48 protein-coding genes and 1 rRNA gene (1 of these 49 running past the window's edge) are annotated in these 57,671 nt (G+C 68.4%); 32 read left to right on the plus strand and 17 right to left on the minus strand.

What is annotated here, in order from left to right; genetic code table 11:
* A 5S ribosomal RNA gene (gene rrf, locus HZI36_RS27560) occupies positions 1-89 on the plus strand; the annotation flags it as partial.
* A 63-nt stretch (positions 90-152) separates the two neighbouring features.
* Here rrf and HZI36_RS21755 read toward each other — a convergent pair.
* Positions 153-965, minus strand: a complete 813-nt coding sequence (locus HZI36_RS21755) for a LuxR C-terminal-related transcriptional regulator (protein ID WP_179404739.1) — start codon at positions 963-965, stop codon at positions 153-155.
* A 165-nt stretch (positions 966-1,130) separates the two neighbouring features.
* Between HZI36_RS21755 and HZI36_RS21760 the strand changes: the two genes are divergently transcribed.
* Positions 1,131-2,279 carry a DmpA family aminopeptidase gene (locus tag HZI36_RS21760; protein WP_179404740.1) on the plus strand — a complete coding sequence of 383 codons (1,149 nt, stop codon included), beginning with the start codon at positions 1,131-1,133 and terminating at the stop codon, positions 2,277-2,279.
* 37 nt (positions 2,280-2,316) lie between these two features.
* On the opposite strand, the gene HZI36_RS21765 is transcribed toward HZI36_RS21760, so the two are convergent.
* Positions 2,317-4,272: an NHL repeat-containing protein gene (locus HZI36_RS21765; protein ID WP_218884185.1), complete on the minus strand. Its 1,956-nt coding sequence runs from the start codon at positions 4,270-4,272 to the stop codon at positions 2,317-2,319.
* Between the two features lie 220 nt (positions 4,273-4,492).
* On the opposite strand from HZI36_RS21765, the gene HZI36_RS21770 reads away from it, so the two are divergent.
* The 3 genes from HZI36_RS21770 (at position 4,493) to HZI36_RS21780 (ending at position 7,293) form a co-directional block, all read left to right on the plus strand.
* Complete coding sequence (locus HZI36_RS21770) at positions 4,493-5,521, plus strand: N-acetylmuramoyl-L-alanine amidase (RefSeq protein ID WP_179404741.1); 1,029 nt, start codon at positions 4,493-4,495, stop codon at positions 5,519-5,521.
* Between the two features lie 183 nt (positions 5,522-5,704).
* Entirely contained in the window at positions 5,705-6,571 is an 867-nt protein-coding gene (locus HZI36_RS21775; RefSeq protein ID WP_179404742.1) for a pirin family protein, read from the plus strand.
* A 155-nt stretch (positions 6,572-6,726) separates the two neighbouring features.
* Positions 6,727-7,293 carry a GNAT family N-acetyltransferase gene (locus tag HZI36_RS21780; RefSeq protein ID WP_179404743.1) on the plus strand — a complete coding sequence of 189 codons (567 nt, stop codon included), beginning with the start codon at positions 6,727-6,729 and terminating at the stop codon, positions 7,291-7,293.
* Positions 7,294-7,383: 90 nt separating this feature from the next.
* On the opposite strand, the gene HZI36_RS21785 is transcribed toward HZI36_RS21780, so the two are convergent.
* From HZI36_RS21785 to HZI36_RS21795, 3 genes are read right to left on the minus strand one after another with little or no spacing between them, the layout of a single operon-like run.
* A complete protein-coding gene (locus HZI36_RS21785; protein ID WP_179404744.1) occupies positions 7,384-8,256 on the minus strand; it encodes a cytochrome c oxidase assembly protein in 873 nt (290 codons plus the stop codon).
* Between the two features lie 8 nt (positions 8,257-8,264).
* A complete protein-coding gene (locus HZI36_RS21790; protein WP_179404745.1) occupies positions 8,265-8,717 on the minus strand; it encodes a copper chaperone PCu(A)C in 453 nt (150 codons plus the stop codon).
* Between the two features lie 23 nt (positions 8,718-8,740).
* Complete coding sequence (locus HZI36_RS21795) at positions 8,741-9,379, minus strand: SCO family protein (RefSeq protein WP_179404746.1); 639 nt, start codon at positions 9,377-9,379, stop codon at positions 8,741-8,743.
* A gap of 278 nt (positions 9,380-9,657) precedes the next feature.
* Here HZI36_RS21795 and otsB point away from each other — a divergent pair, with 278 nt between their 5' ends.
* On the plus strand, positions 9,658-10,410 hold the full coding sequence (gene otsB, locus HZI36_RS21800) for a trehalose-phosphatase (RefSeq protein WP_179404747.1): 753 nt from the start codon (positions 9,658-9,660) through the stop codon (positions 10,408-10,410).
* Positions 10,407-11,786, plus strand: coding sequence for an alpha,alpha-trehalose-phosphate synthase (UDP-forming) (gene otsA, locus HZI36_RS21805; RefSeq protein WP_179404748.1), 1,380 nt, complete (start codon positions 10,407-10,409; stop codon positions 11,784-11,786). Before otsB ends, otsA begins: the two co-directional genes overlap by 4 nt.
* A 100-nt stretch (positions 11,787-11,886) precedes the next feature.
* On the opposite strand, the gene HZI36_RS21810 is transcribed toward otsA, so the two are convergent.
* Positions 11,887-13,746, minus strand: a complete 1,860-nt coding sequence (locus HZI36_RS21810; RefSeq protein ID WP_179404749.1) for an ABC transporter ATP-binding protein — start codon at positions 13,744-13,746, stop codon at positions 11,887-11,889.
* A gap of 603 nt (positions 13,747-14,349) precedes the next feature.
* Here HZI36_RS21810 and HZI36_RS21815 point away from each other — a divergent pair.
* Both HZI36_RS21815 and HZI36_RS21820 read left to right on the plus strand, forming a co-directional pair.
* Positions 14,350-15,414 carry a glycosyltransferase family 4 protein gene (locus tag HZI36_RS21815; protein WP_179404750.1) on the plus strand — a complete coding sequence of 355 codons (1,065 nt, stop codon included), beginning with the start codon at positions 14,350-14,352 and terminating at the stop codon, positions 15,412-15,414.
* A 314-nt stretch (positions 15,415-15,728) separates the two neighbouring features.
* A complete protein-coding gene (locus HZI36_RS21820) occupies positions 15,729-16,514 on the plus strand; it encodes a hypothetical protein (protein ID WP_179404751.1) in 786 nt (261 codons plus the stop codon).
* 10 nt (positions 16,515-16,524) lie between these two features.
* On the opposite strand, the gene pdxY is transcribed toward HZI36_RS21820, so the two are convergent.
* Positions 16,525-17,388, minus strand: a complete 864-nt coding sequence (pdxY, locus tag HZI36_RS21825; RefSeq protein ID WP_179404752.1) for a pyridoxal kinase PdxY — start codon at positions 17,386-17,388, stop codon at positions 16,525-16,527.
* 94 nt (positions 17,389-17,482) lie between these two features.
* The gene (locus tag HZI36_RS21830) at positions 17,483-18,502 is read right to left on the minus strand and encodes an LLM class flavin-dependent oxidoreductase (protein ID WP_179404753.1); all 1,020 of its coding nucleotides are present in this window, start codon (positions 18,500-18,502) and stop codon (positions 17,483-17,485) included.
* Positions 18,503-18,667: 165 nt separating this feature from the next.
* Between HZI36_RS21830 and HZI36_RS21835 the strand changes: the two genes are divergently transcribed.
* From HZI36_RS21835 to HZI36_RS21860, 6 genes are all read left to right on the plus strand, one after another.
* Entirely contained in the window at positions 18,668-18,925 is a 258-nt protein-coding gene (locus tag HZI36_RS21835) for a hypothetical protein (protein ID WP_179404754.1), read from the plus strand.
* Positions 18,926-19,134: 209 nt separating this feature from the next.
* Positions 19,135-20,307 carry a bacteriohopanetetrol glucosamine biosynthesis glycosyltransferase HpnI gene (gene hpnI / locus HZI36_RS21840; RefSeq protein WP_179404755.1) on the plus strand — a complete coding sequence of 391 codons (1,173 nt, stop codon included), beginning with the start codon at positions 19,135-19,137 and terminating at the stop codon, positions 20,305-20,307.
* A 176-nt stretch (positions 20,308-20,483) separates the two neighbouring features.
* Positions 20,484-21,905 (plus strand): hopanoid biosynthesis associated radical SAM protein HpnJ, encoded by a 1,422-nt coding sequence (gene hpnJ / locus HZI36_RS21845; protein WP_179404801.1) that lies wholly within the window; start codon positions 20,484-20,486, stop codon positions 21,903-21,905.
* A gap of 3 nt (positions 21,906-21,908) precedes the next feature.
* Positions 21,909-22,796: a hopanoid biosynthesis-associated protein HpnK gene (hpnK, locus tag HZI36_RS21850; protein WP_179404756.1), complete on the plus strand. Its 888-nt coding sequence runs from the start codon at positions 21,909-21,911 to the stop codon at positions 22,794-22,796.
* On the plus strand, positions 22,793-23,827 hold the full coding sequence (locus HZI36_RS21855) for a lysylphosphatidylglycerol synthase domain-containing protein (protein WP_179404757.1): 1,035 nt from the start codon (positions 22,793-22,795) through the stop codon (positions 23,825-23,827). The genes hpnK and HZI36_RS21855 overlap by 4 nt, the downstream gene beginning before the upstream one ends.
* Positions 23,828-23,943: 116 nt before the next feature.
* The gene (locus HZI36_RS21860) at positions 23,944-24,504 is read left to right on the plus strand and encodes a hypothetical protein (RefSeq protein ID WP_179404758.1); all 561 of its coding nucleotides are present in this window, start codon (positions 23,944-23,946) and stop codon (positions 24,502-24,504) included.
* A gap of 164 nt (positions 24,505-24,668) precedes the next feature.
* Here the strand turns inward: HZI36_RS21860 and HZI36_RS21865 are convergent, their stop codons facing one another.
* Positions 24,669-24,965, minus strand: a complete 297-nt coding sequence (locus HZI36_RS21865; RefSeq protein WP_179404759.1) for a BrnT family toxin — start codon at positions 24,963-24,965, stop codon at positions 24,669-24,671.
* A gap of 392 nt (positions 24,966-25,357) precedes the next feature.
* Here HZI36_RS21865 and HZI36_RS21870 point away from each other — a divergent pair, with 392 nt between their 5' ends.
* From HZI36_RS21870 to HZI36_RS21920, 11 genes are all read left to right on the plus strand, one after another.
* Complete coding sequence (locus HZI36_RS21870; protein WP_179404760.1) at positions 25,358-26,047, plus strand: histidine ABC transporter permease HisQ; 690 nt, start codon at positions 25,358-25,360, stop codon at positions 26,045-26,047.
* Positions 26,044-26,757, plus strand: coding sequence for an ABC transporter permease (locus tag HZI36_RS21875; RefSeq protein WP_179404761.1), 714 nt, complete (start codon positions 26,044-26,046; stop codon positions 26,755-26,757). Before HZI36_RS21870 ends, HZI36_RS21875 begins: the two co-directional genes overlap by 4 nt.
* Before the next feature lie 102 nt (positions 26,758-26,859).
* Positions 26,860-27,654 carry an ATP-binding cassette domain-containing protein gene (locus tag HZI36_RS21880; protein WP_179404762.1) on the plus strand — a complete coding sequence of 265 codons (795 nt, stop codon included), beginning with the start codon at positions 26,860-26,862 and terminating at the stop codon, positions 27,652-27,654.
* Positions 27,655-27,671: 17 nt separating this feature from the next.
* On the plus strand, positions 27,672-28,712 hold the full coding sequence (locus HZI36_RS21885; protein WP_179404763.1) for a helix-turn-helix domain-containing protein: 1,041 nt from the start codon (positions 27,672-27,674) through the stop codon (positions 28,710-28,712).
* A 247-nt stretch (positions 28,713-28,959) separates the two neighbouring features.
* Positions 28,960-30,183 carry an aspartate aminotransferase family protein gene (locus tag HZI36_RS21890; RefSeq protein ID WP_179404764.1) on the plus strand — a complete coding sequence of 408 codons (1,224 nt, stop codon included), beginning with the start codon at positions 28,960-28,962 and terminating at the stop codon, positions 30,181-30,183.
* A gap of 29 nt (positions 30,184-30,212) precedes the next feature.
* Positions 30,213-31,265 carry an arginine/ornithine succinyltransferase subunit alpha gene (aruF, locus tag HZI36_RS21895; RefSeq protein WP_179404765.1) on the plus strand — a complete coding sequence of 351 codons (1,053 nt, stop codon included), beginning with the start codon at positions 30,213-30,215 and terminating at the stop codon, positions 31,263-31,265.
* Entirely contained in the window at positions 31,262-32,320 is a 1,059-nt protein-coding gene (gene astA, locus HZI36_RS21900; protein WP_179404766.1) for an arginine N-succinyltransferase, read from the plus strand. Before aruF ends, astA begins: the two co-directional genes overlap by 4 nt.
* 8 nt (positions 32,321-32,328) lie before the next feature.
* Positions 32,329-33,792 (plus strand): succinylglutamate-semialdehyde dehydrogenase, encoded by a 1,464-nt coding sequence (gene astD, locus HZI36_RS21905; RefSeq protein WP_179404767.1) that lies wholly within the window; start codon positions 32,329-32,331, stop codon positions 33,790-33,792.
* 15 nt (positions 33,793-33,807) lie between these two features.
* Positions 33,808-35,148, plus strand: coding sequence for an N-succinylarginine dihydrolase (gene astB / locus HZI36_RS21910; RefSeq protein WP_179404768.1), 1,341 nt, complete (start codon positions 33,808-33,810; stop codon positions 35,146-35,148).
* Positions 35,132-36,232 (plus strand): succinylglutamate desuccinylase, encoded by a 1,101-nt coding sequence (gene astE, locus HZI36_RS21915; protein ID WP_179404769.1) that lies wholly within the window; start codon positions 35,132-35,134, stop codon positions 36,230-36,232. Before astB ends, astE begins: the two co-directional genes overlap by 17 nt.
* A gap of 235 nt (positions 36,233-36,467) precedes the next feature.
* Entirely contained in the window at positions 36,468-37,259 is a 792-nt protein-coding gene (locus tag HZI36_RS21920) for an ABC transporter substrate-binding protein (protein WP_179404770.1), read from the plus strand.
* Between the two features lie 116 nt (positions 37,260-37,375).
* On the opposite strand, the gene HZI36_RS21925 is transcribed toward HZI36_RS21920, so the two are convergent.
* Together HZI36_RS21925 and cdpA are read right to left on the minus strand one after the other, a co-directional pair.
* Entirely contained in the window at positions 37,376-38,824 is a 1,449-nt protein-coding gene (locus tag HZI36_RS21925) for an HDOD domain-containing protein (protein WP_179404771.1), read from the minus strand.
* Between the two features lie 22 nt (positions 38,825-38,846).
* The gene (cdpA, locus tag HZI36_RS21930) at positions 38,847-40,583 is read right to left on the minus strand and encodes a cyclic di-GMP phosphodiesterase CdpA (RefSeq protein WP_246327176.1); all 1,737 of its coding nucleotides are present in this window, start codon (positions 40,581-40,583) and stop codon (positions 38,847-38,849) included.
* A gap of 298 nt (positions 40,584-40,881) precedes the next feature.
* Here cdpA and HZI36_RS21935 point away from each other — a divergent pair, with 298 nt between their 5' ends.
* Entirely contained in the window at positions 40,882-41,442 is a 561-nt protein-coding gene (locus HZI36_RS21935) for a peroxiredoxin (RefSeq protein WP_179404773.1), read from the plus strand.
* A gap of 79 nt (positions 41,443-41,521) precedes the next feature.
* On the opposite strand, the gene HZI36_RS21940 is transcribed toward HZI36_RS21935, so the two are convergent.
* The gene (locus HZI36_RS21940) at positions 41,522-42,151 is read right to left on the minus strand and encodes an SDR family oxidoreductase (protein ID WP_179404774.1); all 630 of its coding nucleotides are present in this window, start codon (positions 42,149-42,151) and stop codon (positions 41,522-41,524) included.
* A 218-nt stretch (positions 42,152-42,369) separates the two neighbouring features.
* Between HZI36_RS21940 and HZI36_RS21945 the strand changes: the two genes are divergently transcribed.
* Positions 42,370-43,728 (plus strand): NYN domain-containing protein, encoded by a 1,359-nt coding sequence (locus HZI36_RS21945; protein WP_179404775.1) that lies wholly within the window; start codon positions 42,370-42,372, stop codon positions 43,726-43,728.
* 96 nt (positions 43,729-43,824) lie between these two features.
* Here HZI36_RS21945 and HZI36_RS21950 read toward each other — a convergent pair whose 3' ends face one another.
* From HZI36_RS21950 to HZI36_RS21970, 5 genes are all read right to left on the minus strand, one after another.
* Complete coding sequence (locus tag HZI36_RS21950; RefSeq protein WP_179404776.1) at positions 43,825-47,127, minus strand: efflux RND transporter permease subunit; 3,303 nt, start codon at positions 47,125-47,127, stop codon at positions 43,825-43,827.
* Between the two features lie 3 nt (positions 47,128-47,130).
* Positions 47,131-50,244, minus strand: coding sequence for an MdtB/MuxB family multidrug efflux RND transporter permease subunit (locus tag HZI36_RS21955; RefSeq protein ID WP_179404777.1), 3,114 nt, complete (start codon positions 50,242-50,244; stop codon positions 47,131-47,133).
* 15 nt (positions 50,245-50,259) lie between these two features.
* Entirely contained in the window at positions 50,260-51,654 is a 1,395-nt protein-coding gene (locus tag HZI36_RS21960) for an MdtA/MuxA family multidrug efflux RND transporter periplasmic adaptor subunit (protein ID WP_179404778.1), read from the minus strand.
* A 224-nt stretch (positions 51,655-51,878) separates the two neighbouring features.
* Entirely contained in the window at positions 51,879-52,712 is an 834-nt protein-coding gene (locus tag HZI36_RS21965; protein WP_179404779.1) for an IclR family transcriptional regulator domain-containing protein, read from the minus strand.
* A gap of 562 nt (positions 52,713-53,274) precedes the next feature.
* Positions 53,275-54,468: an ammonium transporter gene (locus tag HZI36_RS21970; protein WP_179404780.1), complete on the minus strand. Its 1,194-nt coding sequence runs from the start codon at positions 54,466-54,468 to the stop codon at positions 53,275-53,277.
* 302 nt (positions 54,469-54,770) lie between these two features.
* On the opposite strand from HZI36_RS21970, the gene HZI36_RS21975 reads away from it, so the two are divergent.
* From HZI36_RS21975 to HZI36_RS21990, 4 genes are all read left to right on the plus strand, one after another.
* On the plus strand, positions 54,771-55,202 hold the full coding sequence (locus HZI36_RS21975) for a BCAL1086 family glycoprotein (RefSeq protein WP_179404781.1): 432 nt from the start codon (positions 54,771-54,773) through the stop codon (positions 55,200-55,202).
* Between the two features lie 137 nt (positions 55,203-55,339).
* Entirely contained in the window at positions 55,340-55,795 is a 456-nt protein-coding gene (locus HZI36_RS21980) for an Rrf2 family transcriptional regulator (RefSeq protein WP_179404782.1), read from the plus strand.
* Positions 55,796-55,900: 105 nt separating this feature from the next.
* Entirely contained in the window at positions 55,901-56,542 is a 642-nt protein-coding gene (locus tag HZI36_RS21985; protein WP_179404783.1) for an NAD(P)-dependent oxidoreductase, read from the plus strand.
* A 78-nt stretch (positions 56,543-56,620) separates the two neighbouring features.
* Positions 56,621-57,671 carry the 5' portion of a mechanosensitive ion channel domain-containing protein gene (locus HZI36_RS21990; RefSeq protein WP_246327173.1) on the plus strand. It continues 1,403 nt past the right edge of the window, so 1,051 of the gene's 2,454 nt are visible here — the first part of the coding sequence; it begins with the start codon at positions 56,621-56,623; its stop codon lies beyond the right edge, outside the window.

Consider the following 57,671-nt stretch of genomic DNA (forward strand, 5'->3'; position numbering starts at 1 on the left):
CACCCCTTCCCATCCCGAACAGGACCGTGAAACGACTCTACGCCGATGATAGTGCGGATTGCCCGTGTGAAAGTAGGTAATCGTCAGGCTCCCCTTACTGAAAAACCCCCGCCCAACCGGCGGGGGTTTTTTGCTTTGGGCTCGCCAATTGGCTAGCCCTGCAAATCCTCACCCATGTACAACCGAAACAACGTCGCCTGCGACGAAATATCCAGCTTCCGGTAAAGATTGCTGCGATGAACCTTCGCCGTGGCCGGCGAAATGCCGAGCAGCCGCGCGATGTTCTTGCTGGAGTGCCCCGCAAGGATCATCAACGCCACCTCGATCTCCCGTGCAGTCAACCGCGCATTCGCACGTCGGTGCAGCGCCTGCTCGAAGTGCACGCGCCGTTCGCTTTCGACGCTCGCGCGATCGAGCGCGGGCGGCTCGTCGGAAAGATCGCCGGACAGCGCCGGCGCGACGCGCCGCATCAGCGGCAGGATCCACGCACCGTAAAGGCATAGCGTGCCGATGTCCGCGGGACTGAAGCGCTGCCCACTGCCCATCGAAAGCGAAACGGTCTCGCCGCCCGGCAGCGGCGCGAGAAACTGCACCTCGTCCTCCATCACGTTCACCGAGAAATAACGCCGGAAATACTCGGTCTCGCGAAAGTGATCGGGCGCGACCTCGTCGAGCCTGTACACCCCCGGGCTGATCTGCCCAAGGCTGAACTGATAGAACGGATCGAGCAGATACACGCTGCTCAGGTAGCCGCCGAACAGCGCGTCGTGCGGCGCGCCGGGCGTGCTTTCTCCGATCAGCCGAGGCTTGCGCGTCGGGCTGAAGACCATCGCCACCCAGTTGTCGAACGGCACCGCGCCGCGCAGCAGGTCGATCAACGCGTTCCAGAACTGCCGGTCGTCCAGGCGTTCGATCAGGCGTCCTAGCCGTTGATGGAATGCCACGTCCGCAAGGTCGAGCTTCACACTGCTTCCTTCTTTCTAATCCCAAAGGTGTAGTTCCGCGCCGGCGCGCCTAGCCCGCCGGCCCGATGTTCGCGCCGCGTCGCGCTGCCTATCATCACCGTACCTCGACGCGTAATCGTCGCACACCACGACAGGGCGCCTAAGCGGCGCCCGGGAGAAACAGGCATGCGTATCAGAGACATCGGCATCCGGATCGGGCGTGGCACGCCGGGCCCGCTGAACAGTATCACCGACGTACCCGGCGTCCGGGTCGGCCATCGTACCGTGATCGAAAAGAAAGGCACCGTGTCGATCCAGACCGGCGTGACCGTGATCGAGCCGCGCGCCGGCCTTGCGCGGCTCGATCCGTGCTTCGCGGGCTGCCATGTGCTGAACGGCAACGGCGACGCGACCGGGCTCGAGTGGATCCGCGAAGCCGGGCTGCTGACCACGCCGATCGCGTTCACCAATACGCACAGCGTCGGCGTCGTGCGCGACGCACTCGTGCAGGCCGAGCGCGCGTCGACGGGCGCGCATCGGTACTGGTGCATGCCGGTGGTGCTCGAGACTTTCGACGGCCTGCTCAACGACATCTGGGGCCAGCACGTGACGGCCGCGCACGTGCACGACGCGCTGGCCGCGGCGCGCGGCGGCCCTGTCGCCGAAGGCTGCGTGGGCGGCGGCACCGGCATGATCTGCCACGAGTTCAAGGGCGGCATCGGCACGGCGTCGCGGCGGCTCGCCGCCGACGACGGCGGCTGGACGGTCGGCGCGCTCGTCCAGGCCAACTACGGCCGCCGCGACGCGCTGCGCGTCGCGGGCTATCCGGTCGGCGAAGTGCTCGGCGACGTACCGTCGCCGTTCGGTCCGCGCGATGCCGGCGTGCCGGGCATGGGCTCGATCGTCGTCGCGCTCGCCACCGACGCGCCGCTGCTGCCGCACCAATGCACGCAGATCGCACATCGCGCCGGTGTTGGCCTCGCGCGGGTCGGCGGCGGCACCGAGTATTCGAGCGGCGACATCTTCGTCGCGTTCTCGGTCGGCAACGACGGCATTCCGCCGGCCGACTACGGCACCCGCAGCGCGCCGCTGACGACCGTGCGAACCGTGAACCAGGACTTCATGACGCCGCTGTTCGCCGCCGCCGCCGATGCGGTCGAAGAGGCGATTCTCAACGCGCTCGTCGCCGCGACCGACGCCGAAGGGCAGGGCGTTCACGTCAGCGCGCTCGGCGCCAGCCGGCTGCTGAGCGCGCTCGAACAGGTCGGCTGGCGCCCGGGTGCGCCGCATGCGCCGCTGCCGGCGGACATCATGCGGCTCGACAACCGGTTGTGATCGCAACTGAACGCGCGAATCTTCGCGGCGCCGCTCGTCACGGCGTCCACCGATACACGACGACGCTCGATCCGTTGTAGTTGTCCTTCGTGATCACGTATTGGCCGTTCGACCGCAGATACGCGCGCAGCCCGTACATCGAATCGACGTCGTTGCCGACGTCCATCGCGCCGGGATTCGAGTTGATCAGCGTGGTGACGAGGCTGCCGGTGTTCAGGTCGAACACGTCGACGTTCGGCACCGTGTGCACGTACCCGACGAACAGGTAATGGCCGGCGGCCGCGATCGATTTCGGATTCGGGCTCGACAGCGTGATCACCGGGTTCGGCTGGCTCGCGTTGCCCGAGTTGCCCGAGTTGCTTGCCTGCCAGCCGTGATACACCTCGATCCGGCCGTTCATCGCGGTCCAGTCCCAGCTTCCGGCGATGCCCTGCGCGACGATCATCGTATCGCTGCCCGACAGATACACGATGCGCGCCGACGGCTGCACGCTCGCCGGCACGGGCGTGGTGGCCGGCGCGCCCCATGACGGCTTGCCGGTCGCGTCGAAGCCGGTCATCGGGTAGTGGTAGATCTGGTTCGATCCGGCGAGCCCGGCCCACACGTCGCCGTTGTCGTCGATGCAGAAGCCGTTCTGAACCTGCAGCGACGTGCCGAACGGGCGCCCCGGAAGCGAGCCGTCCGGAATCGCGACATAGCCGTTCGCCGCGTTGAAGTGATAGAAGTTGAAGTTCCCCGGATTCTGGCCGGACGCGACGAGGATCCGGTTGCCGCCGACGCTGACGAGTTCGCCGAAATGCTGGCCGCGCTGGTAGTCGTTCATCGCGATGCGCGGATCGGACGGATACGTGAACGGATCCACCGTGTTCGCGACGAACGTGCCGCCCTCGGTGCCGCTGTAGATGTTCATTCCGCTGTAGAACGTCGCGGCGTCGGTGTTCGGGTCGGGTGCCGCGACCGCCTCGAAGTTCAGCGCCTGCAGCGTCCACATCAGCATGCCGGCGCCGTTGTACGCGTGCAGGTCGGTCGCGCCATTGCGGCCGAGATCCCAGCCGCCGCCCCACGGATTGTTGAGCACGTAGAGGTTGCCGGCCGCGTCCTTGCCGATGCCGACTACGCGCGTGAAGCGCTTGTCGCCGACCTGGCCGCGGATGCCGGTCGTCGTGTCCAGGTAGCCGCCCGTCACGCCGAACGTGCCGACGAGGAGCGGCATGCCGGGCAGCGTCGCGTAGCGTTTGATGTTCATGTCCGGCCCTTCGTCGCCGACCAGCAGTTGTCCTGAAGATGCGTCGTAGTACAGCGCGGACGGCCGCGCGCCGGCCGCCATCCGGATCGTGTTGATCGGCGTGCCGGCCGGGTCGAACTCGACGATCGTGCTCGCGTGCTTCTGCGCGACCCAGACGTTGCCCGCGCCGTCGATCGCGAGCGCGCCGGGGCTTGCGATCGCGATGTCGCGCTGCCAGACGCCGCCGGTCGTGAAGACCCTCACGCGATTGCCGAAGTAGTCGCTCGCGTACAGCAGCGTGCCGGCGGTCGCGAGGCCGGTGATCGCGTCGGCCTTGCTGAGCTTGTTCCACGAGCTGACCGGAATCACGAGATCACGCGCGCCGGTCGCGCGGTCGTAGCGGCCGACCGCGCCGCTGCCCGGCCGCGTGCTGTACTGCAGCGCCGCGAAGATCGACGTTGCGTTGCCGGTGATCGCGCCTCCCTGGAACTCGGCGTGCGTGCCGATCGAGCCGGCGCTCTTGCCGTTCTGATAGATCGCGACGCCGCCTTCGTTCTCGTCCCAGAACGACGCGGTGTAGATCGTGCCTTCGGGCGCGACCCACATCGAGCGCGCGTCGTTGCCGACGTGCGACGCGATCGTCCCGTACGTGTTCGCGAGCCAGTCGGTCGTGTATTGCGCGTGCGCGACCGACGTAAGCGACGTAAGCGACGCGAACGTGGTGAAGAGTGCGCCGATGCATGCGCGATGAATGTGTTTTTTTAACATGACGCGTACGAATATCACGTCCAAATTCGAAAATTAATCGATAAATATTGCGAAACGCTTGATACCGGATGTCGCCAATGTCGTTGATGGAGATCAAGGGGGGCGGCGTCGCGCGTTGTGCGGGTCGCGCTGCGATGCAACAGTACGCGCTCGCCACGCGGCGACCGCAATCGTTGCGGGCGCAACGGAGGCGATGGATCAACCAATCACGGAGGTCAGGATGGAACACGACACGCATGACATCGACGCCCGACGACGGCACTTCCTCGCGCGCTCGTCCGCGGTGTCGATCGGGGTGCTCGCGCTGCCGCTCGCCGCGTGCGGCGACGGCGTCGTGACCGACGCGCAGGCGGCCGAGAAAATCGACGACATCGCGGGCGGCAACGCGCGCTACGCGATCGACACGTCGATCCGCTCGCCGAACCAGGATTCGCGCGTGCGCACGCTCGTGATGCACTACACCGCGCAGTCGCTCGCGGAGTCGATCGCGTCGCTGACCGATCCGCAGCGGCAGGTCAGCGCGCACTATCTGGTGCCCGATGCCGCCGACGCCGGCGCCGCGTTCCGCGTGTTCGAGCTCGTGCCGGAGCCGCAGCGCGCGTGGCATGCGGGCGTCAGCTACTGGCAGGGCGACCGGATGCTGAACGCGGGCTCGATCGGCATCGAGATCGTCAATCCGGGCTTTCCGGCCGCCGACGATGCGCTGCCGGTGATGAGCCGCCGCTGGGTGCCGTATCCGGACGCGCAGGTCGCGGTGTTCGGCGCGCTCGCCGCCGACGTGATCGCGCGCCATCAGATCCCGCCGCACAAGGTGGTCGGGCACTCGGACGTCGCGCCGGGCCGCAAGTTCGATCCGGGCCCGCTGTTTCCGTGGCAGACGCTCTACGAGCGTTATCGGGTCGGCGCGTGGCCCGACGCCGACGCGCTTGCTTATTACCGCGCGAGCCGGCCGTATCGCGGCGACGTCGCCGAGCTGCAGTCGAAGCTGCTCGCGTACGGCTACGACGCACCGCAGACCGGCGTGCTCGACGCGCGGACGGTCGACGTCGTATCGGCGTTCCAGATGCATTTCCGCGCGGCGCGCTACGACGGGATGCCGGACGTCGAAACCGTCGCGATCCTCGATGCGCTGCTCGAGAAATACTTCCGCCGCAGCCGCGCGCTGAATCGGCAGACGATGCCGGGCGCCGCGTCGCCTGCCGGCGGCGAAAAGGGCAGCGACGAGTGGCCGCTGCAGGCGCCGCGGTGACACCGGCCAGCCCGTGCGCCGGGCGGCCGGCGCTGCCGCCGACCGCTTTGCGCAACGCGCAATCGATCGTTGCCGGAATGGAACACTGAGTGCGATTTTCTTCGTCTACCGAATCGGCGGTTCTGATTATATATTTCTATCTGATGAGCGAAGCATGGGCTTTGCCGAAATTCGGAGGCGAAGATGAAGAGGATTCAAGGTGTCCTTAGCGCGCCGCGCCAGCATTGGGTCGGCGACGGTTTTCCGGTGCGCTCGCTGTTCAGCTACCAGGGGCATGGTGCGCTGCTGAGCCCGTTTCTGCTGCTCGACTACGCGGGCCCCGCGCAGTTCGAGCCGGCCGAGCGGCCGCGTGGCGTCGGCCAGCATCCGCACCGCGGTTTCGAGACGGTCACGATCGTCTACGACGGTGAGGTGGCGCATCGCGATTCGACCGGCGCGGGCGGCGTGATCGGCCCCGGCGACGTGCAGTGGATGACGGCCGCGGGCGGCGTGCTGCACGAGGAGTTTCATTCCGAAGCGTTCACGCGGTGCGGCGGGGCGCTCGAGATGGTGCAGCTGTGGGTGAACCTGCCGGCGCGCGACAAGATGGGCGCGCCCGCCTATCAGACGCTGCTGAACGCGGACATTCCGGTCGTCGAGTTGCCGGACGGCGCGGGCCGCGCGCGGATCATCGCGGGCGAGCTCGACGGCCGGCGCGGCCCCGCGCGCACGCATACGCCGATCGACGTGTGGGATCTGCGTCTCGTGCCGGGCGGTCGCGCGCATCTGCCGATCGCGGAGGGGCGCATGCTCGCGATCGTCGTGCTGCACGGCACGGTGCTCGTGAACGGCGAGACGGTCGCGCGCGAAGCGCAGCTCGTGCGTCTGAGCCGCGACGGCAGCGACGTCGAGATCGAGGCGAACGGCGACGCGACGCTGCTCGTGCTGAGCGGCGAGCCGATCGATGAGCCGGTCGTCGGTTATGGCCCGTTCGTGATGAACTCGCAGGCGGAAATCCGCGACGCGATCGACGACTTCAACAGCGGGCGCTTCGGCGCGATGCCCGCGTAGTCGGTGGCATCGACGGGCATCGCGCGACGCGGCGCCCGTCGCGGTCCGCGGCGCCACGACCGTGGCCGGATGGTCGCTGCACAGAGCCGGGTGGCGCGCTTCGAGGCATAATCGTCGATCGCGCGCCGCCCGGCGCCGCCGTTTCAGGACCGCTTATGACCGTATCCGCTACTGCCGCTTCTGAGGCCGCTTCTAAGACCGCTTCTCAGACCGCTTCTCAGGCCTCAGCGCAGGCCTCTGCTCAGTTCACCCCCTCGTCCGCCGTCGATGCGCTCGAATGGCGCTGGAAGCCGTTCGACGCGCTGTCCGCACGCGAGGTCTACGCGATCCTCGACGCGCGCAGCGCAGTGTTCGTCGTCGAGCAGCAGTGCGTGTATCGCGACATCGACAACGCCGACCAGGCCGCGTGGCATCTGGCCGCGTACGGCGCCGACGGCCGTCTCGCCGGCTATCTGCGTGTGCTGTTGCCGGACGCGCGCGAATCCGACGTCCGGATCGGCCGCGTGCTGACGACCGACGCGTTCCGCGGGATCAAGCTCGGCAACGCGCTGCTCGCGAACGCAATCGAGCACATCCGCGCGCAGTGGCCCGGCACGCCGGTCAGCCTGCACGCGCAGGCGCATCTGCAGCGCTTCTACGGCGCGTTCGGCTTCACGCCGAGTTCCGACGTGCACGACGAAGACGGCATTCCGCACGTGTGGATGCGTGCCGAGAAGGTCTGAGCACACGCTCCGAACGCACACGCGGCGGCACACGCCGCGGCACACGCGACACACCGCGCGCCCGCGCGGCGACGTGCATCGACGCACGCATCACGGCGCCGTTTGCACGGGCCGCGTGCCGATGCCGGGCGGCGCGGCCACGCGCTCGTCGAGCAGCCGTCCGCGCGCGGACAGCCGCATCCAGTGACGCAGCGCGATCAGCGCGCCGATCACGCTCATCATCGAGCCCGGAATCCACAGCAGCAGCCCGCCGATCTGCTGGTCGCGCAGCGGGCTCAGCCACGTGAACGCGCGTCCGCAGATCGAATAGACCGGATAGAGCTCGTGCGGCGTGAAGAAGATCAGCGCGCCGAGCGCGATCTGCGGCGGGATCGCGGCCACCACGATCAGGATCCGCCGGCCCGGCGACAGCCGCGCGGGCGGCGCCGGACGCGGGTCGACGACGAGGCACCAGAACAGCAGCCCGTCGATCACCATGCTCCAGTTCATCACGCGATACAGCCGCCAGTCGAGCATCGCGACGAAGTGGATCGGCGACAGCAGCCAGAAGTAGATCAGCCCGACGAACAGCACGACCGCGACGACCGGATGGAACACGAAGTCGAGCGCCGCGCGCACCAGCGGCCACGCGAGCGCGGGGCGCACGAAGCGCTGCCGCCAGCGAAACGGGATGCCGGCGCGGATCGCCGCGCCCGGATACGACAGCGCGATGAAGAACGGCCCGAGATGATGCAGCACCAGATGCTGCGCGCGGTGCATGAAGAATTCGTGCTCGAAGAAGTAGTCGAGCCGCGTATGCAGCGCGACGTACAGCGCGGTCAGCCCGAACCAGAACGAGACCCGCCGCAGCGGCGTCACCTTCGCCTTGCGCGCGCCGCGCGCGAACAGCACGGCCGCCGCGAGCACCGCGACGACGACGGTCGGCGACGGCTCCCACGGCTCGAGCCAGTACAGGACGTTCATCGCGCGCGTCAGTTCGTCGCGCTCGGCCGCTTCACCGCGAACGGCGTGTCGAGCGTCTCGCCGTCGGAGAACTTCAGGCGCAGATGCACCGTGTCGCCGGGCTGAATCGTGCGCTGCGGCTGCTCGAGCATGAAGTGATAGCCGCCCGGCGCGATCGCGACCTGGCCGTGCGCGGGAATCGTCAGCTTGTCGACCATCACCATCGTCTGCGTCGAGCCGTTCGACACGCTCTGGTGCAGCATCGCCATCCCGTAGTCGGGGCTGTCGGTGTCGACGAGGTCGACCGGCTTGTCGCCCGTGTTCACGAGCGTCACGTAGCCGGCCGCGGGCAGCTTGTTCGGCAGCCAGCGCACCCACGCGTGCCGGGCGGTGATCGTGCCGGCGGCGAACGCGAGAGCGGGAGCGGGAGCGCCGAGCGTCAGCGCGGCGAGGCAGGCGAGCGTCTTGAGTTTCATCGTCATGGTGGAACGCTGGGTCAGGTGGATCAGGTGGAGGAATCGGGGCCGAGGATCCGGCGCACGTCGGCGGCGATCGCGTCCGGCGAGTCGCGGTCGGTCGCGAGCAGGCGCGCGCGGCCGTGTGCGTCGAACACGTAGACGGCCGAGCTGTGCGTGACCTCGTAGTTGCCGGACGGGTCGCGCTTTTCCATCTGGTACGCGACGCGGTAGCGTTTCGCGAGCGCTTCGATCTGGCCGTCGGTGCCGGTGAGGCCGCGCGCATGCTCGGCGTCGAACGCGGCGACGTACGACTGCAGCGCCCGCGGCGTGTCGCGCGCCGGGTCGACCGACACGAACAGGATCCGCACGTCGCGTGCCTGCGGGCCGAGCTTCGCGAGCACTTCCATCAGCCGCGCCATCGTTTCCGGGCAGACGTCCGGGCAGTGCGTGTAGCCGAAATAAACGAGCGCGACGCGGCCCCTGAACGCGGCCGCGTCGACGGGGCGGCCGTCGCCGCCCGTCAGCGAGAACGACAGGTCGGGCAGGTGGCCGGTGACGTCGGTCAGGTGCCACGGCGGCTCGGCGCGGGAGCACGCGGCGAGCGCGACGGCGGCGGCGAGCGCCGCGCAGGCGGTGCGCAGAGGGCGCCGGCGTGGCGCGCCGGGCGTGAAGAACGGGAACGGCATTCAGAAGCTCGGTCGGACGAAAACGATCGCGCGGGGAGCGGCCACGAGCATCCGGCGCCACGCCGCGCGAGAATGCGACTGTAGCGCACTTTGCGCGCGGGCTCCTCGGGGATGTCGTTCAGCGCCGGCCGGCGGGGCAATATGTCGCAGACGCGTATGCCGCGCGGCATGCCGCGCCGGTCGGGCCGGTTTCGCACCATGAAGGGGCGCGGTCGCGGTAAGATGCGCAGAATTCCGACCGCGGCGGCGCGCGACGCCGCCATTCGAGCACTTTATCGATGCAATCCGTCCCGGCTTCCGTGTCCCTGACCGATACCGCGTTCTTCTTCGATTTCGACGGCACGCTCGTCGAACTGGCGCCGACGCCCGACAGCATCGACGTGCCGCCGTCGCTGATCGCGCTCATCGACGAGCTGCGCCGCCGCTCGCACGGCGCGGTCGCGATTTTGTCCGGGCGCGGAATCGACAGCATCGATGCGTTCCTGAACATGCCCGATCTGCCGATCGCGGGCCTGCACGGCGCGGAGCGCCGCGACGCGAACGGCGACACGCAGCGGATCGGCTTCAACGACACGCGCCTGCTGCGCATCGAGCGCGAGCTCGCGGCCGTCGTCGATCGTCATCCGGGGATGCTGCTCGAGATCAAGGGCGCGGCGGTCGCGCTCCACTATCGCAACGCGCCGGAGCGCGAGGCGGTCGCGCGCGCGGCGGCCGAGCGGCTCGTCGCCGACTATCCGGACGCGTACGTGCTGCAGCCCGGCAAGATGGTCGTCGAGATCAAGCCGAAGGGTGTCGACAAGGGGCGCGCGCTCGCCGCGTTCCTCGGCGAGCCGCCGTTCGCGGGCCGCATGCCGCTGTTCGCCGGCGATGACCTGACCGACGAGAAGGGCTTCGCGGTCGTCAATGCGCGCGGCGGCGTGTCGATCAAGGTCGGCGCCGGCGAGACGTCCGCGCGCGTGCGGCTCGACTCGGTCGACGCACTGCGCGAACAGATCGCGCGCTGGCTCGCAGACGGGCAGCCCGTCGCATGAGTCGTCTGATCATCGTGTCGAACCGGGTCGCGCCGATTTCCGAAGGCGAACCGGCGGCGGGCGGGCTCGCGATCGGCGTCTACGACGCGCTGAAGGAAACCGGCGGCATGTGGTTCGGCTGGAGCGGCGAGGTCGTCGCGTCGGGCGCGCCGCGCATCAGCGTCGAGGAGCGCGGCCCGGTCACGTTCGCGACGATCGGCCTGTCGCGGCGCGATTACGACCAGTATTACCGCGGCTTCTCGAACGCGACGCTGTGGCCCGCGTTCCACTACCGCACCGACCTGATCCAGTACGAGCGCAACGAATTCGACGGCTACCGGCGCGTGAACGTGTGGCTCGCGCAGCAGCTCGTGCCGCTGCTGCAGGACGACGACGTGATCTGGGTGCACGACTATCACCTGATCCCGTTCGCGCGCGCGCTGCGCGCCGCGGGCGTGAAGAACCGCATCGGCTTCTTCCTGCACATTCCGTTTCCGGCCGCGCAGGTGCTCGTCAACGTGCCGCCGCATCGCGACCTCGTCGGCGCGCTGTGCGCGTACGATCTGCTCGGCTTCCAGACCGAAACCGATTTGCGCGCATTTTGCGACTACATCGAATCCGAGGCCGACGGCACGGTCGAGCGCGGTGCGCGGATGGCCGTCGTGCGCGCGTTCGGCGAGACGCTCCGCGCGGCCGCGTATCCGATCGGCATCTATCCGGACGAGATCGCGTCGCTCGCGCACGCGGGCCAGCACGGCAAGGCGGTGCGCACGCTCGCCGCGTCGCTGCACGGGCGGCAACTGATCATGAGCGTCGACCGGCTCGATTACTCGAAGGGGCTCGTCGAGCGCTTCCGCGCGTTCGAGAAATTGCTCGAGCACGAGGCGTCGCGGCGCAATCGCGTGTCGTTCCTGCAGATCGCACCATCGACGCGCGCGGACCTGCGCGCGTATCAGGACATGCGCCGGCAGCTCGAATCGGAGTCGGGCCGCATCAACGGCCGCTTCGCGGAGCTCGACTGGACGCCGATCCTGTACATCCATCGGCAGTACGACCGGCAACTGCTCGCGGCGCTGTACCGGCTCGCGCGGGTCGGCTTCGTGACGCCGCTGCGCGACGGGATGAATCTGGTCGCGAAGGAATACGTGTCCGCGCAGAATCCGGACGATCCGGGCGTGCTCGTGCTGTCGCGCTTCGCGGGCGCCGCGCGCGAGCTGACGGGCGCGCTGATCGTCAATCCGATCGACATCGGCGGGATGGCCGATGCGCTGTCGCGGGCGCTGTCGATGCCGCTCGCGGAGCGGCGCGCGCGCTACGACGACATGATCGCGCAGCTTCGCGAGAACAACGTGTCGGTGTGGCGCGACAACTTCCTGCTCGATCTGAAGCGCCACTGAAGCGCCACTGAAGCGCGAATAGCGCATTCCCGGCCGGACGGAAAAAAAGCCGCGGTGCGCGATGCACGGCGGCTTTTCATCGGCGGACCGCCGGCGCGCGTCAGGCGACGCGCTCGCCGGCCGCCGGCGGTGACGGTGGAGGCGGCGGAGCGGACGGGGCCGGTGGCGGCGTGTGATGCCGCCCATGCTGCTTCGCGAGCAGGTCGCGATAGAGCCCCGGACGATTGCGCAGCACTTCCGGGCTGCCGTCGTCGATCACCTTGCCGCCGCTCATCACGATGATCCGGTCGAAGTTGCGCAGCGTCGACAGCCGGTGCGCGATCGCGATCACCGTGCGGCCGACCATCAGCCGGTCGAGCGCGCTCTGAATCGCTTCCTCGGACGCGCTGTCGAGCGCGGACGTCGCCTCGTCGAGCAGCAGGATCGGCGCGTCCTTCAGGATCGCGCGCGCGATCGCGATCCGCTGCCGCTGACCGCCCGACAGCTTCACACCGCGGTCGCCGACGATCGTGTCGAAGCCTTCCGGCATCGCTTCGATGAAATCGATGCAGCGCGCGTCGCGCGCGGCCGCGAGCACTTCGTCGCGTGTCGCGTCGGGGCGGCCGTACGCGATGTTCTCGTAGACCGAGCGGTGCAGCAGCGAGATGTCCTGCGGCACCAGCGAGATCGCGTGACGCAGGCTGTCCTGCGTGATCACCTTCACGTCCTGGCCGTCGACTTTCACGGCGCCGCCCTGCGTGTCGTAGAAGCGCTGCAGCAGCGCGAGCACGGTCGACTTGCCGGCGCCCGACTTGCCGATCAGCCCGACGCGCTGACCCGGTTCGATGCTCAGGTCGAAATGGTCGAGGATCGCGCGGCGACGCGGATACGCGAACGTCACGCGCTCGAAGTCGACGCGCCCGCCGCGCGCGGTGAACGGCGCCGCGTCGGAGCGGTCGGGCATCCCGTGCGGCTCGAGCAGCGTCTTCACCGCTTCGGACAGACGCGCGACGTGCTGCGTGACGTCGACGAGCGCGACCGCGAGATCGCGCGTGCCGTGCAGGATCGTGAAGCCGAGCGAGCTGACGAGCACGATGTCGCCGGACGTCGCCTGGCCACGGTCCCACAGCCACAGCGCCCAGCCGAGCAGCCCGGCGGACAGCATCGCGGTCAGCACCGCGTGCAACAGGCGCAGCTTCTCGAGATACAGCAGGCTCTGCTCGCGCGCGACCATCTCGGCCTTGACCGTCGCGCCGAAGCGCTTCTGCTCGCGCAGCGTCATGCCGAACGCGCGCACGAGGCCCATGTTGCCGATCACGTCGACGAGCTCGCCGTCGACCGCCGCGGCCTTCGCGGCGAAATGGTGATGCCGCGCGGAGCCGCGCGCGGCGAGCCGGAACAGCACGACCGCGAGCACCGCCGAGCAGCTGAGCAGCGCGGCGGCCATCAGCGGATTGACGACGATGATCATCAGGATCGCGCCCGACACCGCGATGCACGGCGGCAGCACGTTCCACGACATCATGTTCTCGGTCGTGAAGATCGCGTTCGACGTCGCGGTGATCCGGCTCGCGAGCGTGCCGGGCTGCTTTTCCGCGTAGTAGGTCGGCGAATGGCCGCTCAGGTACTGGAACAGGTCGCGCCGCAAGTCGCCCGTGACCGTGACGAACGTATGCGCGGCGACCCAGCCGCCGATGCGCCACGACAGATTGTCGGCGGCGATCAGCCCGACGAGCAGCGCGAACGCGCTCCACAGCGGCCCCGGATGATGGCGGCCGCCGGCGAGCACGTCGATCAGGTGCTTGATCGCGTATTGCGAGCCGAGCGCGCAGCCGACGGCGGCGAGCACGCTCGTCAGCACGATCAGGTGCGCGACCGGATGCAGGCGGATGTAGCGGAGCAGGAACGCGAGCGGCCGGTCCGCGTAGCTCGACAGCTTCGCGTTGTAGGCGTTGCGCTGGGCGGGGGTGAGAGCTTCCAAAATAGGCGTGTGGTGAATCGGTGAAGGGGGTGTCCCGGCCGGATTGCGAGCCGGCCTTCGCCCGGACGCGGGACGTGATCCCGTAATTGTAAACAAGGCTGCGCGCCGTGCCGCCCCAATATTGACGCCAGCTAGGGCGCGAGCCCGATTTGAGATAAAATTCCACGTCTTGCGCCTGCTGCGCGCGCCGCGTCCGCGGCACGGCGGAGCAGGGCGATATAGGGTGACATCAGGCGGCAGCTCGGGCTGCCCCGTGGAGCGGCTTTTCACTCTAGATCGGACCCGGGGGTCCGAGGGTTGCAAAGTGTTAACGCTTTGTAACAACGTAAAGAGTTTGAAATGTCGCGCGCCGTGTCGGTACTAACCCTAGATAATCGCTTCCGGGTTCACGCCGGGGATTTTACGAACCCCTGTCAACGGGTTTTCGTTTAGAACGTTCTAAGCCTGTCGCGTCGCCGCCGCCTGCCACCGTGCGCAGGTCCGACGCCTTCTGCCGACCGATTGATCCGATCGTCGGATGAAACCTATCCAGCAAGAGCCGTAAGGCGGGGCTAGCTGGCCAACGCTTTCCGGTTTTTAGCCGATTTTTTAGGAGTTACGCAGATGCGAATCGCTCAAATCGCTCCGTTGCACGAAGCGGTTCCCCCGAAACTGTACGGCGGTACCGAACGGGTGGTGTCCTATCTGACCGAGGCGCTCGTCGAGATGGGGCATGACGTGACGCTCTTCGCGAGCGGCGATTCGCAGACCTCGGCGAAGCTCGAAGCCGTCTGGCCGCAGGCGCTGCGCCTCGACCCGACGATCCGCGACACGATGGCCCCGCACATGCTGCTGCTCGAGGAAGTGCGCCGCCGCGCGGACGAGTTCGACGTGCTGCATTTCCACATCGACTACTATCCGTTCCCGCTGTTCTCGCGCCAGCCGGTGCCGCATCTGACGACGCTGCACGGCCGCCTGGACCTACCGGAGCTGCAGCCGATCTTCAACACGTTCAACGACGTGCCGGTCGTGTCGATCTCGGACAACCAGCGCAATCCGCTGCCGCAGGCGAGCTGGCTGCAGACCGTCTACCACGGCCTGCCGGAGAACCTGCTGAAGCCGATCCCGGACGTGAAGCCGAGCTACCTCGCGTTCCTCGGCCGCATCTCGCCGGAGAAGCGCGTCGACACCGCGATTCGCATCGCCGAGCAGGCCGGCATGCCGATCAAGATCGCCGCGAAGCTCGACAAGGCTGACCGCGCGTACTACGAAGAGAAGATCAAGCCGCTGTTCTCGCTGCCGCACGTCGAATACATCGGCGAGATCAGCGAGGCCGAGAAGTCGGAATTCCTCGGCAACGCGCATGCGCTGCTGTTCCCGATCGACTGGCCGGAGCCGTTCGGCCTCGTGATGATCGAGGCGATGGCGTGCGGCACGCCGGTGATCGCGTTCAAGCGCGGCTCGGTGCCGGAAGTGATCGAGAACGGCGTGTCGGGCTTCGTCGTCGAGGACGAGCTGTCGGCCGTCGCCGCGGTCAAGCGCCTGAACACGCTGCCGCGCGAGCAGGTCCGCGCCGCGTTCGAGAAGCGTTTCTCGTCGAAGGTGATGGCGCGCAATTACGTGAAGGGCTACGAAGAACTGCTGCGCCAGAAGCGCCGCACCGTGCTGCGCGAAGTCAACGCGGGCTGAGCCCCGGCCCGCGTGGCCGCATGATCGCATAGCCGTATTGCGCGGCCACGCTGTCGCTTCATCCGACGCCCCGCCCGGGCAACCGGCGGGGCGTCGCCGCATCCACCGTATCCGCTGTATCCGGCGCGGATACAACCGATCGGCCCGTTCGTCGGTCGTGGCGCGGATCTGTTGTATCCGCGCCGCGCCGGCCGCCGGCGACGCCCGCGAAAGCGGCGAATCACGCGAGTCGTTCATCTGGCAAGCCCGTAATGTCCCTATAATGGCCGTGCCGTCAATTCGGCCCACGCACGATCATCGAGAGGAGAGCAGTCTTGGCGAGAACGAAACCCACGCGCGCGACCCCGGCCCCCGGCGCTGGCGTGATTTTCGCGCTGCGCGCGATCGGTCTCGTGCTGCTCGCCCGGTGGCTCTTCTCGATGTCGCAGATGGGGTATCACGCGTCGCTGTCCGCGATGGCGTCGTCGCCGTGGGCGTGCGTGTATCTGGTGCAGATGTTCCTGCTGCTCGTGCTGCCCGGCGCCGTCGCGCGCGACGAGCGCCCGTTCCATCCGCTGCCGCAGTGGCTGCGGCAGGCGCTGCGGGTCTTCGCGCTGGCCGGCCTCGTGTTCGCGGTGTGGTCGGTCGGCGTGTTCGCGTGGGCGGCCGGCTGGCGCGGCACGGTTCACGCGGTGGCCGAGACCAACGGCTGGCTCGTCGCCGCCCCCGCGTTGTACGTGGCAATCGTCTGGATCTGCCGGCCGCGGCCGTTGTGGGGCACGAACGTCGCCGCGCGGCGCTTCGCGGTCGGTCGCTTCGCGATCTCGCTCGACCTGCCGACCCGCACCGCGATCGTCTGGATGGAAAGCCGCAAGGTGGGCCAGTACGACGCGCGCGAGCTGTCGGTGCGCTGGCCGAATGAGGTGAGCGAGGCGAACGAGGCGAGCGCCGCGCCGCCGCGCCGCGCCGACCCGTTCCGGCGGCCGAAAGTCGAGCTGCTGTGGGATTCGCCGGCCGCGGTCGGCCACAACCGGCAGATCGTGATGCGCGCGCCGCTCGCGACCGAGCGCGACCGCGTCGCCGCGCATGCGCTCGACGACGCGCTCCGGTTGGTCGACTGATTAGATCGCGTTAGATCGCGTCCGACACCCACGCGCCGAACCACTCGCTCGGGTTCGCGATTTCGTCCTGCGCGGCAATGAGTTCGAGCTCGTAGCGTCGCGCGTCGTAGGTCGCCTTGACGACCGCGTGCACGGCCGCGAGCGTGTGCTCGAACGCGGCGCGCACCGAGTCGCCGCGCAGGCGCCGCGCGACGAAGATCGCGCTCGTCAGGTCACCGACGCCGACCGGATGGCGCGGGAACGCATAGAGCGGGCGCTGGCCGATCCACGCCTCGGTCTCGGTGACCGCGAGCATGTTGAAGCGATCGGCAGGGCTGTTGCGGTCGTGCAGATGCTTGACGAGGATCAGCTTCGGCCCGCGGTGGATCAGCGCGCGGCACGCTTCCACGGCATCCGCGACCGTTTCGATGCGCCGGCCCGCGAGCTTCTGCAGCTCGGTGTGGTTCGGCGCCATGCCGTCGGCGATCGCGGGCATCGTGTTGACGATGAATTCCTCGACACCCGGCTCGGGGCGCACGCCGCCCGTCTGGCCCATCGCCGGATCACAGAAATACCACGCGTTCGGATTCATCGCCTTCACGGTGCGCACGATCTCGACGGCCGCCTGCGCCTGCGGCGGCGAGCCGAGGAAGCCGGACAGGATCGCGTCGCAGCGCTTGAGCGCGCCGATCGCCGCGATGCCGTCGACGAGCTGCTCCATCTTCGCGGCGTCGATCGCGCTGCCGGCCCAGTGGCCGTACTGCATGTGATTCGACAGCTGGACCGTGTTGAGCGGCCAGACGTTGATGCCGAGGCGCTGCATCGGGAACACGGCCGCGCTGTTGCCGGCGTGGCCGTAGATGACGTGCGACTGAATGCTGAGGACGTTTTTCATGGGAGCGGCCTGCGGCGGTTCAGGGTCGCTTCACACGATACCCGAGTTCCGCGCGGCCGAGAACGCGGGTTCGCCTCCGCGTGTCGCGTTGCCGTCATCGCGCGGTGGGCTGCGCGTCGCCCGCGAGCTCGTCGCGGATCTGCGCGGCGAGCTCGAACGAGCGCAGCCGCGCCGCGTGGTCGTGGATCTGCGCGGTGACGATCAGCTCGTCGGCGCCCGTGCGCGCGATCCGCTCGCGAAGCTGCTCGCGCACCGTGTCGCGCGAGCCGACCGCCGCGAACGACAGCGCGTGCGCGACGTTCGCGAGTTCGAACTCGCTTGCGTCGAACGCGTCGAGCGTGTCGATGGGCGGCGGCAGCTTGCCCGGCATGCCGCGGCGCAGGTTGATGAACTGCTGCTGCAGCGACGTGAACAGGCGCCGCGCTTCGTCGTCGGTGTCGGCCGCAAACACGTTGACGCCGACCATCGCGTACGGCTTCGGCCACGCGGCCGACGGCCGGTATTGCGCGCGGTACAGCTCGAGCGCGCGCAGCAGGTAGTCGGGCGCGAAGTGCGACGCGAACGCGAACGGCAGACCGAGCATCGCCGCGAGCTGCGCGCTGAACAGGCTCGAGCCGAGCAGCCAGACCGGCACGTCGAGCCCCGCGCCCGGCACCGCGCGCACGCGCTGGCCCGGCGCGGGCTCCGCGAAGTAGCGGAGCAACTCGGCGACGTCGTCGGGGAACGCGTCCGCGCTGCCGAGCAGATCGCGGCGCAGCGCGCGCGACGTCGTCTGGTCGGTGCCGGGCGCGCGGCCGAGGCCGAGATCGATCCGGCCCGGGTACAGCGACGCGAGCGTGCCGAACTGCTCGGCGATCACGAGCGGCGCGTGGTTCGGCAGCATGATGCCGCCGGAGCCGACGCGGATCGTTTTCGTGCTGCCCGCGACGTGGCCGATCACGACGGCCGTCGCCGCGCTCGCGATGCCCGGCATGTTGTGGTGCTCGGCGAGCCAGTAGCGCCGGTAGCCCCAGCGCTCCGCGTGCTGCGCGAGGTCGACGGTGTTGCGAAATGCCTGCGCGGCGTCGGCGCCGGCGGGAATCGGGGCAAGATCGAGAACGGAAAATGGCGTCATGTCGAGGGACCTTCGAAAGGGGCCGCGCGATGATGCGCGGACGCAACAGATGCGAGCGATTGTGCCAAAGGGTTCCGGATCCCGCTGGCGGCGCGCGGATACCCCTGAAGCCGGCAGGGGCGACCGCGCGGCAGACGATCCGATCCGGCGATTGTTTTGGAAACGATGGCAATCGTCTTCAAATTACGAATTTTTACGGCGATTGGATTCGAATCCCCACGGTGGTGCGACGACGCGCGAAAAAGCCGCGCCGACGGGCCCTTCGAATGCCATTCAGCAGGCTTGCGTTTGGGTGTCGATGCCCGCCGGGAAACGCGCGCGGAGAATCGGGTGGTCCGGTTTTGCAAGGATCTGTTTCAACGGCTCACCGAGCGCGCGATGAAACACGCTGTTAAAATCCACGGCTTACCCAAGTTGCGCTGACGGTTTTCGTTCAATCTTTCCGCGCGTCGCGAACAGGCGGCGCGGGGATCGCTCCGGGAGCGGGGCATTGCCCGGTTCGGGCATCAGCGCCCCCGTTCAGACGCTGCCGGAACAAGGAGTCGGGTCGTGCCCGCGTTCGTCTCAGTCGGATCATCCATCCATTGCCCACTCGATCGCCGCTTCGGCCGAACTGCCGGAGGACGGCGCGCATGACGCCAAGCGTATCGTTCACCGAATGGCTGCTGATTGCGTTCACGCTCGTTGCCGCCGGCTACGCGCTCGTCGCGGCGTGCGCGCCGCGTCCGCGCACGCCGCGCACGGCCGCGCGTGATGGCTTCGACCCGGTCAGCGTGCTGAAGCCGCTGTGCGGGATCGAGCCGCATCTGTACGAGAATCTCGCGTCGTTCTGCGAGCAGCGCCACCCGCGCTATGAGCTGCTGTTCGGCGTCGCGTCGGCGCACGATCCGGCCGTCGCGGTCGTCGAGCGGCTGAAGGCCGCGTATCCCGAATGCGACATCACGCTCGTGATCGACGCGCGCGTGTACGGCAAGAACCTGAAGGTCAGCAACCTGATCAACCTCGCCGGGCGCGCGAAGTACGGCCGCATCGTGATCGCCGACAGCGATATCGCGGTCGCGCCCGATTATCTGGTGCGCGTCACCGCGCCGCTCGCGGACCGCGATGTCGGCGTCGTCACGTGCCTGTATCATGCGCGTAGCGTCGGCGGGTTCTGGACGCGGATCGGCGCGCAGTTCGTCGACGCGTGGTTCGCGCCGTCGGTGCGGATCGCGCATCTCGGCGGCTCGAGCCGCTTCGGCTTCGGCGCGACGCTCGCGCTCACGCGCGACACGCTCGAGCGGATCGGCGGGCTCATCGCGCTGAAGGACGAGCTCGCCGACGATTTCTGGCTCGCCGAGCTGCCGCGCCGGCTCGGCCGGCGCACGGTGCTGTCCGAGGTCGAGGTCGCGACCGACGTGATCGAGTCGTCGTTCGGCCCGCTGTGGCACCGCGAGACGCGCTGGCTGCGCACGATCCGCTCGCTGAACCCGGGCGGCTTCGCGTTCTTGTTCATCACGTTCACCGCGCCGTGGCTCGCGGTCGGCGCGGCGCTCGCGCTGTATCTGCCCGGCACGTTCGCCGGCACGCTCGCGGGCGCGGGCGCGGTGATCGGCGCGATCGCGCGGCTCGTGCTGCACGCGCGCGGCGAGGACGGCTGGCGCGCGTTCTGGCGCGACCTGCCGCTCGTCGCGGTGCGCGACACGCTGCTCGCGCTCGAATGGCTCGCCGCCGCGTTCGGCACGCAGGTCGTGTGGCGCGGCGCGCGGATGACGGTCGTCGGCGGCGAACGCGCGGCGGCCGTGGAGATCGGCGATAGCCGTTGAGCGGCGAACGCGAAGGCGGCACGAATATGGCGCAAATGCGCGGCACGAATGCGGCACTGATGCGCGGCACTTATGCGGCACGACAGACGAACCGAGAGGCGGGCAGCGGCCCGCGATTTTTGACTCACTGAATTCTTGAACGAGCTCGAACCATGCAGGCACCCGCAACGACTTACCTGAAAACGCTGTTCTTGCAGGCCCCTTCGTACGACGGCTTCGACGGCGGCGCCGGCTCGCGTTATCAGGCGAAACGCGAAATCCGTTCCTTCTGGTATCCGACCTGGCTCGCGCAGCCGGCCGCGCTGGTGCCGGGCAGCCGCGTCGTCGACGCGCCGGCCGACGGCCTGTCGGTCGACGAGACGCTCGCGATCGCGAAGGATTTCGACCTCGTGGTCATCCACACGAGCACGCCGTCGTTCCCGACCGACGCGATGTTCGCGAACGACCTGAAGAAGATGAAGCCGTCGATGCTCGTCGGCATGGTCGGCGCGAAGGTCGCGGTCGATCCGCACAACTCGCTGACGGCCACCGACGCGATCGACTTCGTGTGCCGCGAGGAATTCGACTACACGTGCCGCGACGTCGCCGAAGGCAAGCCGTTCGCGGACATCGCAGGCCTCAGCTATCGCGCGAAGGACGGCTCGATCGAGCACAACGGCCCGCGTCCGATGATCGAGAACATGGACGAGCTGCCGTTCGTCGCGCCCGTCTACAAGCGCGACCTGAAGATCGACAACTACTTCATCGGCTACCTGAACTATCCGTACGTGTCGATCTACACGGGCCGCGGCTGCCGCTCGAAGTGCACGTTCTGCCTGTGGCCGCAGACGGTCGGCGGCCACCGCTACCGCGTGCGCTCGGTCGAGAACGTGCTCGCGGAAGTGAAGTGGATCCGCGACAACATGCCGGAAGTGAAGGAGATCATGTTCGACGACGACACGTTCACCGACTTCAAGCCGCGCGTCGAGGAGATCGCGCGCGGGCTCGGCAAGCTCGGCGTCACGTGGTCGTGCAACGCGAAGGCGAACGTCCCGTATTCGACGCTGAAGATCATGAAGGAGAACGGGCTGCGCCTGCTGCTCGTCGGCTACGAGTCGGGCGACGACCAGATCCTGCTGAACATCAAGAAGGGCCTGCGCACCGATATCGCGCGCCGCTTCAGCGACGATTGCAAGAAGCTCGGGATCAAGGTCCACGGCACGTTCATCCTCGGCCTGCCGGGCGAGACGCAGGACACGATCAAGAAGACGATCGAGTACGCGAAGGAAATCAATCCGCACACGATCCAGGTGTCGCTCGCCGCGCCTTATCCGGGCACGCGCCTGTACGACCAGGCGGTCGAGAACGGCTGGATGGAAGAGAACAAGACGATCAACCTCGTCAGCAAGGAAGGCGTGCAGCTCGCCGCGATCGGCTATCCGCACCTGCCGAAGGAAGAGATCTATCACCATCTCGAGCACTTCTACCGCGAGTTCTACTTCCGGCCGTCGAAGATCTGGGAGATCGTCCGCGAGATGCTGACGAGCTGGGACATGATGAAGCGCCGTCTGCGCGAGGGCGTCGAGTTCTTCCGCTTCCTGCGCGCGCACGAGGCGTAATTCGTGGCGGGGCAGCGAGCGGCGCGGGCGGTGATCTTCACCGCCGACGACTTCGGGCTGCATCCGCGCGTGAACGCGGCGGTCGAGCGCGCGCATCGCGACGGCGTGCTGAATGCCGCGAGCCTGATGGTCGGCGCGCCGGCCGCGCAGGACGCGGTCGAGCGCGCGCGGCGGCTGCCGTCGCTCGCGGTCGGCCTGCATCTCGTGCTCGCCGACGGGCCCGCGACGCTGCCCGCGCATGAGATTCCCGCGCTCGTCGGGCCGGACGGCCGCTTCGGCGACGCGATGGCGAAGGACGGCTGTCGCTTCTTTTTCCTGCCGCACGTGCGCGCACAACTGCGCCGCGAGATCCGCGCGCAGTTCGACGCGTTCGCGTCGACCGGGCTGCCGCTCGATCACGTGAATGCGCACAAGCATTTCCATCTGCATCCGACCGTGCTGTCGCTGATCGTCGAGATCGGGCGCGACTACGGCCTGCGCGCGGTGCGGCTGCCGTACGAGCGCTCGGCGAGCGCGTGGCTCAAGCCGTGGATCGCGCTCGTGCGCGCGCGGCTCGATCGCGCGGGGCTCGCGCACAACGACTACGTGGTCGGGATCGAACATACCGGCGCGATGGACGAGGCGGTGCTGCTCGCCGCGCTCGCCGATCTGCCGGACGGCGTCGGCGAGATCTACTGCCATCCGGCCGAGGCGGGCGACGGCCCGATCACGCCGAGCATGCGCGACTATCGCCCGGTCGACGAGATGCGCGCGCTGCTGTCGCCGCGCGTCGCCGCGGCCGTGAAGGCGTCGGGCGCCGCGAGCGGTGGCTTCGCCGACGTGTTCGGCCTGAGCGCCGCGGGCTCGCGCACCGCGTGCGCGGCGCACGAGCCGGGAGCGCAGCCGTCGTGAGCAAGTGGATCAAATGGCTCGGCTGGCCGATCGGGATCGCGATCCTGATCGTGCTCGGGCTGCGCGACGGCGTCGGCGACGTCGTCCACATGCTCGGGCGCGCGGGCTGCGCGCTGCTGTGGCTCGTGCCGTTCCACGCGCTGCCGCTGCTGCTCGACGCGCACGCGTGGCGCCTGCTGCTCGCGCGTCGCGCGTCGCTGCCGTTCCTGTGGTGGATCGCGACCGTGCGCGAGGCGGTGAACCGGCTGCTGCCGGTCGTCGGCGTCGGCGGCGAGATCGTCGGCATCCGGCTCGCGCGCTGGCGCGTGCCCGATGCGAGCGCGGTTACCGCGTCGGTGATCGTCGAGGTGCTCGTTACGATCGTCGTCCAGTATGCGTTCGCGTCGCTCGGCCTCGTGCTGGTGATCGCGATGACGCACGACGTCGGCGCGAAGACGATCGGCCTCGCGATGCTGCTGTCGATCCCGTTGCCGCTGCTCGCGATCGTGCTCGTGCGGCGCGGCGGAATCTTTCATGCGATCGAGCGTTTCGCGGGCCGGCTGCTCGGCGATTCGCATACGCTGCTGCAGGGCGTCGACGGCAAGCGGCTCGACGCGGACATCGACGCGCTGATGTCGCGCGCGGGCCTGCTGTTTCGCGCGTTCTTCTGGCAGTTCCTCGGCTATGCGAGCGGCGCGCTCGAGAACTACTGGGCGCTGAAGCTGCTCGGCCATCCGGTGTCGATCGGCGGCGCGCTCGCGATCGAGGCAATGACGCAGGCCGTGCGCCACGCGGCGTTCATGGTGCCGGGCGGGCTCGGTGTGCAGGAGGCGACCGTCGTGCTGCTCGCGCAGACCTTCGGCGTCGATCGCGAGGCCGCGCTGTCGCTCGCGCTCGTGAAGCGCGGCCGCGAGGTCGTGTTCGGCTGCCTCGCGCTCGGCTCGTGGCAGCTCGCGGAGCTCGTGCGCACGCGCAGCCGGATTCGCGCGCACGCGGCGCCGCAGGCCGCTCACGATGCCGAGGCCGGGCGCGAGACCGAGCGGCTGCACTGAGCGGCTGCACCGGCCGAACGACTGCACCGAACGACTGCACCGAGCGGTGCGCGTCGTCTCGCGCTTTTTTCGGAGCGCGGGTATGCTTGCCGCGTGTTTCCGACCGTCTTCCTCATATGATTCTTCGTCCCCGGCTGTTCACCGTCGCATTGCTGGCCGCCACGCTGGCGCTGGCCGGATGCGACGACCAGCAAAGCGAGCGCGCCGTGCTGCACCGTCTCAGGGAGTTCTTCACCGCGATCAAGCCGGCACAGTTGCTGCTGAAGGGGCTGAAGCCCGGCGAGTCGACCGAGGCCGACGTCCGCCACCAGATGGGCACGCCGGAGACCGAGCGCGTGTTCACCGACGGCTCGAAGCGCTTCGAGTATCCGCGCGGGCCGATGGGCAACCAGACGTGGTTCGTCGATATCGACGGCAATGGACGCTACGCCGGCGCGACCCAGGTGCTGATCGCCGCGAATTTCGCGAAGGTGCGCCCGGGCATGACCGAGGACGAGGTGCGCCGCCTGCTCGGCAAGCCGGGGCAGGTCGCGCGCTATCCGCTGAAGCCGGAGACCGTGTGGAGCTGGCGCTGGCTCGAGGACGGCGTGAACCAGGACGCGTTCTTCAACGTGCATTTCGGCCCGGACGGGCTCGTGTATACGACGTCGCGCTCGGATCTCCAGAGAGGGCATTGACTGCCTTCGGGCGGACGAACATCGGGCGCCCGTACGTTTTCTCGATCCATTCGGGAAATGGCACCATCCGGGCCATCTCCTCATCGGTCAGCTCGTGAGTGTCCGGGTCGGCGGCGATACCGCGCGCGATGGCCTCTTCTTCTTCCGGGGTGTTGCGGACGAACTTAACGGGCTTGCTCATAGTCTTGAACCTCTCGGTTATTGGCCTTACGCAGGCTGATGATGCGAAATGTGCGTTCGCGGGGCACGACGATCGCTACGTGAATACGAGTACGGATCGGCACGCGGCAGGTCAGGCGCACTTCGCCGTATTCACGGCGCGTGTCGGGCTTCACGTGCGCGGCATGCCAGTCGGCAAGTTCCGCCAGCTTTAACGAGATACCGTGCTTGAGCTGGTTCGCTGCCTCCTTGGCTGCGTCGAAGACAAACGGCGGACCGATCCAGTGTGGTGACGAAAACATAGGCGGGCAAGAATCTTCGCGGCTGCAAAATGTCGCGGTTCATGGCGCGGCGGCTGGCGCACGCACCTTTTCGTACGACGGACAACCGATTGTGCGGCGCGGGCCGACGCCCGCCCATTCGGCCGGACGGCCGACGCCGCGCTATCGCAAAAGCGACCGGAAAATTGCAAAAAGTCTGCCGACCGGCGTGTTAGGGAGGTGTCAGGCAGCCTGTTTTTTTCTTTAAAAACAGTTACGTAACCGTCCGCCGACATGGATGTGACGATGTGTTGCGATGCAGCAAATCCACCCGCGGTGATTTGAGCCAATCATTTTCGCTTGCGACTATCCGCGTCAGCCCGGCGGGGAGGGGGAGTTTCTCGCCGGCATCCATTCCAAACTTGGAGACGCGCGTGTTCCTTTACGGCTTTGGTCCCGTCATCTGGGCGGGCACCGTGCAGACGATCGAGCTGTCGGTGCTGTCGCTCGCCGCGGCGGTGGCGCTCGGGCTGATCGGCGCGGTGGCGAAGCTGTCGCATAACCGGGTGCTGCGTTCGATCGCGACCGGCTATACGACGCTGATCCGCTCGGTGCCCGATCTCGTGCTGATGCTGCTGCTGTTCTACAGCATCCAGATCTGGCTCAACGACTTCACCGACCTGATGAACTGGGATCAGATCGACATCGATCCTTTCGTCGCGGGCGTGTTGACGCTCGGCTTCATCTACGGCGCGTATTTCACCGAGACGTTCCGCGGCGCGTTCATGTCGGTGCCGCGCGGGCAGCTCGAGGCGGGGGCCGCGTACGGGATGAGCGGGCCGCGGATCTTCCTGCGGATCCTGTTCCCGCAGATGATGCGCTTCGCGCTGCCGGGCATCGGCAACAACTGGCAGGTGCTCGTGAAGGCGACCGCGCTCGTGTCGATCATCGGCCTCGCCGACGTCGTGAAGGCCGCGCAGGACGCCGGCAAGAGCACGTTCAACATGTTCTTCTTCATCCTCGTCGCCGCGCTGATCTACCTCGCGATCACGACGGTCTCCAACTTCGTGCTGATCCAGCTCGAGAAGCGCTATTCCATCGGCGTGCGCCACGCAGAACTATGATCGAGATCCTCAACCAATTCGGCCAGGCGTTCCTCTACTGGGACGGCCAGCGCCTGTCCGGCCTCGCGGTCACGCTGTGGCTGCTCGTCGCGTCGATCTCGATCGGCTTTTGCTGCTCGGTGCCGCTCGCGGTCGCGCGGGTATCGAAGAACCGCTGGCTGTCCACGCCGGTGCGGCTGTACACGTACGTGTTCCGCGGCACGCCGCTGTACGTGCAGCTGCTGCTGATCTACACCGGGATGTACAGCCTCGAGTTCGTGCGTTCGCATTCGCTGCTCGACGCGTTCTTCAAGAGCGGCTTCAACTGCACGATCCTCGCGTTCGCGCTGAACACGTGCGCGTACACGACCGAGATCTTCGCGGGCGCGATCAAGGCGACGTCGCACGGCGAGGTCGAGGCCGCCCGCGCATACGGGATGTCGACGTTCGCGATGTACCGCCGCGTGATCCTGCCGTCCGCATTGCGCCGCGCGCTGCCGCTGTACAGCAACGAGGTGATCCTGATGCTGCACGCGACGACGGTCGCGTTCACCGCGACGGTGCCGGACATCCTGAAGGTCGCGCGCGACGCGAACTCGGCGACGTACATGGCGTTCCAGTCGTTCGGGCTCGCCGCGCTGATCTATCTTGCGGTATCGTTCGCACTCGTCGCGGCGTTTCGCCGTGCCGAGCGCCACTGGCTCGCGTACCTCGCGGCCGGCCGTCATTGATTCAATTCAGCCTCCGCCGGGCCGCCCCAAGGAGGCTGAACGCCCCCTCGGGGGGCAGCGAACGAAGTGAGCGTGGGGGCACATTTCATCCAGGAGAGCCAGGTGGCAGACATCCAGCAAACGAGCCCCGCCAGCAAGCTTGCGGCGCTCGATATCCACAAGCGATTCGGCGACAACGAGGTGCTGAAGGGCGTGTCGCTGAACGCGAAGGCCGGCGACGTGATCAGCATCATCGGCTCGTCGGGGTCGGGCAAGAGCACGTTTCTGCGCTGCATCAATTTCCTCGAGCGTCCGAACGCGGGCCAGATCATCGTCGACGGCGAGGCCGTTCGCACGAAGGTCGGCAAGGCCGGTGGGCTCGAGGTCGCCGATCATAAGCAACTGCAGCGCGTGCGCACGAAGCTCGCGATGGTGTTCCAGCACTTCAATCTGTGGGCGCACATGAACGTGCTCGAGAACGTGATGGAAGCGCCGGTGCACGTGCTCGGCATTTCGAAGAAGGAAGCCGAGGATCGCGCGCGCACGTATCTCGAGAAGGTCGGCCTGGCGCCGCGCGTCGAGAAGCAGTATCCGTCGCATCTGTCGGGCGGGCAGCAGCAGCGCGTCGCGATCGCGCGCGCGCTGGCGATGCATCCGGACGTGATGCTGTTCGACGAGCCGACGTCGGCGCTCGATCCGGAGCTCGTCGGCGAAGTGCTGAAGGTGATGCAGAAACTGGCCGAGGAAGGCCGGACGATGGTCGTCGTCACGCACGAGATGGGCTTCGCGCGCAACGTGTCGAACCACGTGATGTTCCTGCACCAGGGGCGGACCGAGGAAGAGGGCAATCCGTCCGAGGTGCTCGTGCGGCCGCAGAGCGAGCGGCTCAAGCAGTTCCTGTCCGGCAGCCTGAAGTAACGCCGGGCGGGCTGCGCGTGGTTCCGGTGACACGTCCGGCAGGATCGGCCCGCACGACGCAGGTGGCGATCGTCGCGTTGCCGCCGGTGTCGATGTCGGGCGTCGGCCCGATCGTCGACGCGCTGAATCTGGCGAACGAGATCGACGGGCGGTCGCTGTACCGCTGGCAGGTGTGCTCGTGGGACGGGCGCGCGGTGCCGCTCGCGGGCGGCGCGCAATGGCACGCGGATGCCGCATTCAACGACGCGATCGCGTGCGACTGGCTGATCGTCGTCAGCGAGCGGTTCCAGCAGTTCGCCGACTACCGGCTGTTCCTCGCGAGCCTCGCGCGGGTCGGCCAGCGCACGCCGCTCGTGACGGGGATTCATCATGGCGTCTGGTGGCTCGCGATGGCGGGGCAGCTGTCGGGCTACCGGGTGAGCGTGAACTGGGAGGCGTACCAGCAGTTCGCCGAGCAGTTCGAGCGTTCGATCGTCACGCAGCAGATTTTCGAGATCGACCGCGACCGTGCGACGTGCGCGGGCGGGCAGACGACGGTCGATTTCATGCTCGCGATGATCGGCCGCGAGCACGGGCCGGAACTGGCCGAGCGGATCGCGGATGCGGTGGGCGCGGGCACGTTGCGCAGCGGCGAGGAGCGCCAGCGGATTCCGTTCGTGACGGCGCCGGGCGAGCGTCACCCGCGCCTGAACGATGCGTTGCTGCTGATGGAAGCGAACGTCGAGGACCCGCTGACGACGGACGAGATCGCGGGGCTGGTCGGCGTGTCGCGGCGGCAGCTGGAGCGGCTGTTCCGCCAGTATCTGGGCGCGATGCCGTCGAAGTATTACCTGAATCTGCGCTTGCTGAAGGCGCGCACGCAGCTGCAGCGCACGAGCAAGTCGGTGGTGCAGGTGAGCCTGGCGTGCGGCTTCTCGTCGGCCGCGCACTTTTCGAACGCATACCGCGAGCGCTTCGGCGTGACGCCGCGCGAGGATCGCCGCGCATGGCTGGAGAAGCAGCACGGCGGTGGCGGCGAGCCGCGCGGCGGCGCGCTGGTGGAAAGACCCGAGGAATGACGGCGGACGCCGTCACCGGACTGTCATCGAGGCCCGATTAACTTGACGGAGCGGTGCAGACTATCGAATTCGGCTGGAGATAGCATGAACGCGTGACTGCCGCGCGGGACAACCCCTCCAGTTTCGGCGCTGACCCGGGCATCCCCCCGGGCATCCCGATAAAACCCGTCGCAATTCCGCAAGACTGGCGATCGCTGCATCCCTAAACTTGAACCTATTACGACTGACGTACCTGAAAGGAACGACCATGACCGATCTGACCGTGACCCGCGAAACTTTCGACGAAGTGATGGTGCCGGTATTTTCTCCGGCGCCGTTCGTGCCGGACCGCGCGGAAGGCTCGCGCATCTGGGACACGGCGGGCCGTGACTACGTGGATTTCGCGTGCGGCATCGCGGTGACGTCGCTGGGCCACAACCATCCGGAACTGCTGAAGGTGCTGGACGAACAGAGCCGCAAGCTCTGGCACATCGGCAACGGCTACACGAACGAGCCGGTCCTGCGCCTCGCGAAGCGCCTCGAATCCCTGACCTTCGCGGACCGCGCATTCTTCGCGAACTCCGGCGCGGAAGCGAACGAAGCCGCGCTGAAGCTCGCGCGCCGCGTCGCGTTCGACCGCCACGGCGCGGACAAATACGAAATCATCTCGTTCGTGCAGTCGTTCCACGGCCGCACGTTCTTCACGGTGAGTGTCGGCGGCCAGCCGAAGTATTCGGACGGCTTCGGCCCGCGCCCGGAAGGCATCACGCACCTGCCGTACAACGACATCGAAGCGGCGAAGGCGGCGATCGGCCCGCAGACGTGCGCGGTGATCGTCGAGCCGGTGCAGGGCGAAGGCGGTGTGATCCCGGCGGATCCGGCCTTCCTGAAGGCGCTGCGCGAAGCGTGCGACGCGAACAACGCCGTGCTGATCTTCGACGAAGTGCAGACGGGCGTCGGCCGCACCGGCCACTTCTACGCGTACATGGACACGGGCGTGACGCCGGACATCCTGACGACCGCGAAGGCGCTCGGCAACGGCTTCCCGATCGGCGCGATGCTGACGACGAAGGAACTGGCCGCGCACTTCAAGGTCGGCGTGCACGGCACGACGTACGGCGGCAACCCGCTCGCGTCGGCGATTGCGGACAAGGTCGTCGAGCTGATCGGCGATCCGGCGGTTCTCGAAGGCGTGCGCGAGCGCAGCGTTCGCGTGAAGAACGCGCTCGCGCGCATCAACGCGCGTCACGGGATCTTCAAGGAGATCCGCGGCAAGGGCCTGCTGATCGGCGCGGAACTCGTCGCGTCGCTCGACGGCCGCGCGAAGGACTTCGTGAACGCGGCGGCCGAGCACGGCGTGATCATGCTGATCGCCGGCCCGAACGTGCTGCGCTTCGCGCCGTCGCTCGTGATTCCGTTCGACGTGCTCGACGAAGGCCTCGCGCGCTTCGAGAAGGCGGTCGAGCAGGTGCTGGCCGCGCAGGCCGCCTGAGCCCGCGCCCATCGCAGACAGGAACGACGATGCTATTTGTTCGCCCCGGCAAACTCACGGATCTCGATGCGCTCGCGCAGATGGCGCGCACCGCGCAGCCGGTCCTGCACTCGCTGCCGCACGACCGCGCGGCGCTCGAAGCGCGCGTCGCGCTCTCCGAGGATTCGTTTCGCGCGGACGTCGACTTCCCCGGCGAGGAGTTCTATCTGTTCGTGCTGGAGGACGGCGCGTCCGGCAGGCTGCTCGGCACCGCGAGCATCGTGGCGGCGGCCGGCTACTCGGAGCCGTTCTATGCGTTCCGCAACGACGCGCTGATCCATGCGTCGCGCGAGCTGCACGTGAACCGCAAGATCCACGCGCTGACGATGTCGCACGAGCTGACCGGCAAGAGCCGCCTCGCCGGCTTCTACGTCGATCCGTCGCTGCGCGGCGACGCGGCCGCGCATCTGATCTCGCGCGCGCGGATGATGTATATCGCCGCGCATCGGCGCCGGTTCACGCCGGAAGTGTTCACGCTGCTGCTCGGCGTGACGGACGACGACGGCGCATCGCCGTTCTGGGAAGCGGTGGGCCGCAAGTTCTTCGGCCGCGACTTCACGGCGATCGACATCGCGTCGGGCGGCCGCAGCCGCACGTTCATCGCCGAAGTGATGCCGAACTATCCGCTGTACGTGCCGCTGCTGCCGGAAGCCGCGCAGCGCGTGCTCGGCGAGCCGAATGCGACCGCCGAACTCGCGTACGACATTCACCTCGAAGAGGGGTTCGAGCCGGACCGCTACGTCGACATTTTCGACGCGGGCCCGGTGCTGACCGCGCAGATCGACCGCACCGCGTGCGTGAAGCAGGGTGTGGAGCGCACGGTGCACGAGAGCGCGCGCCAGCAGGGCGACGTCACGTATCTGGTGTCGAGCGGCAACGGCGAGTCGTTTCGCTGCGTGCTCGCGGATCTGCCGGGTGACGTGGCGGCCGGCGCGCCGCTTGCGGGCGACGCGCGCGCGGCGCTCGACGTGAAGGATGGCGACGTCGTGCGGTGCGTGCCGCTGCACCGGCGCGCCGAGGATTCGAAGGGAGACGCAGCATGATCGTCGTTCGGGTCGTACAAACGGGCGACGTGGATGCGCTCGTGTCGCTCGCGCAGGAAACCGGTCCGGGGATGACGTCGTTCAAGCCCGATCGCGACGCGCTCGCCGCGCGCATCGAGCGCACGCGCCGCACGATCGAAGGCCGCGCGACGCCGGCCGAAGCCGGCTACTTCTTCGTGATGGAAGACGCGAAGACGGGCGACATCGCGGGCGTGTGCGGGATCGAGACCGAGGTCGGCCTCGAGCAGCCGTTCTACAACTACCGCGTCAGCACCGTCGTGCATGCGAGCCAGGAGCTCGGCGTGTGGACGAAGATGTCGCTCTTGAACATCTCGCACGATCTGACCGGCTATGCGGAAGTGTGCTCGCTGTTCCTGAGCCCGCGTTACCGGACGGGCGGCGTCGGCGGCCTGCTGTCGCGCTCGCGCTTCATGTTCATCGCGCAGTTCCGCGAGCGCTTTCCGGAGCGCATCTGCGCGGAAATGCGCGGGTATTTCGACGAGGACGGCACGTCGCCGTTCTGGCGCGCGCTCGGTTCGCACTTCTATCAGATCGATTTCAACGCGGCCGACTACCTGACCGCGCACGGCCGCAAGTCGTTCCTCGCGGAGCTGATGCCGCGCTTTCCGGTGTACGTCGACCTGTTGCCGGAAGAGGCGCAGCGCGTCGTCGGCCTCACGCATCGCGACACGGTGCCCGCGCGGAAGATGCTCGAGGCCGAGGGGATGCGCTATCAGAACCACGTCGACATCTTCGACGCGGGCCCGTCGCTCGAATGCCACGTCGACGACTTGCGCACGGTGCGCGAGAGCGTCGTCGTGCCGGTGTCGATCGGCGTGCCGGGGCCGTTCGATGCGGCGCGCGATGATGCGTCGGGCGCCGCCATGCCGAAGTCGCTCGTGTCGAATACGTCGCTCGGCGATTTCCGCGTCGGCGTCGCGCCGGGCGTGGTCGGCAACGGCACGTTCGTGCTGTCCGCCGACGACGCGGCCGCGCTGAACGTGAAAGCGGGCGATCCGGTGCGCGTGCTGCCGCTCAAAGTCAAACAGGGATAACAGGAATCATGACGGAACTCTTCATCGACGGCGCCTGGATCGCAGGCACAGGCCCGGTTTTCGCTTCGCGCAACCCCGGCACCGACGAGATCGCCTGGCAGGGCGCGAGCGCGTCGGCGGCGGACGTCGATCGTGCGGTCGCGAGCGCGCGCCGTGCGTTCGCCGGCTGGTCCGCGCTTCATTTCGACGCGCGCGTCGCGATCGTCAAGCGCTTCGCCGAACTGCTGACCGAGCGCAAGGAAGCGATCGCGACCGCGATCGGCCGCGAGACGGGCAAGCCGCTGTGGGAAGCGCGCACCGAAGTCGCGTCGATGGCCGCGAAGGTCGGCATCTCGATCCAGGCGTATCAGGAGCGCACCGGCGAGAAACGCCAGGCGATGGCCGACGGCACCGCGGTGCTGCGCCACCGTCCGCACGGCGTCGTCGCGGTGTTCGGTCCGTACAACTTCCCGGGCCATCTGCCGAACGGCCATATCGTGCCCGCGCTGATCGCCGGCAACGCGGTCGTGTTCAAGCCGTCCGAGCTCGCGCCGGGCGTCGCGCGCGCGACCGTCGAAGTGTGGCAGGCGGCGGGGCTGCCCGAAGGCGTGCTGAACCTCGTGCAGGGCGAGAAGGACACCGGCGTCGCGCTCGCGAACCATCGGCAGATCGACGGGCTGTTCTTCACCGGCAGCTCGGACACCGGCACGCTGCTGCACCGGCAGTTCGGCGGCCGTCCGGAGATCGTGCTCGCGCTCGAGATGGGCGGCAACAACCCGCTCGTGATCGGCGAGGTCGAGGACATCGACGCGGCCGTCCATCACACGATCCAGTCGGCATTCCTGTCGGCGGGCCAGCGCTGCACGTGCGCGCGCCGGATCTTCGTGCCGAAGGGCGCGTACGGCGACCGCTTCGTCGCGCGCCTGGCCGACGTCACGTCGAAGATCACCGCCGACGTGTTCGACGCCGATCCGCAGCCGTTCATGGGCGCGGTGATCTCGGCGCGCGCGGCCGCGAAGCTCGTCGACGCGCAGGCGCGCCTCGTCGAGCAGGGCGCGAAGCCGATCATCGAGATGACGCAGCGCGATGCGCGCCTGGGCTTCGTGAACGCGTCGATCCTCGACGTGACCGACGTCGCGTCGCTGCCGGACGAGGAGCACTTCGGCCCGCTCGCGCAGATCGTCCGCTACGCGACGTTCGACGACGCGATCGCGCAGGCGAATGACACCGCGTTCGGGCTGTCGGCGGGCCTGCTCGCCGACGACGAGCGCGTATGGACGCACTTCCAGCGCACGATCCGCGCCGGCATCGTGAACTGGAACCGGCCGACGAACGGCGCGTCGTCGGCGGCGCCGTTCGGCGGCACCGGCCGCTCCGGCAACCACCGGCCGAGCGCGTATTACGCGGCCGACTACTGCGCGTACCCGATGGCGTCGGTCGAAAGCGCGCAACTGAGCATGCCCGCGAGCCTGTCGCCGGGCCTCCATTTCTGACCCAGGGGAACGACGATGAACGCAAAAGAAGCCAATTTCGATGGACTCGTCGGCCCGACGCACAACTACGCCGGGCTGTCGTTCGGCAACGTCGCGTCGCTGAACAACGAAAAGTCGGCCGCGAACCCGAAGGCCGCCGCGAAGCAGGGGCTGCGCAAGATGAAGCAGCTCGCCGATCTCGGCTTCGCGCAGGGCGTGCTGCCGCCGCAGGAACGGCCGTCGCTGCGCCTGCTGCGCGACCTCGGTTTCAGCGGCAAGGATGCGGACGTGATCGCGAAGGCCGCGAAGCAGGCGCCGGAAATGCTGGCCGCCGCGAGCTCGGCGTCCGCGATGTGGACGGCCAACGCGGCGACGGTGAGCCCGTCGGCCGACACGAGCGACGGCCGCGTTCACTTCACGCCGGCGAACCTGTGCAGCAAGCTGCATCGCGCGATCGAGCACGGCGCGACGCGCCGCACGCTCGCGACGATCTTCGCCGACGAGTCGCGCTTCGCGGTGCACGACGCGCTGCCGGGCACGCCGGCGCTCGGCGACGAAGGCGCGGCGAACCACACGCGCTTCTGCGCGGAGTACGGCAAGCCGGGCATCGAGTTCTTCGTGTACGGCCGCGCCGAATACCGGCGCGGGCCGGAGCCGAAGCGCTTCCCGGCGCGCCAGACGTTCGAGGCGAGCCGCGCGGTCGCGCATCGTCACGGGCTGCGCGAGGAAGGGGTCGTCTATGCGCAGCAGGATCCGGACGTGATCGACGCGGGCGTGTTCCACAACGACGTGATCGCGGTCGGCAACCGCGACACGCTGTTCTGCCACGAGCGCGCGTTCCTCGACAAGCAGGCGGTCTACGACACGCTGACGGCGTCGCTCGACGCGCACGGCGCGCGGATGAACGTGATCGAGGTGCCGGATGCGGCGGTCAGCGTCGCGGACGCGGTCGGCTCGTATCTGTTCAACAGCCAGCTTCTGTCGCGCGCCGACGGCTCGCAGGTGCTCGTCGTGCCGCAGGAATGCCGCGAGAACGCGAACGTCGCGCGCTACCTCGACTCGCTCGCCGCCGGCAACGGCCCGATCGACGAAGTGCTGGTGTTCGACCTGCGCGAGAGCATGAAGAACGGCGGCGGCCCGGCGTGCCTGCGCCTGCGCGTCGTGCTGAGCGACGCGGAGCGCGCGGCGGTCGGCGCGAACGTGTGGATCGACGACGCGCTGTTCGCGTCGCTCGACAACTGGATCGACAAGCACTACCGCGATCGCATCGCGCCGGAAGACCTCGCCGATCCGGCGCTGCTCGACGAGTCGCGTACCGCGCTCGACGCGCTCACGCAGATTCTGCGCGTCGGTTCGCTGTATGACTTCCAGCGCTGATTCCGCGATGCTCGGCGATTTTCTCGCGTTCACGCTGGCCGGCGATGCGCCGGCCGTGCGTGACGGCATCTGCGCGGATGGCGCGGTGCGCTGGCGGTGGCTCGGAGACGGCGTGCTCGTGCTCGAGCCCGCCGAGGCGGACGCATCGAACGCACTGGATGCACCGGATGCACGACGGGCGAGCGTGCTCGTGTCGGCTGGCGTGCACGGCGACGAGACCGCGCCGATCGAGCTGCTGTCGTTCATCGTGCGCGACATCGCGGCGGGGGCGTTGCGGCTCGCGTGCCGGCTGTGCATCGTGCTCGGCAATCCGCCGGCGATGCGCGCGGGCGACCGCTATCTCGACGACGACCTGAATCGCCTGTTCAGCGGCCGCCATGCGCAGTTCGCCGACAGCCGCGAGGCGCCGCGCGCCGCGCAGCTCGAAGCGGTCGCCGACGGGTTCTTCGACGACGCGTTCGGCGCGCGCTGGCACGTCGACATGCATACGGCGATTCGCGCGTCGGTGTTCGAGCAGTTCGCGCTGCTGCCGCACACGGGCACGCCGCCCGCGCGCGCGATGTTCGAATGGCTCGGCGACGCGCGCATCGCCGCGGTGCTGCTGCATACCGCGAAGGGCAACACGTACTCGCATTACACGGCCGAGCATTGCGGCACGCTCGCGTGCACGCTGGAGCTCGGCAAGGTCCGGCCGTTCGGCCAGAACGACCTGACGCGCTTCGCGGGCGCCGACCGCGCGGTGCGCCACCTCGTCGCCGGTGAGCCGCGCGGCGCCGGCGCCGGTGTCGATGCCGATGCCGATGTCGACGCACCCGGCGGCCATCCGCCGATGCCGCGCGTGTTCACCGTGATCGACCAGATCACCAAGCGCAGCGACGCGCTCGCGCTGCACGTCGCCGCGGACGTCGCGAACTTCACGCCGTTCGTGCGCGGCACACTGCTCGCCGAGGACGGCGACTACCGCTACATCGTGCGTCACGACGAGGAACGGATCGTGTTCCCGAACCCGAAGGTGAAGCCGGGCCTGCGTGCGGGCCTGCTCGTCGTCGACACGACGCGCGAGACGCTCGGCGCGCTCGTCTGATTGCGTATTTGCGACATCGTTTTTCAAGTTCGATCCGGCGCGCGATGCGCAGTGCAGCATCGCGGCCCGTCGGGCGCTTTGCCGCACCGGTGCGCGCGGGTTGGTACAATCGCGCCCCTGCGGCTGTTGCGCCGCATCAACGCGGCGAACCCGGTTTGTCCGGGAATTCTGGCGCTGCAATGATCGCCGCACATCAGTCGTTGTGATTGATCCGTTCGTACCGAGGAGAACCTAGATGAAGTTGAACTGGCGAAAAGTGGCCGCGCATGCGGTAGTGGCGGCGGCGGCCGCATCGGGCGTCGCGCACGCGGCGGATCTGAAGGAGATCCGCTTCGGCGTCGAGGCGTCGTATGCGCCGTTCGAATACAAGACGCCGGACGGCAAGCTGACCGGTTTCGACATCGACATCGGCAACGCGGTGTGCGCGAAGCTGAAGACGAAGTGCGTGTGGGTCGAGAACGATTTCGACGGGCTGATCCCGGCGCTGGAGGCGCGCAAGTTCGACGCGATCAACTCCGACATGACGATCACCGCGCAGCGCGAGCACGCGATCGACTTCACCGATCCGATCTACACGATCCCGAACCAGCTGATCGCGAAGAAGGGCAGCGGCCTGCTGCCGACGCCGCAATCGCTGAAGGGCAAGCGCGTCGGCGTGCTGCAGGGCACGATCCAGGAAACCTACGCGAAGAAGCGCTGGGCGCCGGTCGGCGTCGAAGTCGTGCCGTACCAGACGCAGGATCTCGCGTATGCCGATCTGCAGTCGGGTCGCCTGGACGCGACGTTCCAGGATTCGGAGGCGGCCGCGAAGGGCTTCCTGTCGAAGCCGCAGGGCGCGGGCTTCGCGTTCGCGGGCGGCACGGTCAGCGACGCCGAGATCCTCGGCTCGGGTGTCGGCTTCGGTCTGCGCAAGAACGACGCGCAACTGAAGACCGCGATCGATCAGGCGCTGAAGGCGCTGAAGGCCGACGGCACGATCGACAACCTCGCGAAGAAGTATTTCAGCGTGTCCGTTACGCTGAAGTAAGCATGATGGAATAAGCGCGGATCGATTCCGCCGCAGCACAAACCGGCCGCTGATGCGGCCGGTTTGCATTTGAGGAAGCGATGCGCGCGGAGCGGGGCGGCGAGCGGCCGCGTCGCCTACGCCGGGAAAAATCGGCCGAGTTCGCGCGCGAGCGCATTCAGCAGCGCCATCTCGTGCGGTTCGATCTTGCGCGGCGGCGCCGCGCCCGCCCAGTCGCCGTACAGCAGCGCGACCGTCGACGCGCCGGCGCGCACCGGCAGCAGCACGAATGCGTGCGCGTCGTCGAACGCGTCGCGATACCACGCGGGCAGGCGCCGCAGCATCTTCGGCTCGCGCGCCTGCTCGATGTAGATGCCGACCGAGTTGCCGATCGCGAGGTGGAACACGTCCGGCTCGAAGCGCTCGTCGAAGCGCAGCCGCGGCAGCGCGGCCTCGACGCCCGGGCCGAAGCCGACGCGCGCGGCGAACGTGTGGTCGTCGTGCCGCACGAACATCACGGTGCGCGTGAGCCCGAGGCCCGCGAGCAGGCTTTCCGACGCGAGCGCGAGCACCGGGCCGAGCATGTGCTCGGACGGCAGCGAGCGCAGATCCGCGAGACCCGCCTCGAGCGCGGCGTCGGGCTCGGCCCGCGCGCGCGCGATCGCGTCGGCGTTCGCGCGCAGCTCGACGATCTCGCGCAGCATCGTGTCGCTCGTCTCGTCGCGCGCGAGCCGGTCGGTGATCTCGACGAACGCGTCGCGATCGATCCCGAGCGTCGGGCCGTACTGCCGGGCGAGCGCGTCGATCCGCGCGTCGCGCTCCGGGTCCGGCGGCACGGTCAGCACGTCGGCGAGCGCCATCGCGCACTGGCTCACCGAGCGCAGCCAGCGCGCGTGCCGGTCCGCTTCGTCGTCGCCGGTCTCGTGCACGTCGCCGCGCGTCATCCCCGCGCGGATCGCGTCCGGCAGCCGCCAGCGCGACGCGGCCTCGCGCCCGATCTCCTCGAAGCTGACGCCGAGCACGTCGACGCTCGCCGTTTCGTCGTCGCCGTCGAGCTCGGCCGCGCGCTGGACGATCCGGCTCCATTCGCCGTCGAGATAGCAGACGACGAGCAGACGCCCGACCTGACGCATCAGCGTGCAGACGACCGCCTCCTCGCCGGAGCGCAGGTCCGCGCGCGTGGTCAGGTTGCGCGCGACGCGGCCGGACAGCAGCACGCGGTTCAGCTCGAGCTTGGCGTCGATGCGCCGCGCGGCGCTTTGATGAAAATGGTCGACGATTTTCAGCCCGACGACGAGATGGCCGACCGCGTCCATCCCGAGCACCATCAGCGCGCGGGTCACGGTCGTGATGTTGCCGCCGAACGCCATGTACATCGCCGAGTTCGCGAGCTTCAGCACCTTCTGCGTCAGCGCGAAGTCCGACAGCACGACGCGCGCGAGCCCGGCGAGGTCGAGGTCGTCGTCGTGCATCGCGGTCATCGTCGCGCGCAACGATTCGGACAGCAGCGGGAAGTCGCCGCGCTCGCTCATGCGCGACCAGAGTCGGTCGAGGGTCGTCGGAGCGGGGGAGGTCAGCGTCGACATACGGAATTCCGCGGGCGTGGGCTCACTGCAGATGCAGTTGCCGCGCCTCGAAGCGCTGCGCGAGTTCGTCCGACGGCAGCGCGCGGCACACGAGCCAGCCCTGGATGTGGTCGCACCCCATCTCGGTCAGCAGCTCGCGCTGCGCCTCCGTCTCGACGCCCTCGGCGACGAGCTCGAGCTCGAGCGTGCGCGCGATGCCGACGACGGCCGACACGATCGCGCGGTCGTTGCGCGACGTCAGCAGGTTCTCGACGAAGCTGCGGTCGATCTTCAGCTTCGCGAGCGGGAAGCGCTGCAGGTACGCGAGGCTCGAATAGCCGGTGCCGAAGTCGTCGACCGCGAAGCGCAGCCCGAGATCGGTGAGCTCCTCGAGCAGCAGCTTCGCGTGGGCCGGATCGTGGATCAGCAGGCTTTCGGTGATCTCGAGCACGATCCGGTGCGGATCGACGCCGGTCAGCGCGATCGCCTCGCGCACGCTCTGCGTGAAGCGCGGATCGCGGAACTGCTGCGGCGACACGTTGACCGCGACGTACTGCAGCGCGAGGCCCTGGCGGTCCCACGCGACGAGCTGCATGCACGCGGCCTTCAGCACCCAGTTGCCGAGATAGTTGATGAGCCCGGTCGATTCGGCGAGCGGGATGAACGTCGCGGGCGGCACGAGCCCGTGCACCGGGTGGCGCCAGCGGATCAGCGCCTCGACGCCGGCCACCGCGCCCGACTGGCTGTGCGTGATCGGCTGGAAGTGCAGCGAGAATTCGCCGTTGCGCACGCCGTCGTACAGGTCGGCTTCGAGCTTCAGGCGCTCGGCGTCGGTCGAATCGTCGTTCGGCACGTGGAACGCGAGCGCGTTGCCGCCCGACGCCTTCGCCTGCGCGAGCGCCTGGTCGGCGCGGCGCAGCAGCGGGCTGTGGTGCTGCGCGCGCTTCGGCGCGTGGCGCTCGTCCGGCGGATACAGCGCGACACCGACGCTCGCGGACAGGTGCACCGGCTGTCCCGCATACACGTACGGGCTGCGCACCGCGGCCTGCAGCCGGCGGCCGAGCGCGCCCGCGGCGTCGGCCGCGTGCGTGCGCGTCGGCGCGCTGAACACGACCGCGAACTTGTCGCTCGCGACGCGCGCGAGCTGCTCGCCCGGCCCGATCTGCGCCTGCAGCCGCTGTGCGGTCTCGCGCAGCAGCGCGTCGCCGGCGTCGTAGCCGAGCGCGCGGTTGATCCGCTGATAGTCGTCGAGGTCGAGCAGCAGCAGCGCGGCGCTCGCGCCGGCCTCGTCGGCCAGTTGCTGCGCGCGCATCAGCGCGGGCACGAGCGCGGACAGGTTGTCGAGCCCGGTCATCGGGTCGTGATGCATCTCGTATGTGAGGCGCGCTTCGAGCGCGCGCCACGACGACACGTCGAACGCGGCGATCGCGTAGCCGTCGACGCCGCCGTGGCGGCTCTTGACCACGCGCAGCTCGACGTCGAGCGGATAGGTCAGCGACTTGACGATGCACATCGCCGCCTTCTCGACCTGGCCGGACAGCGCGGCGCGCGCGAGCAGACCGTCGAGCGCGGCGTTATCCTGTTCGGCGATGAGGTCGCGCAGCGTCAGCGTATGCAGGTAGTCGCGGTGGTAGCCGATGAAGCGCAGGCTCGCATCGGACACGTACAGGAAGCGCAGGTCGCGATCGACGTGCGCGAGGAAATCGACGCCGCCGACCGTCTGCTCGAGCCACTGACGGACGGTGTCGTCCTGACGGGGCGCGCCGGCGCGAGCGGGCATCAACGCGCCGCCCGACCAGGCGAAGCGGCGCAGCCGGTCAAGGGCATTGCGCCAGGCGCCCTGAAGCGGCGTCTGTTTCCGGATGGCTTGCATGTCGGCGAACGTGTTGGGCTGAAATCGGTCGATGGATTCAATAACGGCGCGGCGCGCGTATTCTTGAACTGGCGCGTGAGTGGGTGCTCGAACCGGTTCAAGCACTGGCGGCCCGCGAGTGGCCGGATGGCCTTGCGAGGGTTCCGGCGTCGAACCCCCGGCGCGGCGTGCATCGAGGCTGACTTTATACGAGACGAGGACGTAGATGAAGCGAAAACTGATCGGATGTGTGGCGGCGGCGCTCGTCGCCGGGTATGCGCTCACCGCGCACGCGGTGCTGAAGCCCGGCGATCCCGCCCCGGATTTCACGACGCAGGCGTCGCTGGGCGGCAAGACGTATTCGTATTCGCTCGCGGACGCGCTGAAGCGCGGCCCGGTCGTGCTCTATTTCTACCCGGCCGCGTTCACGAAGGGCTGCACGATCGAGGCGCACGAATTCGCGGAGGCGGTCGATCGCTACAAAGCGTACGGCGCGACGGTGATCGGCGTGTCCGCCGACGACATCGGCACGCTGACGAAGTTTTCCGTCAGCGAGTGCCGCAGCAAGTTCCCGGTCGCGGCCGATCCGGATACGAAGATCATCCGCGAATACGATGCGAAGCTGCCGGCGATCGAGCGCGCGAACCGCGTGTCGTACGTGATCTCGCCGGAAGGGAAGATTTTGTATGAATACACGAGCCTGTCGCCGGACAAGCACGTCGAGAACACGCTCGAGGCCGTGAAGGCGTGGGCGGCGACGCATCAGACGCAGGCGCAGCCCCAGTAGCGGGAATGGGCGGCCCGGCGCGCGGGCCGCCGAAACGAAGGCGAGGTCGGGCCGTCGAAACGAAGGCGAGGGCGGGCGGCTATGCGCGCAGCGCCTGCTCGATCGCCATGGTGCCGCCGACGAAGCCGATCGTCTTTCTCGACACGCCGAGCTTGATCGTCTCGATCGCGGCCCACGCGACGTCCTGGCGGGACACGGGCGGCAGGTTGTCGAGCCGGTCCTCGGCGAGCGCGATCATCCCGACGCCGGGGCTGTCCGACAGCGGGCCGGGGCGCAGGATCACGTAGTCGACGCCCGACGCGATCACGCAGTCGTCGCCCTCGCGCTTCATCTCCGAATAGTGGCGCAGGATCTCCGGGCTGCGCTCGGGCCAGTACGCGGTGAGCGAGCTGATCACGACCAGCTTCTGCACGTTGCAGGCGAGCGCGTACCCGGCGGCGCGCGCGACCGCGTCGCGGTCGATCTGCTCCTCCTCGGCCGCGCCGTCGGATTCCGCGGAGCCGGCCGCGTAGATCGCGTGCGTGATGCCCTGGAACGCGCCGGAGAAGTCGCCCGTCAGGTCGGCCACGATCACCTTCGCGCCGGGCAGCGTGTAGTCCGGCCGGCGCACGAGCGCGGTCACTTCGAAATCGGGCTGTTTGAGCAGCAGATCCGCCACCGCCTGGCCGGTGCGGCCCGCCGCGCCAATCACCAGTACCTTCATCGTCATGAAACCACTCCTTGCTCGATGCGTCGCCTACCCAGATGGGGACGGACGACTGTTACTCAAGTGTATGTCGAATCGGCGGCGCGGCAGTCAGGGGAAATAGGGAGGGGGTCGGGCACGCGCCGCCGCCGGGAATGCGCGGCAACCGGCTATCATGTGCGCAATTCATCACAGAGACGCCGCGCGTTCGGTGACGCAGCGGCCAACCGGCTGGAGCATTCATGGCATTACCGTTAGATAACGTCAGCATGGCGGTGTTCTGCGACTTCGAGAACGTCGCGCTCGGCGTGCGCGACGCGAAGTACGAGAAGTTCGATATCCAGCCGGTGCTGGAAAGGCTGCTGCTGAAGGGCAGCATCGTCGTGAAGAAGGCGTATTGCGACTGGGAGCGCTACAAGGGCTTCAAGGCCGCGATGCACGAGGCGAGCTTCGAGCTGATCGAGATTCCGCACGTGCGCCAGTCGGGCAAGAATTCGGCCGACATCCGGCTCGTCGTCGACGCGCTCGACCTGTGCTACACGAAGTCGCACGTCGACACGTTCGTGATCATCAGCGGCGACTCGGACTTCTCGCCGCTCGTGTCGAAGCTGCGCGAGAACGCGAAGAAGGTGATCGGCGTCGGCGTGAAGCAGTCGACGTCGGACCTGCTGGTCGCGAACTGCGACGAGTTCATTTTCTACGACGACCTCGTGCGCGAGCAGCAGCGCGCGCTCGCGAAGCGCGAGGCGCGCGTGGGCAACGGCGCGAAGCGGCCCGCGGACGAGCACGGCCGCAAGCCCGAGATGGAAGCGCGCCGGGCCGAGGCGATCGCGCTCGCGGTCGAGACGTTCGATGCGCTTGCGTCGGAGCGCGACGACGTCGGCAAGATCTGGGCGTCGGTGCTGAAGAGCGCGATCAAGCGCCGCAAGCCGGATTTCAACGAGTCGTATTACGGATTCCGCGCGTTCGGCAACCTGCTCGACGAGGCGCAGGCGCGTGGCCTGCTCGAAGTCGGCCGCGACGACAAGTCCGGCGCGTTCGTGTCGCGTGCGCGGCAGGCGGCGGCCGAGGCGGGCATCGAGGCCGATGCGACGGGCGGGGTGGCCGAGCACGGGCCGGCCGAGCACGGGCGTCGTCATGGGCGGCATCACGCGCCGCGTCGCGATGAGCCTGCGGTGGCGGTGGAGGCGGTGACGGCGGTGACGGCGGTGGCCGAAGCGGCGGGCGAGGTCGAGTCCGCGCATCCGGCCGCCGCGCCGGCGCCGGTCGCGCAACGCGAGGCGGACCACGCCGACGCGCACGAGCCGCAGCACGCACAGCACGTGCTGCACGAAGAGAAGAAGGACGACCGCAAGCGCGCGCGCAAGAGCCCGGCGAAGAAGGCCGGCGTGAAGAAAGGCGACGGGAAGAAGGCCGGCGCGAAGCATGCGGGCCCGAAAGACGCCGAGGCGACCCATACCGATGCGGCCGCCGAGCCGGCGCCCGCTGCCGGCGCTGCCCCCGCGGAAGCCGCACCGGCCGACACCGCACCCGCCAAGCCCGCGCGCAAATCGGCGCCGCGCGCCCGGCGTCCGCGCAAGGCCGCGCCCGCGGACGCATAACGGACACGTCAACGACGCGAGCCGGGCTTCCACCCGGCTCGCCTCCCGTTTCATCGTCGCCCGCGCCCGGCGCGGTCTACGCGCCGGCGATCGCCGTCATTCCCCGGTCATCGCCGCGCCGCCCGACGCGCGGCGCTCGCGGCGCTTCTCGACCCGCACCCGCAGCCGGTCCATGTACAGATACACGACCGGCGTCGTGAAGAGCGTCAGCATCTGCGACACGATCAGGCCGCCGGCGATCGCGATCCCGAGCGGCGCGCGCAGCTCGGAGCCGTCGCTGTGCCCGAACGCGAGCGGCAGCGCGCCGAGCAGCGCCGCCATCGTCGTCATCATGATCGGCCGGAAGCGCAGCAGGCACGCCTCGTGGATCGCGTCGAACGGCGAGCGGCCGCGCCGCGTCGCGTCGATCGCGAAGTCGACCATCATGATCGCGTTCTTCTTCACGATGCCGATCAGCAGAATCACGCCGATCAGCGCGATGATGCTGAACTCGGTCTTGAACAGCAGCAGCGCGAGCAGCGCGCCGACGCCCGCCGACGGCAGCGTCGACAGGATCGTGATCGGGTGGATGTAGCTCTCGTACAGGATCCCGAGCACGATGTAGACGGCCGCGAGCGCCGCGAGGATCAGCACCGGCTGATCCTTCAGCGATTGCTGGAACGCCTGCGCGGTGCCCTGGAAGCTGCCCTGGATCGTCGGCGGCATGCCGATCTCGGCCATCGTCTGATAGATCACCTGGGTCGCCTTCGACAGCGACACGCCCGGCGGCAGGTTGAACGAGATCGTCGTCGCGACGAACAGGCCCTGGTGGTTGACCGCGAGCGGCGTCGTGCTCGGGCCGAACGTCGCGATCGCCGATAGCGGCACCATCGACTCCTGCGACGTCGACACCGCCGCGCCCGACGACGCGCTCGACTTCCCGCTCGCCGCGATCGCGTTCATCGCCTGGTTGCGCGCGGAGTCGGCCGCGATCGCGGCGGCGCTCTGCGCGGCCGTGCCGGCCGTCGACGTGCCCGCCGACGTCGACACGAACGTGCCGGCGGCCGCGTTCGTCGTCTGCGCGCCGCTCGCGCTGCCGCCCGCCGTGCTGATCCAGATCTCGTTCAACATCTCGGGGCTTTGCCAGTACTGCGGCGCGACTTCCATCACCACGTGATACTGGTTCAGTGGGTTATAGATCGTCGAGACCTGGCGCTGGCCGAACGCGTCGTATAGCGTATTGTCGATCTGCGCGGGCTTGATGCCGAGCCGCGACGCGGTCGAGCGGTCGATCGTCACCATCGACTCGAGGCCGCCTTGCTGCTGGTCGGAGTTCACGTCCGCGAGCTCGGTGCGCTTCTGCAGCGCCTCGGTCAGGATCGGCCCCCACTTGTACAGGTCGGCGCTCGAATCGCCGAGCAGCGTGAACTGGTACTGCGCGTTGCTGACGCGGCCGCCGACGCGGATGTCCTGCGCGGCCTGCAGGAAGGTCGACGCGCCCGCGACGTTCGACAGCGGCCCGCGAAGCTGCTGGATCACCTGGTCGGCGGTCAGCTTGCGCACGCTGCGGTCGTTCAGCGTGACGAACATGAAGCCCGAGTTCGTCTGCGAGCCGCCGGTGAAGCCCGCGACGCTCTTCACGTTCCGGTTCTGCTGCACGATCCGCATCATCTCGGAGAACTTGAGCTTCATCGCCTGGAACGACGTGCTCTGGTCGGCGCGGATCCCGCCGATCATCAGGCCCGTGTCCTGCTGCGGGAAAAAGCCCTTCGGCACGACGATATACAGATACACGTTCAGTCCGATCGTCGCGATCAGGATCATCAGCACGAACAGCGAATGGCGCAGCGCCCATGACAGCGCGCGCTCGTAGCCGTGCTGCATCCGCGTGAACGCGCGCTCGAGCCAGCGCGCGAAGCGGCCTTCCTCTTGCGGATTGTGCACGTCGGCCAGCAGGCGCGCGCACATCATCGGCGTGACGGTCAGCGACACCGCGAGCGACACCGTGATCGCGAGCGACAGCGTCAGCGCGAACTCGCGGAACAGCCGCCCGACGATCCCGCCCATCAGCAGGATCGGCAGGAACACCGCGACGAGCGACAGGCTCATCGACAGCACCGTGAAGCCGACCTCGCGCGCGCCGTCGAACGCGGCCTGCAGCCTCGGCGTGCCGTTCTCGATATGGCGCGAGATGTTCTCGAGCACGACGATCGCATCGTCGACGACGAAGCCCGTCGCGACGATCAACGCCATCAGCGACAGGTTGTCGATCGAGTAGTTGAGCAGATACATCGCGCCGAACGTGCCGATGATCGAGATCGGCACCGCGACCGACGGAATCAGTGTCGCGCGGGCGTTGCGCAAGAACAGGAACACGACCATCACGACGAGCGAGATCGCGATCAGCAGCGTGCGCTCGGTGTCGCGCAGCGACGCGCGGATCGTCGTCGAGCGGTCGAGCACCGGCGTCACGACGATGTCGGCGGGCAGCGCGGCGGTGAGCTGCGGCAGCGCCGCGCGGACGCGATCGATCGTCTCGATGATGTTCGCGCCGGGCGAGCGGTACAGGATCAGCAGCACCGCACGCTGGCCGTTCGACAGGCCGAGGTTGCGCAGATCCTCGACCGAGTCGACGATGTCACCGACGTCCGACAGTTTGACCGCCGCGTTGTTGCGATACGCGACGACGAGGTCGCGGTATTGCGACGCCTGCGACGCCTGGTCGTTCGTATACAGCTGGAAGTGCTGCGGGCCGAACTCGATCGCGCCCTTCGGGCTGTTCGCGTTCGCGGATGCGAGCGCCGCGCGCACGTCCTCGAGCCCGATCCCGTAGTGGAACAGCGCGTGCGGCTGCAGTTCGATGCGCACCGCGGGGTTCGCGGAGCCGCTGACGTTCACCTGGCCGATCCCGTCGACTTGCGACAGCGACTGCTCGAGCACCGTGGACGCCGCGTCGTAGAGCCGCGCGGGCGGCTCGGTTTCCGACGTCAGCGACAGGATCATGATCGGCGAGTCGGACGGGTTGACCTTGTGGTAGGTCGGGTTGCTCTTCAGGCTCGCGGGCAGGTCGGCGCGCGCCGCGTTGATCGCGGCCTGCACGTCGCGCGCGGCGCCGTCGATGTCGCGGCTCAGGTCGAACTGCAGCGTGATCCGTGAATTGCCGACCGTGCTCGACGACGTCATTTCGGTCACGTCGGCGATCGTGCCGAGGTGTCGCTCGAGCGGGCTCGTCACGCTGGTCGCAACCGTGTCGGGGCTCGCGCCCGGCAGCGACGCCTGCACCGAGATCGTCGGAAAGTCGACCTGCGGCAGCGGCGACACCGGCAGCTTGATGAACGCGAAGATCCCCGCGAGCGCGACGCCGAGCGCGAGCAGCGTCGTCGCGACGGGGCGGGTGATGAATGGGCGGGAGAGGTTCATCGATCAGGCATCCGTGCTCGGACCGGCCGCGGAGCCGCTGCGCTCGAACCAGCCGCGCACGCGGCGCGCGAGCGCGTCGAAAGCGAGATAGATCACGGGCGTCGTAAACAGCGTCAGCACCTGCGACACGATCAGCCCGCCGGCGATCGCGAGGCCGAGCGGCTTGCGCAGCTCGGAGCCCGCGCCGGAGCCGACGATCAGCGGCACCGCGCCGAGCAGAGCGGCCAGCGTCGTCATCAGGATCGGCCGGAAGCGCAACAGGCACGCCTGATAGATCGCCTCGCGCGGCGGCTTGCCTTCCGAGCGCTCGGCCTCGAGCGCGAAGTCGATCATCATGATCGCGTTCTTCTTCACGATGCCGATCAGCAGCACGATCCCGATGATCCCGATGATGTCGAGATCGTGGCCGGTCACCATCAGCGCGAGCAGCGCGCCGATGCCGGCCGACGGCAGCGTCGACAGGATCGTCACCGGGTGGATGTAGCTCTCGTACAGCACGCCGAGCACGATGTACATCGTGACGATCGCCGCGAGCAGCAGGAACAGCTGGTTCGACAGCGATGCCTGGAACGCGAGCGCCGCGCCCTGGAAGCGGGTCTGGAACGACGCGGGCAGGCCGATGTCCTTCTCGGCCGCGTCGATCGCCTTCACCGCCTCGCCGAGCGATGCGCCCGGCGCGAGGTTGAACGAGATCGTCGTCGACGGGAACTGCGACAGGTGCGACACGAGCAGCGGCGACGCCTGCTCGCGGAACGTCGCGATCGCCGACAGCGGCACCTGGCCGCCGCCCGCGGACGGCAGGTACAGGCTGTTCAGCGATTGCGCGTAGTGTTCCAGCTTCGGCTCGGATTCGAGGATCACGCGGTACTGGTTCGACTGCGTGAAAATCGTCGACACGATACGCTGGCCGAACGCATCGTACAGCGCGTTGTCGACGGTCGCGGGCGTGATCCCGAAGCGCGCGGCGCTCGCGCGGTCGATCTCGATGTAGACCGACTGGCCGCTGTCCTGCAGGTCGGTCGCGACGTCGGCGAGCGACGATTCCTGCTTCAGCCGCGACACGAGCTTCGGCACCCACGTCGAGAATTCCGTCACGTTCGGGCTCGTCAGCATGAACTGGTACTGCGTCGGGCTCACCGTCGAATCGATCGTCAGATCCTGCACCGGCTGCATGTAGAGCGAGATGCCCGGCACGTTCGCGACGCGCTGCTGCAGGTCGCGGATGATGTCGGTCGCGGTCTCGCTGCGTTCGTCGCGTGCCTTCAGGTTGATCAGCATCCGGCCGCTGTTCAGCGTGATGTTCGTGCCGTCGACGCCGATGAACGACGTCAGGCTGTCGACGTTCGGATCCTTCAGGATCTCGGTCGCGAGCTGCTGCTGCCGCTCGGCCATCGCGCCGTACGAGATCGACTGCGGCGCCTGCGTGATCGCCTGGATCAGCCCGGTGTCCTGCGACGGGAAGAAGCCCTTCGGAATCTCGACGTACAGCACGCCGGTGAGGACGAGCGTCAGCACCGCGACGACGAGCGTCGCGCGCTGCCGGTTCAGCACCCACTCGAGCGCGACCGCGTACTTCGCGATCACGCGGTCGATCACCTGGTGTACGCGCGCCTCGAAGCGGTGGCTCTCGGGCGGCGGCGTGTGGCGCAACAGCTTCGCGCACATCATCGGCACGAGCGTCAGCGACACGACGGCCGAGATCACGATCGTCACCGCGAGCGTGATCGCGAACTCGTGGAACAGGCGCCCGACGACGTCGCCCATGAACAGCAGCGGAATCAGCACCGCGATCAGCGATACCGTCAGCGAGATGATCGTGAAGCCGATCTGCTTCGAGCCCTTCAACGCAGCCTCGAGCGCGGAGTCGCCCGCCTCGACGTAGCGCGAGATGTTCTCGATCATCACGATCGCGTCGTCGACGACGAAGCCGGTCGCGATCGTCAGCGCCATCAGCGACAGGTTGTTCAGCGAGAAGCCGCACAGATACATGACCGCGAGCGTGCCGATCAGCGACAGCGGCACGGACAGGCTCGGGATGATCGTCGCGTAGACGTTCGCGAGGAACAGGTACATCACGAGCACGACGAGCGCGACCGCGAGCCCGAGCTCGAGCTGCACGTCCTGCACGGCCGCGCGGATCATCGTCGTGCGGTCGGTGACGATCTGCACGTCGAGCGCGCTCGGCAGCGCCTGCTGCAACTGCGGCAGCAGCGCCTTGATCGCGTCGACGGTCTGGATCACGTTCGCGCCCGGCTGGCGCTGCACGTTCAGGATGATCGCCGGCTCCGAATCGACCCATGCGCCGAGCTTCGTGTTCTCCGAGCCGTCGACGATCTTCGCGACGTCGGTCAGCATCACCGGGCGCCCGTTCTTGTACGCGACGACCGCGCTCTGGTACTGGTCCGCGCTCGTCAGCTGGTCGTTCGCGTTGATCGTGTACGCGCGCGTCGGGCCGTCGAAGTTGCCCTTCGGCGTGTTCACGTTCAGGTTCGAGATCGTCGTGCGCAGGTCGTCGAGGTTCAGCCCGTACTGCGCGAGCGCGGTCGGGTTCGCCTGGATCCGCACGGCCGGGCGGTTGCCGCCCGACAGGCTCACGAGGCCGACGCCCGCGACCTGCGAGATCTTCATCGCGAGCCGCGTGTCCGCGAGATCCTGCACCTGCGTGAGCGGCAGCGTCTTCGACGTGACCGCGAGCGTCAGCACCGGCGCGTCGGCCGGGTTCACCTTCGCGTAGATCGGCGGCGCAGGCAGGTCGGACGGCAGCAGATTGCCGGCCGCGTTGATCGCGGCCTGCACTTCCTGCTCGGCGATGTCGAGCGGCAGGTCGAGGCTGAACTGCAGCGTGATCACCGACGCGCCCGCCGAGCTCTGCGACGACATCTGGTTCAGCGACGGCATCTCGCCGAACTGCCGCTCGAGCGGCGCCGTCACCGACGACGTCATCACCTCGGGGCTCGCGCCGGGATAGAAGGTCTGCACCTGGATCGTCGGATAGTCGACCTCGGGCAGCGCCGCGAGCGGCAGGAACCGCAGCGCGACGAAGCCGGCCAGCATGATCGCCGCCATCAGCAGCGCCGTGCCGACCGGCCGGAGAATGAACAGGCGGGACGGATTCATCGGGTGGCCCGCACGTTATTGGCCGCTTGCTTGCGACGCACCCGAGCGGTGCTGGCCGTGATGGCCGCCTTTCACGCCCGATGCGCCCGATGCGGCGCCCGCGCCGGATGCGCCGGATGCGCCGGATGCGCCCCGCGCGCCGGACGCACCTTTAGGCTTGTCGGCCGGAATCGTGATTTTCGAGCCTTCGCGCAGGCGGTCGGAGCCGTCGGTGACGACGCGCTCGCCGATCGCGAGCCCGCTCGCGATGCTCGTGCGCTCGCCGTCGACCGGGCCGACCTTGACCTTGCGCACCGTGACCGTGTTGTCGGGCTTCACGACGTAGACGAACGTGCCGATCGAGCCGGTCAGCACCGCGGCGGTCGGCACGATCGTCGCGTCGTGGATCGTGTCGACGAGCAGGCGCGTGTTCACGAACTGATTCGGGAACAGCAGCCCGCCCTTGTTGTTGAACGTCGCGCGCAGCTTGACCGTGCCGGTCGACGTGTCGATCTGGTTGTCGACGGTCTCGAGCGAGCCGGTTTCGAGCGGCGCCGAGTTGTCGCGGTTGTACGCGGTGACCGACAGCTTCCGGTCCCCGTTCATCTGCGTCAGGATCTGCGGGAGATTGTCTTCCGACGTCGTGAAGATCACGCTCATCGGCTGAAGCTGCGTGATCACGACGAGGCCGTTCGTGTCGCCCGGCGTCACATAGTTGCCCGGATCGACCTGGCGCAGGCCGACGCGGCCCGACACCGGCGCGGTGATCCGCGCGTACACGAGGTTCAGCTTCGCGGAGGCGACGGCCGCGTCGTCGGTCTGCACCGTGCCTTCGTACTGCTTGACGAGCGACGCCTGCGTGTCGGCGGTCTGGCGCGCGATCGAATCCTGCGCGAGCAGCGTCTGGTAGCGTTTCAGGTCGAGCCGCGCGGTCGCGAGCAGCGCCTGGTCGCGCGCGAGCGTGCCCTGCGCATTCTCGAGCGCGTTCTGGTACGGGCGCGGGTCGATCTGCGCGAGCACGTCGCCTTTCTTGACGAACTGGCCTTCCTGGAAATCGACCGACTGCAGGTAGCCGGAGAGCTGCGTCTTCACGGTGACGTTCGCGAGCGGGGTCACGGTGCCGAGCGCGGACAGCACGATCGGCATGTCGCCCTGCGCCGCGGCCGCGACCTGGACCGGCTGCGGCACGTTCGCCATCGCGGCCGGGCCGCCGTGGCGACGGCCGCCGCTCGCTGCGCTCGCGCCGGAGGCGCCGGTGGCGCCCGATGCGCCGCCGGGCGTGCTGCTCTTCCACGGATGCCACCAGAGCAGCCCGCCGATCACGATGATCGCGATCGCACCGGCGACCAGCTTGCGGCGCGGGCGCGGCTCGGCGGAGTGGGGGGGCGCAGGATCCTGCGAGGGGGGCGTGGGCTTGTGCTGGTTGTCCATCGTATCGGTCTGGATGACGGCGCGGCGCGCCACGAGGGGCGGCGGGCTGCTTGTGCCTGAAGCGGCCGGGCGGCCAGGGCCGCCGACCCGCGCGGGAAAAGAACGGCGTGCGCCGCTCTCGACGGCGTAACGATGGGCATGATCCTACGTCCCGTCCCCGTTATAGTCCAGCGATCTATCTTTCAACCAGTTACTGTCGTTACAGAATGCACGCGCGCGCGGTGTCAGATGCCGTTGCGCCGCGCGGGCGTGCCGCCGATCTCGCGCGTGATCTTCGCGATGCATTCGTGCAGCGCCGGCACGCCGTGATCGCGCAGCCACGTTTCGGTGCATTGGCTCGACGCGCCGCCGCAATTGACCGCGTAGCGCTGCCCGGACGGACCGACGAAGCCGCCGGCGATCGCGTTCAGCCCTTCGTACCACTCGCCGAGCGCGATGGTGTGCCCGAAGCGCGCCGCTTCGTCGAGCGACGGGTTGAGCCGCGCGACGATGTGCGGCCAGTCGTTGCCGGCCGAGATCTGCAGCGCGCCGAGCAGCTCCTGGCGATCCGCGTCGTCGAGCGCCGCGAGGTACGCGCGCCCGACCGCCGTGCGCGCGATGTCCATCCGCGAGCCGATCTCGAGACGCGTGACGAGCACCGCCGAGCGGGGCCGGATCACTTCGATCGCGACCATGTCGAGCCGGTCGCGGACCGCGAGGTGGACGGACAGCGACGTGCGCTCCGCGAGCTCGACGAGAAACGGCCGCGAGCGGGCGCGGACGTCGAAGTTGCGCAGGAAGCCGTGGCTCAGCTCGAGCACCGACGCGGTGAGCACGAAGCGTTCGCTGTCGGGCAGGCGGAACAGGAAGCCGGCGCTGACGAGCGTCGACGTGATCCGCGAGATCGTCGGCTTCGGGATGCCGGTCTGTTCGGTCAGCTCGCGGTTGCTGACGGGAGCGTCCGCGGCGGCGATGCGCCGCAGCACGGCGAGGCCGCGCGACAGCGCCGCGATTTCGTCGGTCGACGAATCGCGATCGCCACGGTCGCGCGGCTGAGGAAAATTGACTGATGTCGACACAGGAACTCTCGTTTTTCGAAACTCTATTTCAATTTCGTCAGAATTGTACGGCTGTTGCCAACGCATGCACGGTGTTCGGCCCATGTGGGCACGCGATGAAATTTGCCGGCCACTCATTAGATTTATTAGGAAAACTCTGGCGTTGCGCTGCTACAACCGATGCCTGCTCGTACAATTTCCGCTTGACTTGTCGGATGGAAACAGAAACAATGTCTCATGTTTTCGAAACATCGTTTCGTGCCACAGGTTATAACGGTCTCGGTACAACGGTGCTTCGCGCAGTCTCTCAGGTTCTAGCACGGCCCTCGGAATGGCTAGAACTTTTTTAGCGCCACGGTTCTCCGTGGCGCTTTTTTTTGTTCCGCCGCCGGAGCGTGCCAACTGCGTATTATCGCCTGCGCCGCGCGCCGGGAACGCGAAATTGCGGGATTTGCAACATTGTTTCGAAATCCCTGCGGCGTCGTGGCTTGTGCGAGGTGGGTGCGAGGGCGCACGAGGTGCGCGTGAGGTGCGCGGGTTCGGCCCGGCGGCGCGGCGCGCCACCGGGCGCGCCGCGTGCGGGTCAGTCGCGTTCGGGGGTGGCCGAAATCCGGTGGATCGACAGGTCCGCGCCGTCGAATTCCGCTTCCTGGTCGAGCCGCAGCCCGACGGTCGCCTTCAGTGCACCGTAGACGGCCGTGCCGCCCGCAAGTGCGATCGCGATCCCGCCGAGCGTGCCGATCAACTGCGACGCGAACGACACGCCGCCGAGCCCGCCGAGCGCGGGCAGCCCGAACACGCCGGCCGCGATGCCGCCGAGCGCGCCGCACATCCCGTGCAGCGGCCACACGCCGAGCACGTCGTCGATCCGCCATTTGTTCTGCACGCACGTGAACATCGCGACGAACAGCGCGCCGGCGATCGCGCCCGTCACCAGCGCACCGAGCGGGTGCATCACGTCGGAGCCCGCGCAGACCGCGACGAGCCCCGCGAGCGGCCCGTTGTAGGTGAAGCCCGGGTCGTTGCGGCCCGCGAGCCACGCGGCGAGCGTGCCGCCGACCATGGCCATCAGCGAGTTCACCGCGACGAGGCCGCTGATCTTGTCGAGCGTCTGCGCGCTCATCACGTTGAAGCCGAACCAGCCGACCGCGAGCACCCAGCCGCCGAGCGCGAGGAACGGGATGTTCGACGGCGGATGCGCGGCGATGCGGCCGTCCTTGCCGTAGCGCCCATGGCGCGCGCCGAGCAGCAGCACCGCGGGCAGCGCGATCCAGCCGCCGAACGCGTGCACGACGACCGAGCCCGCGAAATCGTGGAACGGCGCGCCGAACGCGTGCGTGAGCCACGCCTGCACGCCGAACCTGCCGTTCCACGCGATGCCTTCGAAGAACGGATACACGAAGCCGACGATCACGAGCGTCGCGACGAGTTGCGGATTGAACTTCGCGCGCTCCGCGATGCCGCCCGAGATGATCGCCGGGATCGCGGCCGCGAACGTCAGCAGGAAGAAGAAGCGCACGAGCGCATAGCCGCTGTGCTGCGACAGCGTGCCGATGTCGTCGAAGAACTCGACGCCGTACGCGATCGTATAGCCGATGAAGAAATACGCGATCGTCGACACCGAGAAGTCGACCAGGATCTTCACGAGCGCGTTGACCTGGTTCTTCTTGCGCACGGTGCCGAGTTCGAGGAACGCGAAGCCTGCGTGCATCGCCAGCACCATCACGGCGCCGATCAACAGGAACAGCGTGTCCATGCCCGATTTCAGATCATTCATCCGATGCTTCCTCGCTCAAAAAATGGGCATGAAATGCAAAAATCGGGCCAACTCGGTGAATCGACGCGTGGAAATGGTGCGACATGCGTCGTGACGGGGCTTCGCGCGAGGGGCGCGGAGAGCGGGCCGCAAGCGTGCGACGCGCGGGCGGTGCTGATGGCACGTTTGTGGTGCCGCAACGCTCCCATATGGTGCGCACGATTGCACGCAGATGGCGCGCGAGCGATGCGCGCCGTTCGGCGGCGTATCATCGTTGCTATGATGAATAGCGAAGCCGCCCGTCGCGCGGCTCGAGGACCCAGATGAGCATGACGAACAGTCTGAATCGAAGTGGGGCCGTCGCGCTGGCGGCGGCCGTTTGCGCCGCCGCGCTGCTCGCCGGCTGCGAGAAGAAGCCGGCCCCGCCGACGCCGGACACCGCCGCGAGCGCGGCCGCCGACGTCGCGAACCAGGCGACGCAGAAGCTCGACCAGATGGCGAGCTTCGTCAACGCGCAGGTCGGCGCGGCGAAGGCCGGCGTCGCATCCGCGGCGTCCGCGGTGCCGCCGCTGTCCGCGAGCGGGCTCGCCGCCGCCGCGCAGGCGCAGATCAGCTCGGCCGCGTCCGCGGTGATCGGGCAGGCCGCGTCCGAGGCCGGTGCGAATCTCGAGGCCGCGGGCCGCAAGCTCCAGCAGTGGAGCAAGCCGCAGCACGCATCGGGCGCCGCCGCGAAAGGGGGCGACGGCGATGATTGACGCTGTGCTTGCGTGACCGTCTAAATGTAATTATCATGGTTACACTTTTGGCGCCGGGCGTGGTGACGCGGCCGGCGCCGCTGATTGTGCTGTCGATGAAGGTGTCGTCGACGAATTTGTTGCCGAATGAGTCAGGAATGAATACCAGCAGCCGGTTCGCATTCGCCGTCCACGTGCTTGCGTTGCTGTCGATGCAGGAGGGGGTGCCGCTGTCGTCCGACATCATCGCGGGCAGCGTGAACACGAATCCGGTGCTGATTCGCCGGCTGCTGTCGATGCTCGCGGCCGCCGGCATGACGACGTCGCAGCTCGGCGCGGGCGGCGGCGCGCTGCTGGCCCGCGAGCCGGCGCGCATCACGCTGCTCGATGTCTATCGGGCGGTCGACGACGCGCAGTTGTTCGCGCTGCACCGCGAGGCGCCGAATCCGGCGTGTCTCGTCGGGCGGCACATCCAGCACGTGCTGACCGGTTACATCGACGACGCGCAGCGCGCGATGGAAGCGTCGCTCGCGACGCGCACGCTCGCCGACGTGACCGCCGACATGCTGGACGCCGAGCAGTTGCGGCAGCAGGAGCAGCATGCTACCGGCTGACGTGGCCGGCTGGCGGCAGGACGGGGTAGCGAAATATCGCCGCCATTTTTTTCGGGTTTATATGTAATCGATAAAGTTACATATCATATCGACTGGAGAATCGACATGACGCAACGTACTTTGAACATCGCGCTTTTCGGTGCCACGGGCACGATCGGGTCGCGGATCGCGGCGGAAGCCGCGCGGCGCGGACATCGGGTGACCGCGCTGTCGCGCCGTCCGGGCGCGGACGCCGACGGCATCGCCGCTCGCGCGGCCGACCTGTTCGATCCGGCCAGCATCGCGGCCGCGCTGCCCGGGCATGACGTCGTCGCGAGCGCGTACGGGCCGAAGCAGGACGACGTCGCGAAGGTGGTCGCGGCCACCCGCGCGCTCGTCGACGGCGTGCGCCGCGCGGGCCTGAAGCGGCTCGTCGTCGTGGGCGGCGCGGGTTCGCTCGAAGTCGCGCCGGGCAAGCAGCTCGTCGACACCGATGGCTTCCCGGACGCGTACAAGCCGGTCGCGCTCGCGCACCGCGACGCGTTCGACTATTTGCGCACCGTCGACGACGTCGACTGGACGTTCTTCGCGCCGGCCGCGCTGATCGCGCCGGGCGAGCGCACTGGCACGTTCCGCACCGGCGCCCGCACGCTGATCGCCGACGCGCAGGGCAACAGCCGGATCTCGGCCGAGGACTATGCGATCGCATTCGTCGACGAGCTCGAGCAGAACCGCTTCGTGCGCGAGATTGCGACGGTCGCGTACTGACCTGCGCGTCGGGGCGCCGGGGGCGCGTCGCGAGTTGCGGCTAAACTGACGGACCGTGCTTTCCAAAGACACGACCGCATGTCGCTTTCGTTTTGCTTTCGCTTTACCTGCCGGCGCCCGAGGGCCCGGCGCGTCGGCGCGCACCGCGTGACGGCGCGCGCGCTGACGCTGATGTTCGCGTCATTCGCGCTCTTCGTGGCGCTCTTCGTGGTGCTCTTCGTGGCGCTCGTGCAGCCGGCCCTCGCGGCGACGCCGCCGGGCCTCGCGGCGTTCCAGAAGCTGATTGCGCCGGCGGCGGCCGACGCATCGTCGGCTGCGTCGGCCGCGTCGGCCGCCGCCGCATCCGGTGCATCGGCCGCCGCCGCGCCGTCGCCGGCGAGCGCCGCCGAGATCGCGCAGTCGTTCAACACCGTGATCCGGATGCTCGACAACGACCGGCAGCGCAACGCGCTCGTCGCCCAGCTGAAGGCGTTGCGCGACGTCGCGCAGGCCGCGCAGACGGCGTCCGCCGCGTCGGCCGCGTCCGCCGCCGCGAACGCGGGCCTGTGGGGCGCGATCGCATCCGGCGTCGAATCCGTCGAAGCGCGGCTGCGGCAGGGCGATTCGCCGCTGCGCTACTGGGCCGACCGCTTCTACTCGGCCGGCAGCGAACTGTATACGCTCGCGAGCGGCAACGGGCCGCAGCCGCCCGGCCGAATCCTGCTCGATCTCGCGACGATGCTCGCCGGCTGGGGCGCGATCGCGCTCGCGCTGCTGTGGGCGGAGCGCCGGCTCGCGACGCGGCTCGGCGTGGCGGTGCGGCTCGATCCGAACCCGAGCGCGCGCGAGATGCTGCGGTTCGCGCTGCGCCGCGTCGGCCCGTGGATCGTCGCGTTCGTCGCGGTGCTGCTCGTCGCGCGCGATCTGCCCGAATCGGTCGGCCGGACCGTCGCGCTCGTGATCGCATATGCGATCGTGTCCGGCTCGGTGTTCGCGGCGCTCTGCCTGATCATGTTCGCGCTGTTCGGTGCCGGGCACCGGCGCGCGGCCGGGCGGGTGCTGATCGAGAAATCGTGGCGGCTGCTGCGCGTGATCGGCGCGTTCGGCGCGCTCGGCGACGCCGCGCTCAATTATGACGTCGCGCGCCAGC

The sequence above is a fragment of the Burkholderia guangdongensis genome (genome assembly GCF_013403875.1).
Taxonomy (GTDB): Bacteria; Pseudomonadota; Gammaproteobacteria; order Burkholderiales; family Burkholderiaceae; genus Burkholderia; species Burkholderia guangdongensis.

Bases quoted from the DNA above. Each gene is read 5' to 3' on its own strand.
- cdpA (WP_246327176.1), bottom strand. From the start codon at position 40,583: ATGCCCGCTCGCGCCGGCGCGCCCCGTCAGGACGACACCGTCCGTCAG.
- HZI36_RS21875 (WP_179404761.1), top strand. From the start codon at position 26,044: ATGATCGAGATCCTCAACCAATTCGGCCAGGCGTTCCTCTACTGGGAC.
- HZI36_RS21975 (WP_179404781.1), top strand. From the start codon at position 54,771: ATGAGCATGACGAACAGTCTGAATCGAAGTGGGGCCGTCGCGCTGGCG.
- HZI36_RS21785 (WP_179404744.1), bottom strand. From the start codon at position 8,256: ATGAACGTCCTGTACTGGCTCGAGCCGTGGGAGCCGTCGCCGACCGTC.
- otsA (WP_179404748.1), top strand. From the start codon at position 10,407: ATGAGTCGTCTGATCATCGTGTCGAACCGGGTCGCGCCGATTTCCGAA.
- HZI36_RS21890 (WP_179404764.1), top strand. From the start codon at position 28,960: ATGACCGATCTGACCGTGACCCGCGAAACTTTCGACGAAGTGATGGTG.
- astB (WP_179404768.1), top strand. From the start codon at position 33,808: ATGAACGCAAAAGAAGCCAATTTCGATGGACTCGTCGGCCCGACGCAC.
- astA (WP_179404766.1), top strand. From the start codon at position 31,262: ATGATCGTCGTTCGGGTCGTACAAACGGGCGACGTGGATGCGCTCGTG.
- aruF (WP_179404765.1), top strand. From the start codon at position 30,213: ATGCTATTTGTTCGCCCCGGCAAACTCACGGATCTCGATGCGCTCGCG.
- HZI36_RS21795 (WP_179404746.1), bottom strand. From the start codon at position 9,379: ATGCCGTTCCCGTTCTTCACGCCCGGCGCGCCACGCCGGCGCCCTCTG.
- HZI36_RS21985 (WP_179404783.1), top strand. From the start codon at position 55,901: ATGACGCAACGTACTTTGAACATCGCGCTTTTCGGTGCCACGGGCACG.
- HZI36_RS21960 (WP_179404778.1), bottom strand. From the start codon at position 51,654: ATGGACAACCAGCACAAGCCCACGCCCCCCTCGCAGGATCCTGCGCCC.
- HZI36_RS21790 (WP_179404745.1), bottom strand. From the start codon at position 8,717: ATGACGATGAAACTCAAGACGCTCGCCTGCCTCGCCGCGCTGACGCTC.
- astE (WP_179404769.1), top strand. From the start codon at position 35,132: ATGACTTCCAGCGCTGATTCCGCGATGCTCGGCGATTTTCTCGCGTTC.
- HZI36_RS21945 (WP_179404775.1), top strand. From the start codon at position 42,370: ATGGCATTACCGTTAGATAACGTCAGCATGGCGGTGTTCTGCGACTTC.
- HZI36_RS21935 (WP_179404773.1), top strand. From the start codon at position 40,882: ATGAAGCGAAAACTGATCGGATGTGTGGCGGCGGCGCTCGTCGCCGGG.
- HZI36_RS21980 (WP_179404782.1), top strand. From the start codon at position 55,340: ATGAATACCAGCAGCCGGTTCGCATTCGCCGTCCACGTGCTTGCGTTG.
- hpnI (WP_179404755.1), top strand. From the start codon at position 19,135: ATGACGCCAAGCGTATCGTTCACCGAATGGCTGCTGATTGCGTTCACG.
- HZI36_RS21780 (WP_179404743.1), top strand. From the start codon at position 6,727: ATGACCGTATCCGCTACTGCCGCTTCTGAGGCCGCTTCTAAGACCGCT.
- HZI36_RS21775 (WP_179404742.1), top strand. From the start codon at position 5,705: ATGAAGAGGATTCAAGGTGTCCTTAGCGCGCCGCGCCAGCATTGGGTC.
- HZI36_RS21940 (WP_179404774.1), bottom strand. From the start codon at position 42,151: ATGACGATGAAGGTACTGGTGATTGGCGCGGCGGGCCGCACCGGCCAG.
- HZI36_RS21770 (WP_179404741.1), top strand. From the start codon at position 4,493: ATGGAACACGACACGCATGACATCGACGCCCGACGACGGCACTTCCTC.
- astD (WP_179404767.1), top strand. From the start codon at position 32,329: ATGACGGAACTCTTCATCGACGGCGCCTGGATCGCAGGCACAGGCCCG.
- HZI36_RS21950 (WP_179404776.1), bottom strand. From the start codon at position 47,127: ATGAACCTCTCCCGCCCATTCATCACCCGCCCCGTCGCGACGACGCTG.
- pdxY (WP_179404752.1), bottom strand. From the start codon at position 17,388: ATGAAAAACGTCCTCAGCATTCAGTCGCACGTCATCTACGGCCACGCC.
- HZI36_RS21815 (WP_179404750.1), top strand. From the start codon at position 14,350: ATGCGAATCGCTCAAATCGCTCCGTTGCACGAAGCGGTTCCCCCGAAA.
- HZI36_RS21925 (WP_179404771.1), bottom strand. From the start codon at position 38,824: ATGTCGACGCTGACCTCCCCCGCTCCGACGACCCTCGACCGACTCTGG.
- HZI36_RS21970 (WP_179404780.1), bottom strand. From the start codon at position 54,468: ATGAATGATCTGAAATCGGGCATGGACACGCTGTTCCTGTTGATCGGC.
- otsB (WP_179404747.1), top strand. From the start codon at position 9,658: ATGCAATCCGTCCCGGCTTCCGTGTCCCTGACCGATACCGCGTTCTTC.
- HZI36_RS21760 (WP_179404740.1), top strand. From the start codon at position 1,131: ATGCGTATCAGAGACATCGGCATCCGGATCGGGCGTGGCACGCCGGGC.
- HZI36_RS21865 (WP_179404759.1), bottom strand. From the start codon at position 24,965: ATGTTTTCGTCACCACACTGGATCGGTCCGCCGTTTGTCTTCGACGCA.
- HZI36_RS21955 (WP_179404777.1), bottom strand. From the start codon at position 50,244: ATGAATCCGTCCCGCCTGTTCATTCTCCGGCCGGTCGGCACGGCGCTG.
- HZI36_RS21830 (WP_179404753.1), bottom strand. From the start codon at position 18,502: ATGACGCCATTTTCCGTTCTCGATCTTGCCCCGATTCCCGCCGGCGCC.
- HZI36_RS21765 (WP_218884185.1), bottom strand. From the start codon at position 4,272: ATGTTAAAAAAACACATTCATCGCGCATGCATCGGCGCACTCTTCACC.
- HZI36_RS21835 (WP_179404754.1), top strand. From the start codon at position 18,668: ATGGCAATCGTCTTCAAATTACGAATTTTTACGGCGATTGGATTCGAA.
- HZI36_RS21860 (WP_179404758.1), top strand. From the start codon at position 23,944: ATGATTCTTCGTCCCCGGCTGTTCACCGTCGCATTGCTGGCCGCCACG.
- HZI36_RS21920 (WP_179404770.1), top strand. From the start codon at position 36,468: ATGAAGTTGAACTGGCGAAAAGTGGCCGCGCATGCGGTAGTGGCGGCG.